Below are 57,671 nucleotides of genomic sequence, written 5' to 3' on the forward strand. Positions count from 1 at the left end.
CAGGGCGGACAGTTAAAACTGTCCGCCCTGCTTTTTTACATAAAGAGTTGCAGTCTGTAAAGCGCGAGTCAGCCAACAATCAAAGCATCAGCAATAGCTGCCGCCAACACTGTTTCAGGCCGTCCGCATCGGCGACAATCCCCATACATTTACACAAGGGCTGACTGCAAAAAGGTCCCTTAGATGTCATATGGTAAGCAATACTGATCCAACCATGATTTGGGGAAAAACTCTTTTGCAGGTGCGTACCCCACCCCACAGACACGCACCCAATTTGGATCTAACATGAAATTAAACTCTTTCCCATCCTTAAAATAAATTTTGAATCCGTAACTCCAACCATCGTAATCTGCACTTTCCATATTTTTAAACCTGAACGCATTCAGATGGTCAATCACATCCTTAATCACATTTTTGTTATTGGTAATATGCTGCTCAAAGTTATATCCGTTGCGAAATTCAATACTGTCCACATTAGAAGCACTTAAAACAAATAATTTCTCCATGGCCGCGTTTTGAAATAAATTTTTCCCGTTGTAAAGTATTTGTGAAAGCTCGGCAACAGTTATCGGTCTATTGGGCCCAAAAGTTGAATCACCAAATCCGTTTATAAGAGAGTTTGCTTCGGCAAATAAAACGCCGCTGCGCAAATCATCAGGAATGTCATTAAAATCTGTAAAACGGCTTGATAACTTAGGTTGAGCAACCTTAACATCAGTCCTGCCAAAATAAGCATAGAGCGCATTGGCTGTCTCTGCACGGGTCATAGGGTCAGTTTCCTGTTTTAAATCGTCCACGATCCAAAAACTTTTAGTCCAATTCATAGCTGCCCGATATATTTCCCTGTCTTTAGCATTGCTGTCCATCACTAAACCCGGTTGATAATATGTACCGTCATAGTTAGAAGTCGAATTTGATAATATTTGTGAAAAAACTCCCCACGTTACAATATTATCAAGGGATTTCTCAGCCTGTGGTACTCCATGAAACAAGTGATTCTCATCGCAATAATTTACCGCATCTGCACACCATGCCGGAGCCTTGGCATATCCGAATACGGGGACGACCAGAGTCACCGAAAGGCAAAGAACTGCACAAACAAGACCTTGAAAAATCTTTTTCATATTCTATTACTTACATTATAGATTATTAATGTTGATTGCTCGAAGAATTGCCTCATTGTGTTCATCAATACACGCAATATCCAAGTATCTTCCATAGAGTGCCTCCCCATCCGCTATTTTTATAAAACTCAAATAGTACCCGGTAGTTTCACTTTGCAGGCGGGTATAAGCGTAACCAACAACACCATGGTCTCCATAATAGGAATGCTGATTAAGTGATAAATAAAAGGGCCTATGATTGATTAACTCCGATTTAACATTGTTGAACGTCGCGTCTTTGCTTGTCACAGTAGCATTCACACCATATAAACCAAATGAACCGGCAATATAGGAGTCTAACGTACCAAGACGAGAACCGCTTGCTTCGTTAAAATATTTATTTTTAACACCGTAGTCAGCGACAGCTAAGAAAATATCGCTGTAATTCTCCGAGGTTATCCTTAAGATTCAAATTCGTTATGGAATCGCCGCCATAAACAAACGGCCCCTCATATTCAGGGATAGTATCCGCTGCATCGATAATTCCATACTGACAGCCTGAGCAGGAAAAATAAGGACTGAAACCACCATCATCACTGCGAATAGACACTGCAAACCCTTTTTCTTCACAAATAATATTTTTTATTTTGTATGATTAGAACAGAATTCAACATTTTTATTGTTGAATTTATTTAAATTATAGCACCCCAATTTTAAATGTCAATTTAGACTACCAATAAATTACATTTCATGTGGCAGCATAGGTATGCTCAATTTTTACCTGAACTCAAAGAGTACCCAAGAGGTATTCATATGATTGAGAATGTCGGGGGCATTGGCTAATAAACGCCATGGAGGCTGTGCCGAGTTTTTTGATGAGAATCTGATTCTTCTACCAGACTTTTTCCACAAACTGAATGATGGCCGCGGGAAGTTTCCCGCAGCCATCATCTTTTGTGTACTTGCAGCCATTACGCTCCGGCGCGTTTTGGCCCTGGATCAGCCACAATCGGCGCTGCCTTTTTAATCTGTCTCTTCGGGCTGCGTCGTCCGCAAGATATAACGATTTTTGATCCGCTGCAAGTGATTGTACATAGCCTGATAGGCAGACTCATAATCGCCCAATTCCAAAGCATCTACAATGGCAATGTGCTCCTGCGTCGCAGATTCAAAGGAAATGGCCAACGTAGAACTGAGCATCAGACAGCGGTTGCTATGGGTGTTAATCCGCTCCGTCAGGTCCAGAAGAAACCGGTTTTCAGTCCCCCGGGCCAGCGTGGTGTGGAATATATAATCCTGATTGATATACTCCAGATAATCAGACGCGCTGGACATCAGGGACCGTTTCTGACAGTCAATACTTTCGCGCAGCATTCGGATCAGCGCAGGCGTTGCTTTATCCTTCAACTGTTCCATGACTAGAAGCTCAACGGACTGACGCACCAAACTAATGTCGGCAATATCATCTTCGGTGAGGGGCGATACGACAATACTTTTTCCCTGGACTTTTGCCAGCCCGTCTTCTACCAGACGGTGCAGTGCGGTGCGAATGGGTGTCCGGCTGATAGACAGCTCTGCACTGAGCTTTTCCTCTATCAGCACGTCATTCGGAGCAAACTGGCTGGATACAATCGCATCTCGTATCACCTGATACGCCTTTTTAGACAGTGTTTCACTTTTTTTAAGGGGAGCTAATGACAAATAAACCGCTCCTTTTTATCTTTTAGTCAACGACAGCACAGCAACGCCTATCAGCGCGGAATCAAAAACATCAACCTTCGATCAGATAGTTCTCCAGTGTACGCAGCATAATGACCGGCAGTTTCCCAAAGGAATATTCCTTATGGACGCGCTCGGTCCATTTGTGGGCATCCTTGCCATGGCAGCCGAAGTTAAAGGCGGGAATGTTCAATCGCTTGATTTGATCCAGAGGAACATTGTAATGTCCTTTCATATTGGGGAGATTGCTGATCAGTGTTTCCGCCGAGCTTTCCGTGTCGTCCAGCTTCAAATAGCTGCTGTCGGTGAGGACAGGAAAAAACTGCATCATTTTCAAATCCTCGCCCATTTCTTTGCCGATTTTTTGAAGCAGGCCGGTGACGCTGTCCAGCAATGCCGCTTCTTCAGGAACCTCGCGCTTGAGCGTGTTCCGCGGGCAGTAGGGGGGGGACAGGAATAAAACGACCGTGGGCGTATTGATGCTGACAACAGTGGCAAGATGCTCCACCATTTTCAGGCACATCTCCCGGCGATCCATATTCGCTTCCAGCGCATCCTTGGTGATGGCGTCCAGATCGGCGTCCACATCGGACTTGACCGACAGGGCCTTTGCGTGAAGCTGGCTGTAATCCATTACCTTCAGGCTATACTCACGCTTCTTGTACGTCATGCCGGTCATCTTGCAGTAAACCTTATTCTGCTCGTCTGTATAGCCATCCACCGTTTTAAGGGCATCCTCCGCCACTTTGCGCAGGCGGGCGAAAATATCCTCTATCTCCATATTGTGAATAAAATAGTTGAAATAGACAAACGCAGAGAATGCAGTCTGAACGTCGTAGGAGGGCTTGAGGTCCTTCATTTTCAGGACGGTGGGGGGCATGGCATACTCATGATTGTATACGTCGCTGAACTCCGCGCGCATGTCCATGTTGCGGACAATCTCAGAAGCCACCATAGAGGCGCTGAACCCATCAAAGCCCTGCCCGGAGTGCGTAGGCTTTCCGATAATATAAAAGCAGGGCAAGATTTTCCCCACGGCGCCGGCATGGAAGTAATGGCTGGTGTCACCGGGGTAGGCGGGAGAAATAAAATCGGTGTTCAGGGCCATTGCATAATCCAGACCGTATTTGACCTTCAGCTCCTCCAGAACATCCAGAGACTCAATAATGCCGGTGTGTTGATTTTCCTCCACAGGATTGGTCATGAAAATCAGGTTGCCGTCAAATTTGTCCAGATGCTCGGTAAAGTAACGCATCAGGGCCATATTGACCGCATCACCGCACTTCATATCCGAAGCGCCGCGGCCAAACATCCATTCGCCGGACTCGATATCAGCCTGCACATCAGGATCGGTGGTAATTGCTTTGATTTTCTCCGGCAGCGCGTCACAGTCAAACGCAAACTCCTTGATAGATCCGAAATCATCAATACCAACCGTATCGTGATGACCGTGGAGAATGATTGTCTTCTTGCTGTTGCTTCTGGTGCCAAAGGCAATGGCCACCACATTAATTCGGCCGTACTGGTCATTTTTTAGCGGCTGAATCATGATCTGGTCAGGGTGCTCCCGGAAGTAGGGCAGCTTGCGCAGCCAATCGGCCATATACTCCGCAACAACACGCTCACCGGTAGAGTTGTTCAGGCTGGGAATTGCAACAAGCTCCTTGGTCAAGGCAAGAGTCTCCTCATAGAACGGGTAATTCTGCATGGTAGAAGTGCCTCCTAATCTCATAAAATATATGGATAGATTTGAAGTATGACACTACCATGGCGCATTGGTTTTTACACTTTGCACTTTGTATACAGAGAATGAACGACTACATTGTAGCGTATGGCAGTTCGCTTTGTCAACCCAAAGGCAGGTGCAATGAGAAAAAATTCCAGCTGCAATTTAGTAAAATTAAACAAACAAATTGAAAAATAGCAACTGGCTATTGACACAAGAATACGACATGTGTTAAAAGTAAGGTGCGATTTACCATGGAATTTAAAAGCATTCGTTTTACCCAATCTTTGTATACAGAGTACAGTACACTGGAATGAGAATGAATAAAACAACCAACGGCAAGCGCGCATTTTGATATGTGGAGATCCGGATGGACCGAATTGGAGGTCAAGCTTCAAGCGGTTTATCTGATTTTCAAAGGGCCCCGTTTTCGCTGTGTAAGCGAGGGAGCGCCGACTGGCCAGGGCGTATCGGATGACACTGCCCGTCCGGGCCATATCAGCCTGTTTTGCAGCGCAGCTTATGCAGTTCAAAGGGGGGACCTGAGCCAAAACAAGATATTGAGGAGGATTGAAGAAACATGAAAAAGATCTTTGCGACGCTCCTGGCCAGCACGATGATGCTGGGCCTAGCGGCCTGCGGCGGCGGAAACAGCAGCGGCGGTTCCGGAGGCCAGAGTTCTCTTCCCCAGGGCAGTGCTGCCCCCGAGTTTAAAATGACTGTGGGTTCTACCGTCCAAGATGACTCCGCTTCCGGCGTTGCGCTGCTGGAATACTTTAAGCCTTACATAGAGGAACAGTCCGGCGGCCGCATCCAGGTTGAGGTGCAGAACAACTCCGTTTTGGGCGGCGACCGGGAGCTGTATGAGGCTTTGCAGCTCAACACCGTCCAGGGCTCTTTTGGTCCCATGTCCACGTTGGCCAATTTTGAGCCCAACTACGCTGTGTGCGACCTGCCCTTCCTGTTTAACGGCAAGGACGACGCCTATGCTCAGCTGGACGGAGAATTCGGCGCCAAGCTGGCCGAAAATCTTCCCAATATCGGCATGCGCCTTCTGGCTTACGGCGAAAATGCTTTTCGTAACATTTCCAACAGCGTTCGTCCAATCAACACGCTGGAGGACATCAAGGGGATGAAAATCCGCGTGATGGAGTCTCCCGTGAACATTGCTACTTATACCGCGCTTGGCTGCAACCCCACTCCCATGGCGTTCAGCGAGCTGTACACGGGTCTTCAGCAGGGCGCCGTGGAGGGACAGGACAACGGTATTGTTCTGACCTACACCTCCAAGCTGTATGAAGTGCAGAAGTACTACACCTACACGGGCCATATCTACGCCGCAAACGGTGTGGTCCTTTCCGAAGCTTTTTGGAAAACCCTGCCCGAGGATCTGCAAAAGGTTGTGGACGCCGGGGCCAAGTACGCCATGGAGAATCAGCGCCGCCTGAACACCGAGATGGAGGAAACTCTGGAGAAGACCATGTCCGACGCCGGCGTTCAGTTCAACAGGCTCTCGGAGGACGAACTGAATCGGTTCCGGGAGGCCGCCAAGAGCGTGTGGGAGCAGGACGGCATCAAGAGCCTGATGGACCCTGAAATTTATGAAATGGCCGTTGCGATTCGTGACAATTAATCAGCCTAATCCAAACTGATCGTCATGCGGGGAGCGGAGAATGCTTTCCGGCATTCTCCGCTCCCTTGTGTTGAACCGAGTACGGCGGCGACCGCTCACAGCAGTCAGCCGGCCGAATGAGATGGGAGCATTTAAAAATGAAAGAGACACTTCTAAAGGTCTGGGACCACTTGGAGGAATTCTTCCTAATCCCTTCGCTGATCATCAGCACAGGTCTGATTTTTTTTCAGGTTATTATGCGCTATGTTTTTCATCACTCTCTGAGCTGGTCTGAAGAGGTGGTCCGTTATCTCTATGTGTGGCAGACCTGGGTCGGCGTCAGCTATGCCGCCCGGAACGGAAGCCATCTGCGGATTACTATGCTGAAAGACCGGCTGCCCGAAAAGGGACAAAAATGGCTTGAGGTATTTGTTTCTATCGTCTGGGTCGGATTTGCAGTTTTTATTATGATACAGGGCTTGAGTGCGGTCCATGCCATCGCCTCTTTCGGCCAGAAATCCGCTGCCCTTCGTATCCCCATGCAGATCTGCTACATGTCCATCCCCGTGGGCATGGTCCTGATGAGCATCCGTCTGATTGAGCGTACAATAAAGTCCTTGCGCAAGTCGGAAGGAGGAGCTGCTGAATGAATATCGCACTGCTGTTTGGCGTGTTTTTTGTTCTGGTCATGTTGAGCGTGCCCATTGGCGTATCTTTGGGCGTGGCCACCTCGCTGACCATTGTCTTAACCAGTAATATCGGTCCAATTATGGTGGCCCAGAAGGCCTTTACTGGGCTGGACTCCTTTACACTGATCGCCATTCCTTTCTTTATGCTGGCCGGCAACCTGATGGCCCTGGGCGGAATTGCCCGGCGAATCGTCAACATGGCAGATGCGGCGGTGGGAAAATTCACCGGCGGACTGGGCATGGCGACGATCATTGGATGCATGTTCTTTGCGGCCATTTCCGGTTCCGGCCCCGCCACTGTCACAGCCATGGGCTCCATTATGCTTCCTGAAATGGAAAAGCGGGGCTATGATAAGGGCTTTGCCACCGGCCTGACCGCAACCGCCGGTACCATTGGCGTAATTATCCCCCCCTCCATTCCCTTCGTAATTTACGGTGTTGCCTCCGGTACCTCCGTGGGTGACCTGTTTAAGGCCGGCTTTATCCCCGGTATTTTGATTGGAATTGCCCTGATGATTGTGTGCTATTTTATCTCCAAAAAGCAGGGCTACAAAGGATCCGATCACAGGCAGGATGGGGAAAAGAGCCTTTGGAAGACCTTTCTGGACTCCTTGCCCGCGCTGATGGCACCTGTCATCATTTTAGGCGGGATTTACGGAGGCATCTTTACCCCCACTGAAGCCGCCGTGGTGGCCACTGTCTACTCCTTGATCGTGGGTAAGTTCGTCTACCACGAGCTGACCTGGAAGATCGTGCTGGAGTCTTACCGCTCCACCGCCGATATGAATGGCTTTACCGGTCTGGCTTTGGGCTTTTCCATGTCTTTTGCCGCTTATCTGGCCATGGAGCAAATCCCCAGCAAGGTTGCCAGTGTTCTGCTGGGCGCCATCTCCTCCGAATGGGCCCTGATTCTGCTGATCATCGTCATCCTTCTGATCGTAGGCTGCTTTGTGGACAACATTTCCTCCTGCCTGATTCTGACCCCTGTGTTCCTGCCTATCATCACAGGCATCGGCATGAGCCCCGTTCATTTCGGTATTATGATGACCGTGGCGCTGGCCATCGGGTTTGTAACTCCCCCCTACGGCGTCAACCTGTTTGTTGCTTCCGCTGTGGCCAAGCTAAAAATCGAAGTCATTTCCAAGGCAGCGATTCCTTTCATCCTGGCGATGCTGGTCTGTCTGCTGCTGATTGCCTTTATCGAACCGATTTCCATGCTATTGGTTTGGGTGCTGTAACAGGAGTCTCCATGCCATGCGCCAGGCTGTGTAGCATTTTTTAATTTGAAGCGGCACCGCATAATTCGCTGATGCCGAATTGTGCGGTGCCGTCTTCTAAACTAAAGAAATACCTCTTGATTGGGCTTTAGCCGATCTTAGAGATTGTGGTGGGACTGTTGAATTAATCCGTGCGCTGATGTTTTCAGGGAATGTGGAAAATCAAAATTTAGGGTGGTGAATCGGTTGGTGAAAGAGAGAGAAGTGACGCTGTGTTGCGGAGAGAATCGCTGTTCGGTGAAGATACCGGGGCACATCCGTTTCCAATATGCCCCCCTTAACCCGGCGGAACATGCCGCCGATCCCGCAAGGCTCATACAGGAGGCTTTAGATCATCCCGTGGGAATGCCACGCATCGAGGATTTGGTACAACCCGGGCAAAAAATTTGTATCATTAGCGACGACAATACCCGTTTCACACCGGTGGCCCTCATCCTGAAAGAGCTTCTTCCCCGGCTGGAGGGCGCCGGTGTCTGCCGGGAAGACATCTTTATTATCATGGCGCTGGGCAGCCACCGCCCCATGACAGCGGAAGAAATGGCCGCGAAACTGGGGCGGGACGTGTGCCGGAATTACCGGGTATTCAACAGTGAGTTTGAAAATCCCGCGCTGCTGACCCAAGTGGGCGTCAGCGCGCTGGGAACACCGATTCGCGTGATGAAAGCTGCGATGGAAGCTGATTTCCGCATTGGAATCGGCAGTGTTGTGCCTCACGGCTGCATGGGCTGGAGCGGTGGAGCCAAGATTCTCTATCCGGGCATTACATCGGCGGATATCGTATCCGAGTTTCATGTGATGCAGGGACTGCGGGATGAAATTCTTCTGGGGATGGTGGAGTGCCCGGTCCGCCTGGCTGTGGAGGAGTGGACCCAAAATATCGGGCTGCATTACATTATCAACACCGTATTGGGTGAAAACGCAGCCGTATATTCCGTTTCTGCGGGGCACTATATTCAGGCCCATCGCAAGGCCGTGTCCTCAGCCCGGAAACTATATGGCGTTTCGGTGGAGCAGCGGCCCGACGTGGTGCTCTCGTCGGCCTATCCGATTCACATGGATTTTTGGCAGTGCGGCAAAGCCACATATGGTCCGACAAAGGTACTTCGCAAGGGCGGAGAATTTCTTCTGCTGGCGGAATGTAAAGAGGGCGTCGGCCCCCATCCGCAGATGCTGGACTATATGTCCATGGAGAATGGGAAGGACGCGCTGCAAAAGCGCATCCGGTCCGGTGAGACGGGTGAGGACCTGCTGGCCATGGCTGTGGGGGTCAGCATGGGGCGGGTAGTCCGGCATGCCCATGTGACACTGGTCAGCGATGGATTGACGGCGGAGCAGTGTGAACGGGGCTGGATGGCCCATCGTCCGCAGGCTGCCTTGCAGCAGGCGCTGGAACAGGCCCTCGCAAAGTTTGAAGACCCTTTCCTGTTGATTATTCCGGAGGGGGGAGAGGCGATTCCCATGTTGGGGGAACCGGTATGAATTTTAAAACCTTTTATATCAACAACCACCGAATTAAATATCGGGAAGCGTTGTTGGACGACCCGATATTTGAAAAGTTCTATCTGATTGAAAACCCCCATCAGGAAGATATTGTGGCCATTCCGGACGGATGTGTGGACATTCAATTTACCTGGGAGAACAATTCATGCCGCGGCTATGTCTGCGGAAGCTTTCTTCAGGGGAAAAAGTCCAACATCAGCACGTATCCGCGCTGCTTCGGGATGAAACTGCATCCCGGCGTTCAGTTTGAATTTTTGCAAAAGCAGATTACGAAGCTGGTGGGGTGCCGGGTTCCACTTTCTAAGTTTTTAGAAATTTCCTCTTTTGAACAAAGTCTTGGCAAGCTGGCCTGCTTTTCTGAAATGATTGAATATTCAAGCCGTTTTTTCGGAGAACAGGAGATTGCGCCGGTCAATAGGATTGCCAGCAGCGCGGTCAAGCTGATTGTCGGCACGCCCGGCTCCCTGCGGGTATCCGACATGATTCAATTGCTGGGATACAGCCAGCAATATCTCAACAGCATCTTTAAATATTGCTTCGGTGTCTCCATGAAAAAGTATTCCGATATCATCCGCGCGCAAACTGCAATTACTTATCTGGACACTACCAATCTGATGGATGTCATTATCGACTTGGGCTATTACGACCAGGCCCACTTTATCCGGGATTTCAAACAGTACACCTCTCTGACGCCAAAGTATTTTGTCGATCAGGTATGCAGAACCAAGGCGGGCATAGTCGTATAAAAAACTCCGCCGAATGTCGTGCCCGCGCCGCTTTTCCTACGGTCCGGCGGCAAGGAAACCTAACTGGTGCGAACAGCCCACGGAAGACGAAAAAACGAAACAGAAACCGGAAAGACAATGATTGGGGAAGCTTCATTTTTTACAATCAATCCAACCTGCCTTTGCTTACAATAAAGGAAAGTTGGTAAATCATCAAAGCAGGTAAACTGTCTTGTGACACTGGAAAAATCAGAAAGGAAGATTCTATTATGACACAACACGAAAGAGTCCAATCCCTGATGCCCCCCATGGCCATGCATGACAAATCGACCCCCTGCGTCGTAAAAGGCGAGGGCTGCTATCTCTATACAGAAGACGGCCGCAAGATTCTGGACTTCGCCTCCGGGATTGCCACCAATGCCCTGGGCCACTGTCACCCCAAGGTGGTTGCCGCCGCGGAAAAGCAACTGCACACGCTGGTCCACGCCGGGCACAACATCCTGTATTACGAGCCCTACACCACGCTGGCGGAACAGCTGATTGAGAAGACCGGCGGAAAGTACAAGCTGTACTTTTCCAACTCCGGCGCCGAGGCCAACGAGGGCGCCATGAAGCTGGCGAAATATGCCACGCAGCGCCCCGTCATTATCTCTATGAAGAATGCGTTCCACGGCCGGACCATGGCCACCGCCACCATTACCACCTCCAACGCCGCTTATCGCAAAAATTACGAGCCTATGATGCCCAGTGTGTATTTTGCGGAGTATCCTTACCTGTTCCGCACGCCCTATCAGATGGAGGACGGCAAGTGCCCCAAGGAGTACTTCACCCAGTTTTACGATCTGTTCAAGAAGATTGTCGAGCCCTCCATGGTGGCGGCCATTATCATGGAACCGATTCAGGGCGAGGGCGGCTATGTCGTTCCTCCCTTGGAGTGGCTGAAGTATGTCCGCGCGCTGTGCGACCAGCACAGGATTCTCCTGATTTTTGACGAGATTCAGTCTGGCTTCGGCCGCACCGGTAATCTGTATGCATGGCAAACGCTGGGCATTGAGCCCGACATTTTCACCTCCGCCAAGGCCATCGGCGGCGGCCTGCCTTTGAGTGCCGTGTTTGGCAAAAGCGAAATCATGGACAAGTGGGGCAAGGGCGCTCACGGCGGAACCTTCGGCGGAAACCCCGTCTCCTGCGCCGCGGCCTTGGCTGTGATGGAAGAGCTGTTCGAAGGCGGCGTTCTGGAAAACTGCCGCAAGATGGGCGAAATCGTCCGCACAAGAATGCATGACCTGCAACAGAAATACAGCGTCATCGGCGACGTCCGGGGCATGGGCCTGATGAACGCCATGGAGTTTGTAAAGCCCGAGGACAATGCGCCCAACGGGGCATTGTGCTCCGCCGTGATTACCGAGGCGCTGAAGCGCGATCTGCTGCTGCTGAGCTGCGGCGCCGACAAGAACAACATCCGCCTGATTCCCCCTCTGAACGTGGACGAGGGCACGCTGGACGCCGCTTTTCAAATCATTGACGAGTCCATTGCCGCTGCACTAAAGAGCTGATAAAAATTACTGGAATTATTTTGGAGGTTATTGTAAAATGGACACACAGGAATATCTGAAATCTCTGGTTTCTTCCGCCCGCACAGCGCAGAAGGAGTTTGAGAAATACCCTCAGGAAGTGGTGGACAAGGCCGTGAAAGCCATCGGCAAGGTCATTTATGACAATGCCGTAGAGCTTGCCCACATGGCGGTAGACGAAACCCGCATGGGCAATTATGAAAGCAAAATCGGCAAGTGCCGCAACAAGTCCAAGAGCGTCTGGTGGCGCACGAAGGACAAAAAGAGCCGCGGCATCATTGAGCGGGATGCGGAAACCGGCATTATGAAGGTGGCCAAGCCCATCGGCGTCATCGGCTGCATTGCACCCACCACCAATCCCGTCATCACGCTGATGCACAATTCCATGTGCAGTCTCAAGTGCGGAAACGCCATTATCATCTGCCCTCACCCCCGGGCCAGAAAGGTGGGTGTGAGAACAACGGAGCTGATGATTGGAGAGCTGGACAAGCTTGGAATGCCCAAGAATCTGATCCAGATTATCCCCGAGCCCACCATGGATCTGTCTGCCGGACTGATGTCGGTGGTGGACCTTTGCATCTGCACCGGCGGCCCCGGCATGGTCAAGGCGGCGTATTCCTCCGGCCGACCCGCCTACGGCGTGGGTCAGGGCAACGTGCAGGTACTGGTGGACCGCGATGTAGACCTCAACGAGGTTGCCAAGATGGCGATTACCGGCCGCATTTTTGACAATGGCGTGCTGTGCACCTGCGAGCAAAACCTGATTTGCCCCCGGGAGAAGGCCGACGAGATGATTGCCGCCATGAAGGCCAACGGCGCTTACTACATCGACAACGAGGTTGATGCTGAAAAGCTGCGCAATAGCTGCTTCCCTGACGGGATGCTGAACAAGGACTGGCCCGGCGCCAGCGTCCAGAAGATGGCCAAAATGGCCGGGCTGGAGGGCGTGCCCGCCGACGCCAAGGTCATTTTGAGCTGCACCAAGGGGTATGCCCACGACGACGTTCTGGCAAAGGAAAAGCTGTTTCCCGTCATGGCACTGTTCCTGTACGACACCTGGGAGGAGTGCATGGAAATTTCCCGCGCAAACCTTGAAATGGAGGGCATCGGCCACAGCGTGGTGATTCACTCCAACACCGACGCACATATCGAGGCTGTCCCCGAGGTGATCAATGTCTCCCGTTACGCGGTGAATCAGGTAGGCGGCACGGCCTTGGGCGGTGCCATGGACAACGGCCTGAATCCCACTACCACGCTGGGCTGCGGCACGTGGGGCAACAACGCCATCAGCGAGAACCTGTGGTTCTATCACCTGATGAATGTCAGCCGCATTTCCTACAAGGTTCCCACAATGTACATCCCCACCGACGAAGAAATTTGGGCCGACTGATGAAGTAACTTACTGCATATGGGAGCGAAAAACAATCATGGAAGATTACAAGAGCAAATTTGTAAGCCTTAAAGAAGCTGCCGCCCGGGCGGTGCAGTCGGGAGACTGGGTGGACTATGGGTTTGGCGCAGGCTTTCCCGAGCTGATGGACAGGGCGCTGGCCGCACGGAAGTCCGAACTGCGGGATGTAAAAATCCGGGGCGGGCTGGTGATTCGCCCCCGCATTGAGGTGGTTGAGCAGGATCCCGAGCAGTCCGCCTTCACCTATTACAGTTGGCACATCGGAGACTACGAGCGCAAGCTCCAAAGCCGGGGCCTGTGCCGCTTTATGCCCATGATTCTGCGCCAGCTTCCGGAGCTTTACCGCCGTCATATCCGGGTGGACGCAGCCTTTGTTCCCGTTTCCCGGCCGGACGACAAGGGCTTTTGCGGTCTGGGTATTTCCAACTACGCTTGGCACACCATCTTTGAAAACGCCAGGACGGTGGTCTTTGAAATCAACGAGCATCTGCCAAGACTTCAGGGCGTGAACGGGTCCCACAGGGTCCATCTGTCGGAAGCGGATTATATCGTGGAGGGCGAGCACGAGCCCCTGCCTCTGCGCACCTATCGAGAGCCGTCTCCGATTGATGTGGAAATTGCAAAGCGTGTAGTTGCGGAAATTCCCAACGGCGCGGTGCTGTCTTTGGGGGTCGGCGGCGTGCCCTTTACCGTGGCAAAGCTGCTGGCGGATTCTGATTTAAAGGACTTGGGCTGCCATACCGGCACCATCAGCGACGCGTTTCTGGCCCTTCACAAGGCCGGAAAGCTCACCAATGCCCGGAAAGAGCTTGATACCGGACGCTCCACCTGGAATTTGGCCATGGGCTCTCTGGAGCTGTACGACTGGCTGGAGCAGGAGCCTCAGCTTTTTTCCCCCGGCGATGTGGATGCTGTCCATGCGCCGGAACGGATGTGCAAAATGAAGAACTTTATCAGCATCAACGGCGGCGTGGAGCTGGACCTGATGGGTCAGGAGAACGCGGAGTCGGCAGGCAGCCGCCAGCTTTCCGGCACGGGCGGCCAGCTTGATTTTCTGGAAGGAGCATTTCGCTCCGAGGGCGGAAAAGGGTTTATCTGTCTGGCCGCTGCACACAAGAAGAAGGATGGGACGCTCAAGTCCAGCATTGTTCCCTTTATCTCCGGCGGAAGCGTGGTCTCCGCACCGCGCAGCATGATTCAATATGTGGCGACAGAGTACGGCGTGGCCAAGCTGTCAGGTCTTTCTTTAAAAGAGCGGGCAGACGCAATGATCTCCATTGCACACCCTGACTTCCGAGAGGAATTGGCCCGTTACGCACAGGAAAACTTTTAATAGGGCAAAGGGCGGACGGCTTCGGCTGTCCGCCTTTTGCTATACCTTAAATTACAATCTGGCAGCCCACCATCAAGCAGAGCTTTACAGTTTTTTATTGTCCATTCTATTTGCACAAAGTCTTGCCGTAGAGCTCTATTTTTGTTAAGATAACAATAACTTCCAGAAATGCGGAAGCAAAATGGCATTCCGGCGTGCCCTGTGGGGGCGGCTTAGAAAATCTTGGCTGCGCTGCAACGGCGCGGGACAGTAAAACAGGAGGAATGAAGCTTGAACCAAGAACGTAAAAAGTTGTATCGGCGCATACCGGCGCTCCTGCTTTTGGTCGCAGTGACCTTCAGCGGCGCAGCAATTCCCGCCGTGGCGGCAGACCTGCCGGCCGAAAAAATTGGGCCTGTCATTACTGCCCCCAAAGCGCTGCCGGAGGGATATGCTCCGGGTGAAGGCACGGGTCAGTCTGCAACCACCTTGACGATGAAACGAGCTGCTATGGCACGCAGCGTGCAGTTGATGGGCCTGATGACGACTGAGGACGTAAGCTATTTGGATGAAGCAGAGCAGCCCCAGACTGCGGAAGCTACACCCGTCACATCGTCCACTGCAAGCTTAGGCTCCATTGACACTGAAAGCTGGTATTATGTGGAGAACCAAGTAATTATCAGCGGCAGTCTTACGGTTTTGGGAGATGTGCATTTAATTTTAAGCGATAGCTCAATCATTGAAGTAGAGGGTGTCACAGTTAATGAGGGAAACAGCCTGACCATTTATGCGAATTCCACAGATGAAAATGAAATGGGAATTTTGATTTCCAATGCCGCGAACGAAGCCGCAGGCATTGGCGGAAGCAACTCGAAATGCGGCAATATTACCATCAACGGCGGAAATATTTCAGCTTCCGGCGGAGGAAACGGCGCAGGAATTGGCAGCAGCGGACCACATGATCAGGGCGGCGACATTACCATTAACGGCGGTATCGTGCAAGCGAGGGGCGGGCAATATGCTCCCGGCATCGGCGGGCGCTATAGCGGCGGAACTATCACCGTCAACGGCGGCACCGTGACGGCCACGGGCGGCACAGGCAACGCCACAGGCGTCGGCGGCGCTGCGGGGATCGGCAGCGGGCAGCGGCAATCCTTAACCGCAGTGTTGAATGGAGGAATAATTGCCATTCATGGAGGGACAGTGATTGCCCAAGGCACAGACGGCGGCGCAGGCATTGGAGGCGGCGCCGCGCAAGGCAATGATACTGCTTCCGGTGCAAACGGCGGCACAGTCAACATCACCGGCGGTACCGTGACGGCCACGGGCGGCAGCGGAAGTGTGAACAGCGGCGGTGGCGCGGGGATCGGCGGCGGTGGCAGCGGTGAATATGGCAATGGTAGAGGGGGAGACGGCGCTGCTGTCACTATCAGCGGCAACGGCACAAAAGTGACGGTTACAGGCGGCGATTTTGCACCCGATATCGGTTCGGGCGGGGGCATTTCCTCTAATGATAACGGTAGCTTAGCTGTTACAGGAGGAGAACTGGTGTTTGCAGGCAGCGGCACAAACGCCGATTCTGTTTCTTTCAAGGATTGCGAAGTGAGCGGCGATGGCGCAGGGACCCATGCGGGCAGCTATAACGGCGATGGAAATAAAATATCTGCGGATGGCGACTGGACGGTGGCGGACCTGTCCACTGATACGTACACCTATACAGGAAGTCCGATTACCCCGGAGCCGGAGGTGACGTATCTTAGTGACCCACTTGAAAAGGACACGGATTTTGCCTATTCCTATGCGGAGAACACCAATGCCGGGCAGGCTTCTGTGACAGTAAGCCTGCAAAACGGCCGCAGCGGCAGCAAAACGGTATATTTCACAATTTCAAAGGCAGCGGTCACCGTAACAACATGGCCCACGGTTACGGAAAGCGTGGCGATAAATACGGTGCTTCGGGATATTTCGTTAAGCGGAGGGGAGGGCTCTGTTTCAGGTACCTTCGTATGGGAACATCCCGATTCCGCAGCGACAGAAACCGGGGACTACGCGTTGCTTTTTGTCCCAGAAGACAGCGACAACTATCATACGGTAAGCGGAGGAACCACGCAAATCACCTGTATCGCCGGAGGGACGAGCGGAGGAAGCGGGGGAGGAGGAGGCGTTAGCTTCATCAGCAGCCCTGCACCCACCGTCACGATTCTCCCCATTCCACAGCCCGGCTGTCCCACGGTTGGACGCGTTTCGGGCAAAACGGCGGGAACCAATACGCAGAAAACCTTCACCGTAACCGACAGTCTTGTAAAAGCAGCCCTTGAAAAAGCGCAGACGGAAGCCAAGACACAGAATCGCACCGCTTACGGCATTGGCGTGCAGCTTGTTCTGGATAGTCCTGCGGCCGCAGGGCTGACCCTGACGCTGGAGCGTGCCGCTCTGAATCGGCTGGTCAGCACCGGGGCAACACAATTTGAAATCACAGGTGCACCAATCTCTCTTCTACTTGACAAGCAGGCCCTTTCGGAGCTTCAAACACACAGCACGGGAACTGTGACGCTTACAATAAAGCCGGTGACAGTTGAGGGTGTCCGCAATGCGTTCGACATTACCATAACCTCTCTGAAGGACGGAAATCCCGTAAACATCTCAAGCCTTGGAACCGGCTCCGCCTCTGTGTCCATTCCCTCTGCGCCGGGCAAAAATGAGACGGCGGACTACCTCTATGCCGTGCATGTGGATGAAACGGAAAAGCCTAGCCGTATACCCGATTCCTTCTATGACGCAAGCAGCGGCAGCGTGCGATTCAGCACGAATCATTTCTCCGTGTACGGCGTGGGCTATTTGGCTCCGTCCTCCAAATTCACCGATATCAGCAGCCATTGGGCAAAGGAATCCATTGACTATGTGGTAGGACGCGGACTGTTCGGAGGAACCTCGGACACCTCTTTCGCCCCCGACGCTGCCATGACCCGCGGAATGCTGGTGACAGCCCTGGGCAGGCTGGCGGGCGTGGATACGAACGCTTACACCACCAATCGCTTCTCCGATGTAAAAGCGACCAGCGTGTTCCGCCCCTATATTGAATGGGCATACGGTGAAGGAATTTTTCAGGGAACCGAAAGAGGCAGGTTTGAACCCGGCCGCGCCGTCACCCGCGAGGAAATAGCGGTGATTTTCGCAAATTACGCAAAAGTCACCGGTTACACGCTGCCTGTGACGCGCCCCACCGCTGTCTTTGCAGATGCGTCCGAAATCGACAGCGCCCACAAAGCGGCGGTCACGGCGGTGCAGCAGGCCGGCATCCTGATGGGCGACAGCGCCAGCAGGTTTCATCCTCAATCCAGCGCCACTCGCGCCGGGGTCAGCGCTATGCTCCACAGGTATATCAAGCTGACCATTGATCCCGCCACTGCGCAGGGTTGGGCGCTGAACGATGTCGGGCAGTATTTGTACTACAAGGACGGAACGGTGCTGACAGGTACACAGAGCATTGACGGTGTGAAGTATGATTTCAATCCCAACGGCACTCTGAAAACCGGATGGGTGCAGGACAATTCCGGAAGCTGGCACTTTTATTTCGGGAACAGGCTGTTTACCGGCTGGCGGGATGAACCCGGAGACGCCAGCAGGACCTATTATTTCGACGCCCACGGCAACATGATTTCCGCGAAATGGCTGGAGATTGACGGCAATTGGTATTACTTTTACCTCGACGGCTCTCTCGCCAAAAGCACCAGCATTGATGGGGCTGAGGTGGATGCGCGCGGCGTGAGAATAACAAACTAGGCAAAAATGCATCAGGCAGAGGCGGGAACCAATGACTGGTTCCCGCCTCTGCTTTTCGTATTCAGTCCGTCTTGTCCCCCGGTATACAGGCAGTCATAAGACAGCCTGTATACCAGAAAGGCGGTTTAAGTTTATCCGCTTTGCTTAAAGCAGCGGGAAAATAAACAGCTTGAACAGGAACAGCGCACCCAGCACCCACATCACGATGCCGGGCTCCTTGGCCTTACCCTGCACGACCCGCACCAGCAGATAGAACAGGATGCCGAACATAATGCCCGCAGAGATGGAGTAGCCCACAACCATGAAGATGATGGCAAACACGCCGGGAACCAGCGCCTCCACCTTGGACCACTCGAACTCCTCCATGGGCTCGCACATCATGATGCCCACAACCACCAGCGCGGGGGCTGTGGCAAAGCTGGGGATGGCGCCGATCACAGGGAAGAAGGGAACTGCCAGCAGGAACAAAATGGCAGTGGTGACGGCGGTGAGGCCCGTGCGTCCGCCCTCCTCCACACCGGAGGCGCTTTCCACAAACGTGGTAACGGTAGAGGTGCCCAGAATGGCGCCCACCGTGGTAGCCACGGCGTCGGATGCAAAGGCCTGATTGACACCGGGGAAGTTTCCGTTTTCATCAATCATCTTTGCCTTGGTAGCCACACCTGCGAAAGTCCCAAGCGTATCAAAGATGTCCACATACAGGAACGTAAGCGTAACCATAATAAACTGGGTGATATTTTTGCCGCTGGCAAAAGCATCCCGCAGACCGGAAAAGCACAGGCCAAAGGTTTCCGCAAGGCCCGAGAAGGAAGTGAAGCTGATCAGGGCAGAGGGAAACAGGGAATATGCGCCTGCTTCGGGATTTACCTGATACCAGCCGATTCCCTGAGCAGCCATACCCAAGAACCAGGTGAGGAAAATGCCGATCAGCAGCGCACCCTTCACCTTTTTCATCCACAGAATCACCGTAATGGCGATGCCGACAAGCGCCAAAAACACGCCGGCCTGGGTCAGGTTCGGGTTTACCTCCACGAGGGTAGCGCCTCCCACAATGATTCCGGAATTCTGGAAACCGATGAACATGATAAAAAGACCGATACCAGCCGAGATGGCCAGACGAAGCTGCTTGGGAATCGCAGTGAGCAGCTTGGAGCGTATACCTGTAAGGCTGAGCACCAGGAAAATGCAGCCCTCCACCAAAACCGCCGCCAGCGCAAAGGACGGGGAGAAGCCCATGGCGAATACCACCGTATAGGTAAAGAATGCGTTCAGGCCCATTCCCGGCGCCTGCGCAAACGGCATTCCGGCCCACAGACCCATCAGCATGGTTCCTATGCATGCAGACAGAGCCGTGGCCAGAAAAACGCCCCCCTCATTCAGTCCGGCCTGGCTCAAAATCCCCATGTTTACCGGAAGAATATACGCCATGGTGATAAAGGTGGTAATACCCGCCAGAATCTCTGTTCTGACGGTACTCCCGCGCTCGGTGATCTTAAAAAATTTGTCCATTGGATACCTCCTAAAATAGTAAGGGTCTTGTTTTGGTCACACGGCCCCCGCTGTCTTGGCCCCCCTTCCCCCGCTGTGCAGGCGGCTTCTCAATTGGTCTTATCTTCGCGAAAAATTGAAAACCGCGCCGCAAAGATACAAACCAAGGGTTTTCCATACAGTACAGCATATTACATAAGAATGCCTAATATACAGTATAACATTTTATACATAAATGTCTATCATGGAAGTTTTCACAAAAAATATTAAAATAAGTTTGCATCTGTGCACCTCCTTTTCAACAAGTTTTTTTAAACTTTATAACTTCTGTCGAATAAAACCCCGTGTTTGTTTACAGACTGTTCACATCAAATGCATAATTCCGCAATGTTTTTCGGGTATCTTAAGAATCAGCAAAGGGGACTCCCACCCCGATGCGTTTTCTCCCTCCTAAAACACACACAGCAAAAGGGACCGCTTCGGCGGTCCTTTTTGCGTGCTTTTTTTAAAGCGGCCCTGCGGCTGGCAAAGAACCGCTTTTGTATCCCGCGCCGCCTGTAAGATTCCTGCACGCCGACGGGCCCTTCGACACTTTCCGTATTGCGAAATGTCCCGGCGTGGTATACTATAAGAACAAGATTTTTTACTCGGGAGGCGTTTTGCATGAAAGACGGTTTTATCTCTGTCGCCTGCGGCAGTCCCCGGCTTCATCTGGCGGACTGCGCCCGCAATGCGGAGGAAACCTTTACCCTGATGCGCAAGGCGGAGCAGGCGGGGGTGAAGGTTCTGATTCTGCCGGAGCTGGGTCTGACGGGTTATACCTGCGGCGACCTTTTTTATCAGGAAACCCTGCTGCGGGGCGCGGAACAGGCCCTTTCCACCGTGCTGGAGGCCACCCGGAATCTGGAGGTCGTCACGGCCGTGGGCCTGCCGGTCCGGAACGAAAACAGATTGTATAACTGCGCAGTAATTATACAAAAAGGAATGATTCTTGGGGTCGTGCCCAAAGCGCACCTGCCCAATTACGGGGAGTTTTACGAAAAGCGGCAGTTTTCACCCGCGCCCCGGGAGCCGCTGAATATGGTGCGGCTGTGCGGAAGCGAGGTCTGCTTCGGCGCGGAAATTCTCTTTTCCTGTGAGGAAATTCCAGAGCTGACGCTGGGCTTTGAAATCTGCGAGGATTTGTGGGCGCCCTGCTCTCCCTCCGTGACCATGGCGCAGACGGGAGCCACTATCATCGGCAACCTGTCCGCCAGCAACGATTTGGTGGGGAAGGACGCATACCGCCGCCAGCTTGTGACCATGCAGTCGGCGAAGCTTTTGTGCGGCTATGTATACGCCAGCGCGGGGGAGGGGGAGTCCACCTCCGATGTCGTGTTCGGCGCACACCAGCTTATTGCGGAAAACGGAACCCTACTGGCAGAGCAGCGGTTTGAGGGCGGCCTTTTGATTTCTGAAATTGATGTGGCGCGGCTGTGCTATGAGCGGAGGCGGACCCAGATCATGCCGGAGCGGCCTATTTCATCTTCTCCTGTTACAGTCCCATTTTCCCTGACGGTAGAGCGCACAAAGCTTACCCGCTACGTGGCCCCCATGCCCTTCGTTCCGGAGGGACGGGAGGATCGGGACGCTCGCTGTCGTGAAATTCTTTTAATCGCGTCCTTGGGCTTAAAGCATCGGCTGGAGCACACGGGGTCGAAAACGGCCGTGGTGGGCCTTTCCGGTGGTCTAGATTCTACGCTGGCGGTGCTGATTGCCGCCCTTTCCATGAATTTGCTCGGCAGGCCCATGACGGATATTGTGACGGTGACCATGCCCTGCTTCGGCACCACCGACCGCACGAAAAACAACGCGGTGATCCTGGCGGAGCGGCTGGGGACCACGCTGAGAACCGTGGATATCTCCACCACCGTTCGCAGCCACTTCCGGGATATCGGTCAGGACATGAACGACCACTCTGTCACCTTTGAAAACGGACAGGCCCGGGAGCGGACGCAGGTTTTGATGGACATTGCCAACCAGACCGGGGGCCTTGTCATCGGCACCGGGGATTTAAGCGAGCTGGCCCTTGGCTGGTGCACCTACAACGGTGACCACATGAGCAACTACGCCGTCAATGCCTCCATTCCCAAGACGCTGGTGCGCCATCTGGTGGCTTATCTCGCCCGGGATAATCAGGACAAGGACGGGGACCTCACCGGCGTTTTGGAGGATATTCTGGACACGCCCGTATCCCCGGAGCTCTTGCCCGCCGTGCGGGGCGACATTGTCCAGCGGACCGAGGATTTGGTGGGGCCCTACGAGCTGCACGACTTCTTCCTGTACTACTTTCTGCGCTGGGGCTTTGATCCGGGGAAAATTTTCCGTATGGCGCTGTACGCATGGAGCGAGCGGTATGACCGTACGGTAATCTTGAAGTGGCTGCGGGTGTTTTATCGGCGGTTTTTCTCCCAGCAGTTCAAGCGCAACTGCCTGCCGGACGGGCCGAAGGTCGGCTCTGTGGCGGTATCCCCCCGGGGGGACTGGCGAATGCCCAGCGACGCGCAGGCCGCCCTTTGGCAAGCAGAGCTGGACGCACTGGAATAAGCGCCCAGCGGCGCAATGGGCAAAAGGCCCGGATTTAATAGCTTTAAGGAGTTTTCATGAAAACTGTCACGATCTATACTGACGGGGCCTGCTCCGGCAATCCCGGCCCGGGGGGCTGGGGGGCTGTCTTGATCTACGGAGAGCACCGCAGGGAGCTTTCCGGCGGCGAGCCGGCCACCACCAACAACCGCATGGAGCTGACGGCTGTAATTGAAGCGCTGTCGTTTTTGAAAGAGCCTTGCACCGTCGATTTGTGGAGCGATTCCAAATACGTGATTGACGGACTTGAAAAGGGCTGGGCAAAAGGCTGGAAAAAGCGGGGCTGGGTAAAGTCCGACAAAAAGCCCGCTCTGAACCCCGACCTGTGGGATAAGCTGCTGGCTCTGACAGAAACCCACACGCTCCGCTATCACTGGGTGAAAGGCCACGCCGACACCCCAGAAAACAACCGCTGCGACGAGCTGGCGGTGGCGGAAAGCAGAAAATACAAGTAGGCAGGTTTTATTTTGAGGATTTGAAGAATCCTCCTGTGACCTGAAAGCACTATGAAAATAAGGATGAGAGGAGTTTCATTCCTCTCATCCTTATTTTTTGTTTACAGCCAAGATTTTTTATTCTAAAAACGGCTTTTTACAGAAAGAACCTGCGCAAAATCCAAAAAGTTTTCCACAATGCATGGAAAAAGGGCTTGCCTGTGGGCAAGCCCTTTCTTTTTCAGATTATTCCGTCTCTTCGGAAGAAGGTCCGTCTTCGGTCAAAGCTTCTGCATCGGCAGCAGCTTCGGCTTCTTCGGAAATCTCCTCTTCAACGGGCAGGCCTTCCCCGGCGGAAAGCTCCCCGGTCATCTCTTCGGAAGTCTCCTCCTTGTCCGTCAGGGCGAGGGAAATCACCTGATCGCCGTCTTCCTTAAAGCGCATGACGATGACACCCTGGGTGGACCGTCCGGCGATACGGATGCTGTCCACCCCCGTGCGGATGAGAATGCCGCTCTGGGTGACCAGCAGCAAATCCTCGTTGCCGTCCACCACCTTCATCCCTACCACGGGGCCAGTTTTCTCCGTCACCATGTAGTTTCGGATGCCAAGGCCGCCGCGGTTTGTAATCCGGTAGTCCTCCACGGGGGTACGCTTGCCGTATCCATTTTCCGTGATGGAAAGAACCGTTTTCCCCTCCAGCGCGCGGGCGGCAGCAACCACATAGTCGCCCTCCCGCAGGCGGATGCCCCGGACGCCTGTGGCGTCCCGACCCATGGGGCGCACGTCCGTCTCGTCAAAGCAAACTGCCTGCCCATCGTGGGTGGCAATCAGAATCCGCTTGGTACCGTCCGTCTCCCGGACGGTAATCAGCGCGTCTCCCTCGTCCATCCGCAGGGCGCGGATGCCGTTGTTCCTTAGGTTTTTCAAGGTGGCCACCGGCAGGCGCTTCACCGTGCCGTTCCGAGTCACCATGAAGAAGAAACTGCCCGTGTCCTCCAAAGACCGGGTATGAACCATGGCCTGCACCCGCTCTCCCTGCTCAATCTGGAGAATGTTGATGAGGTTAGTCCCCTTGGCGGTTTTTCCGGACTCTGCAATCTGATAACCCTTTTTCCGATAGACCTTTCCCGTGTCGGTAAAGAACAGGATATAGTCGTGGGTGGAAGCAGTGAACACGTCCACCACCACGTCCTCTTCCCGGGTGGTGATGCCCTTTTTGCCCATACCGCCCTTGGATTGCGCCGTGTATTCGCTGACAGGGGTCCGCTTGATATAGCCCGCTTCCGTCAGAGTAAAGACGCACTCTTCCTCTTCAATCAGGTCCTCAATGTCGATTTCGTCCTCCACGTCCTGAATCTCGGTCTTGCGGTCGTCGCCGTATTTTTCGGCGATGGCGGTCAACTCCTCTTTCAGCAAGGCGCGGATTTTTTCGTTGGAAGCAAGAAGGTCCTCGTAATAGTGGATTCTCTCCTCCAGCTCCTTATACTCCGCCTCGAGCTTTTCCCGGTTCAGGCCCTGAAGGGAGATAAGACGCATTTCGCAGATAGCCTGGGCCTGAATCTCGTCCAGACCGAATTTTTCCATCAAGTTTTGCTTGGCGTTGTCATAACTGCTGCGAATGACCTTAATGACTTCGTCGATGTGGTCCTGGGCGATGAGCAGACCCTCAAGCAAATGAGCACGCTCCTGCGCTTTTTTCAGGTCATACCGCGTCCGACGGACAATCAAATCCTCCTGAAAGGCGAGATACTCGTCAATAATGTGCCGCAGGGACAGAATTTTCGGCTGGGACTGGTTATCCACCAGCGCCAGCATATTGATGGCAAAGCTGGACTGAAGCTGGGTCTGGGAGAACAGGCGGTTGAGTACTACCTGCGGGTTTGCGTCCCGCTTCAGCTCAATCACGATGCGCATGCCGTTCCGGTCCGACTCGTCCCGGATATCCGAAATGCCCTCCAGCCGCTTATCCTCTACCTGATCGGCCATATTCTTAATCAGCATCCGCTTGTTGACCTGATAGGGAATCTCTGTCACCACAATCCGAGTGCGGTCCTTGCCAAACTCCTCAAACTCCGTCCGGGCGCGAATGACCACCCGGCCCCGGCCGGTGGCGTATGCCGCGCGAATGCCGCTGCGGCCCATAATCACGCCCTTCGTGGGGAAATCGGGACCCTTGACATACTGCATCAGGTCGGCAAGCTGGGCCTCCGGGTCGTCCAGCACATGGATGCAAGCGCCAATGACCTCCCGCAGGTTGTGGGGCGGGATATTGGTGGCCATGCCCACGGCGATGCCGCTGGAGCCGTTGACCAGCAGATTGGGGAAACGAGAGGGGAGGACCTTGGGTTCTTTTCTCGTCTCGTCAAAGTTGGGGGACCAGTCTACCGTATCTTTTTCAATGTCCCGAAGCATTTCTTCGGAAATTTTAGAGAGGCGGGCCTCGGTGTATCGGTATGCAGCCGGGGGGTCTCCGTCCACGGAACCAAAGTTTCCGTGTCCGTCCACCAGCATATAGCGCATGGAAAAGTCCTGTGCCAAGCGCACCAGCGCGTCGTACACCGACGCGTCTCCGTGGGGGTGGTACCGGCCCAGCACGTCGCCAACGGCGGTGGCGCACTTGCGGAAGGCCTTTTCAAAGGTCAGGCCGTCCTCGTACATGGCGTACAAAATCCGGCGGTGGACGGGCTTTAATCCGTCCCGCACGTCGGGCAGCGCCCGACCGACAATGACGCTCATGGCATATTCGATATAGGATTTCTGCATTTCCGTGACCAGAGGGGACTGCTCGATTTTTTGGTTGGGGAACCGAATCTCCTCGGGATCGTACTGCGGTTTCTTACTCATGTTCGGTTCTCCTCTCTTAATAATCCAGATTGACCGCGTATTTCGCGTTCTTCTCGATAAATTCCTTCCGCGGCTCCACCTTTTCACCCATCAAAATGGAGAACGTCTCGTCGGCGGCCACCGCATCGTCCAAAGTAATACGGCGCAGAGTCCGCTTTTCCGGGTCCATGGTGGTTTCCCACAGCTCGTGTGGGTTCATCTCGCCAAGGCCCTTATAGCGGCTGATGTCCACCTTCGCGTTGGGATTATCCTGCTTCAGCTCTGTGGAGATCACGCGGCTCTCCTCCTCCGTATAAGCCACCCGGGAGGTCTTTCCCCGGCTCAGCTTAAAGAGGGGAGGGACAGCGGCGTAAACATACCCCTGCTCCACCAGCGGCCGCATGAAGCGGAAGAAGAAGGTCAGCAGCAGCGTGCGGATGTGGGAACCGTCCACGTCCGCATCCGCCATGATGACGATTTTGTGATAGCGCAGACGGGAGACGTCAAATTCCTCTCCGATGCCCGCCCCCAGCGCCGTAATCACGGGCTGGAGCTTGTCGTTGCCATACACCTTATCCGCCCGGGCCTTCTCCACGTTCAGCATCTTGCCCCACAGGGGAAGAATCGCCTGAAAGCGGGAGTCCCGTCCCTGTGTGGCGGAACCGCCTGCGGAGTCACCCTCGACGATGTAGAGCTCGGTGAGCTCCGGGTTGGCCTCGTTGCAATCCCGCAGCTTGTCGGGCATAGCCGCGCCGCCCAGCGCCGTTTTCCGGCGGATGGACTCCCGCGCCTTCCGGGCGGCCTCCCGCGCGCGGTTTGCGGTGAGGGATTTATCCAGAATCATGCGTCCCACCTGAGGATTTTCCTCCAGATAGGTTTCAAGCTTCGCGGAGACAATTCCATTCACCAGCGTGCGGATTTCGCTGTTGCCAAGCTTTGCCTTGGTCTGGCCCTCAAACTGGGCATCAGTCAGTTTTACGGAAATAATGCAGGTAAGGCCCTCCCGGCAGTCCTCGCCGGAAACCTTGTCGCCCTCCTTCAGCATGCCGATTTTCTTCCCGTAGTTGTTCAGCACGTTGGTAAGGGCGCGCTTGAAGCCCTCCTCGTGCATGCCGCCCTCGGGCGTATGAATATTGTTGGCGAAGGAAAGCATGGTTTCGTTATACCCATCGTGATATTGCAGGGCAATTTCCGCCATGGAGTCGTCCTTGCTCCCGCACATATAAATCACGTCGGAGTGGATGGGGTCCTTGGTGCGGTTCAGAAACGTGACAAACTCCCGGATACCGCCGGCATAATACATTTCGTCGGCCTGCTCCCGGCCCTCCCGCAAATCCGCCACCTTAATTTTCAGGCCCGCATTTAAAAACGCCTGCTCCCGCATATGGGTATGCAGAATGTCATACTCGTACTCCGTGGTATCACGGAACATTTCAGGGTCAGGCTTAAAGGTGACAGTGGTGCCGGTGTGGTCGGTGGTGCCCACCACTTCCATCTTTTTGGTAATCTCACCACGGGCAAAGTGCATTTCATAAATTTTTCCGTCCCGGTGGACCTGCACCACCAGCCATTCGGACAGCGCGTTCACCACGCTGGCGCCAACGCCGTGCAATCCGCCGGAAACCTTATAGCCCCCGCCGCCGAACTTTCCGCCTGCGTGAAGCACGGTGTAAACCACTTCCAGCGCGGGCTTTCCCGTCTGGGCCTGAATATCCACGGGGATACCCCGTCCGTTGTCGACCACCGTGATGGTCCCGTCGGCGTTGATCTGCACCAGAATATCTGTACAGCAGCCGGCAAGCGCCTCATCGATGGCGTTATCCACAATCTCATACACCAGATGATGCAGGCCCGAGGAGGACGTGGACCCGATATACATACCGGGCCGCTTACGAACGGCCTCCAGCCCCTCCAGCACCTGAATTTCGGATGCGTCATATTCATTTTCCGCGCCCACTGTGGTGGGATTCAGTGTCTCATTTTCTGCCATTTGGTTTCTCCTTCCGTATAACAGGGCAAGCAGAGCCGGGTCCGCCATTTTGCAGGCCCGCTTCTCCCCGCCCCTGTGTCAATTTTTATCGCGCTCAAAACCTGCTCAAAAACCGCCCCCGCATTACTGTGTATTTTCAGAAAAGGCCAGTTTAAAAAACGGCTCTCTAAAATCTTATATAAACTCTCCATTGGAACTGCTCACAGCTCCAGCTCCAGACTCTCCGCCCGCTTTTGCAGCGTGGCAGGGCCAAGCTGAGAGAGATATACAATCTGCGGATGATAGGGATGGTCGCACACCACAAAGGATTTTGGCAAAGCCCCGGAAACGTCCAGAACCACGCCCTCGCTCTCCGCCTTTGCAAGGTATTCCCGGGTCCTTTTTCCGTAGCTGCATTTGTCCAGATCAAAAATGCCCACCACCCGGTTTTCGGGGACAATTTCATTCTGACCGATATAAAGATACAAGGTCCATCCTCCTTTTTCTTCCAAACACCCAAAGCACGCATTTCCCTTTAAGTTTCACGTGAAACATTACGGGAGCAGGCGGTTTACTCCGCCCGACCGTTTGCCACATGAAACACCTTTCCGCCCAAAAGCACAGGAAGCCGGTCATCTTCGCAGCAGGTGATAAATACCTGTCCCCCCGCGATACGGTTCAGCACAAATTCCTGCCGCCGGGGGTCCAACTCGGAGAGCACATCGTCCAGCAGCAGAACAGGGGCCTCCCCAGACGCATTTTTGTAAATCTCCCGTTCCGCCAGCTTTAAACTCAAAGCCGCCGTGCGGGTCTGTCCCTGCGAACAATAGGTTTTCGCGTCCCTCCCGTCGATTTCCACCACAAGATCGTCCTTATGAGGCCCCGACAGGCACAGCCGGGAACCAAGCTCCGCGCATTTGTGACTTTCCATATGGGACCTAAGCTGCCGCGCCAAAATTGCAGGCTCCACTAAGGGGTCCTCTACAGAGGAAACGGTTTTATAGGAGACGGACAGGTGTTCCTTTCCGCCGGAGCAGTCCGCATGGTTTGCGGCGGCCGTGGCCGCCAGCTTTTCTACAAACTGCGCCCGATAGTGAATCAGCACCGCCCCGCACTGCACCAGCCGCTCGTTAAATTCCGGCAGCATCTGCAAAAGGCCGGGCTGCTGATCACAGTCCCGCAGAATCCGGGTCTTGTGGGCATATGCTCGGCGATAAGACGCGAGGGCGGAGGCATACCGGGGGCGAAGCTGGCACAGGGCATTGTCCAGAAACCGCCGCCGCGCCGCTGCCCCGTCCCGAATCAGCAGTAAATCCTCCGGACAGAAAAACACGGTTTGCAAAACGCCGGAAAGCTCCGCCGCCGTTTTGGCGGGAACCTTATTTACCCAGAGCTTTCTTCGTTTTGCCCGATACAGCTCTGCCCGCAGGACAAATTCCCGCTCCCTTGAATAAACGTTGCCGGACAAAATAGCGCTTTCCGCTGAAAAGCCAATCAACTCCCGGTCGCTTTTCGCCCGGTCTGACCCGCCGCAGGAAAGATATTGGACAGCCTCCAGCAGATTGGTCTTTCCCTGAGCGTTGTCACCGAAAATCACGTTGCAGTCCGGGTCAAAAGACAGCTCCTGTCGGGTATAATTGCGGAAATTCTCCAGAAACAGTCCGTCAATGCGCATAGACCGGAGTACACTCCTGCCCATCCAACTGGGCCACGTCGCCGGGACGCAGCTTTTTGCCCCGCTGGGTGCAGGTTTCACCGTTCACCATGACCTCGCCGCCCTGAATGCGCTCCTTGGCTTCTCCGCCGGAGTACACCAGATTTGCCAGCTTTAAAAGGTCCTGAAGTTTTACATATTCCGTCGTAATGGTAACAGACTTCATTTTAATCCTGCGCTTTCAGCCGCACGGGCAGCACCATATAAAGAAAATTCTCCTCGCCCTCCGTAGGGACGATGACAGCGGGGGAAACGCCGGTGTTCAGTTCAATTTTCACCGTATCAGCAGGGGCATAGCGCAGAGCTTCCATTAAATAACGGTTGTTAAAGCCGATTTCCAGCTCTCCGCCGTCACCCGCCACGCGGCAGACGTCCTTGGCCTCGCCATTGGCGGTTTTGGCGGAGAGAACCACCCGGTCCTTGTCGAACAGGCACCGTACAGGGCTTTTCAGCTTTTCGGAAATCACCACGCTGACCCGGTCGATGCTCTGAATCAGCTCCTTGGTGTCCGCCACTACTGAAATTGGGTTTTTCCGGGGCACAGCGCTCTTGTAGTCCAGAAAATCCCCTTCCAAACGGCGGCAGATGAGCTGCGTATCGCCCACTTCAAATAAAATGTGGCGTTTCCCCAAGGTAATTGCCGCCGTATCCTCTACGTCGCCACAGATTTTTTCAATCTCGTTCAGTGCGGATCCGGGAGCCACAAAGGAGAAATACCCGCCGTTGACCCGCTCTAAGGGTTCTTTACGGATGGCAAGGCGGAACCCGTCTACAGACACGACAGTCAGTCCGTCTTCGCCGATTTCAAACAGGGATCCGGTGTGGACAGGGCGGCTTTCATTGGTGGAGACGGCAAACAGCGTCTGTTCAATCATGGAGCGCAGGGTTTTCTGCTGGATAGATACGGAATATTCGTCCTCCACCTCTGGAAGATCAGGGTAGTCTGCCGCGCTGAGGCCCATGATGTTAAAGTCCGCGTCTCCGCACTGAAGGCGAACCGTCAGTCTGTCATCGGAAGAAAAAGTAATCATGTCGTCCGGCATCCTCCGGATGATATCGCCGAACAGGCGTGCATTTAATACTAATTCGCCGGGCTCTGTCACATCGGCGGAAAGAATGGTACGAATACCGGTCTGCATGTTGTAGCCGGAAACTGTCACTGTTTCGCTGGCGCGAAGCAGAAGACCCTCCAGCGCGGGAATAGAGCTTTTCTGGGACACTGCGCGGGAAGCCACGGCTACCGCGCTTTGCAGCAGTGCTTTTTCACAGGAGAATTTCATAGGCTTTTTTCCTTTCTGTGGAAGCTTTTCTTTTTTTGATGAAAGCCGGGGGACAAAGGGAAAGTTTGTGGTTTTGCGTTCTTTTAGAAAAGAAAGATATATTTTTTAGTGATAGTCATAGTAGAGGGACAAAAACGGTGGAAAAGTGCGGAAATCCCTGTCAGCACAGGAAAAGTTTTTATGGACGCAGGCTGGAAAAACAGGGGTGTTTTTCCACAATGGATATAAAGACCCTGGTTTTCCACAATACTGTTTTCCTTTTCCACAGGAAAAGTGGGGAAAACTCAGTGCTTGGAACTGATATTGGTTTTGATTTCTTTCACTGCCTCGGCAAAGCCTGCGTCGGACTTCATTTGCCGCTCTACTTTCTCAATGGAGTAAAGTACGGTGGAGTGGTCCCGGTTTCCAAAAAACTTGCCGATGTCGTCGCTGGAGAGGTTCGTCATGCTGCGAATCAGGTACATGGCAACCTGCCGGGCGGCCACAGCCTCCCGCACCCGCTGCTGCCCCCGAATGACCTCGGCGGAAACGCCGTAATATTTGGAGACAAACTCCACGATAGAATCCGAGGTGGGAAGATTCTCTCCCCGGCGGAGAATATCCTGAATGGCCCGCTTCACCAGATCCTCGTCCACGTCGTCCCCCAAAAGGTCCTTATAGGCGAGAAGCTTGTTAATGGTGCCCTCCAGCTGCCGGACGTTGGAAGTGACGCGTTCGGCGATGTAGGCGGCCACCTTGTTGGGAATTTCCATGCCAAGCAAAGCAGCCTTGTTTTTGATGATGGCCATGCGGGTCTCATAGTCCGGCGGGGCCACGTCTACCAGAAGGCCCCATTCAAACCGCGTGCGCAGCCGGTCTTCGAGCTGCATCATTTCGGAGGGGGGACGGTCGGAGGTGAGCACGATTTGCTTGCCGGATTCGTAAAGATTGTTGAAGGTGTGGAAAAATTCCTCCTGCGTCTGCTTGCGCCCGGCGATGAACTGCACGTCATCCACCAGAAACAGGTCTGCCTTGCGGTATTTCTCCCGCATTTCGGCGGTTTTTCCTCCCTGAATGGCCTCCACCAGCTCGTTGGTCAAGTCGTCGCCTTTTACATAGGCGATTTTTGCGTTGGGGTCATCTTTTTTGATGACGTGGGCAATGGAGTAAATCAGGTGGGTTTTTCCAAGGCCGGAATCCCCGTAAATCAGCAGAGGATTGTAGTTTTTTGCCGGGTGCTCCGCCACGGAGATGCAGGCCGCGTGGGCCAGCTTATTACTGGAGCCTACCACAAAGCGCTCAAAGGTAAATTCGTCGGAGGTAAATGCCTCCGACTTTTTCTTCTGGGCGGTGCCTGAAAAAACGGCATATTCCTCGGCGGTGAGGACGGTTACCTCAAAATCGGTGGAAAAGATATCGTGAAGGGCCGCCTTGATGTTTTTTATGAACAGGCTCTCAATGTAATTTTTCTTGAAGTCGTTGGGACAGTGCAGATAAAAAACGCCATCCCGGAGATCCACGGCTTCCAGTTCGTCAAACCAGGTGGCAATGGTCGTCTCCGAGAGGTCGCGTTTTAACTGAGTGAGGACGTTTGTCCAGACGTCGGCTACGGAATTCAAAAGTAAAGACACCTCTCTTTCCCTGCGAGCAGGGGAAATCATATACCCATTGATTATACCAAAAAACGTGAAAAAAAACAACACTTATTCTAATAAATAAGAATTGAAAAAATAGAAAGTAAAAGCACAATATCTGGAAAAAGCGACGGCAAAAAACGGACATCTTGTGGTTTTTTCCGTCAGGTTCTCAAAAAAAGGCAATTTGCCTGAAAAATTCGGCGTTTACAAGTTTTTATTGACAGTATTTTGATTTCCATGTATACTGTTCCGTGCGCTGGATTTGCGTTTTTTATTTGTTTACTGCGCGGCGCGAGCGCCGTGTCGAGTAAGAGCCGCCATCATAGGCGGCCGGAAAAGATTTCAGTACAGGAGGTGTCTCAACATGGCGACAAAACGTACCTATCAGCCCAAGAAGCGCCACGGACAGAAGGTCCACGGCTTCCGCAAGCGGATGGCCACCGCCAACGGCCGCAAGGTTCTTGCCCGCCGCCGCGCCAAGGGCCGTGCTCAGCTCAGCTACTAAGATGCTGCGCGCGGGGTTTTTCTCGCGGAGGACCTGCTGAACAAAATAGACAGGGACGGCAGGAAACCGGTTTTCCTCCGTCCCTTATTGGCATGGTCGGCAGATCCTCGGTCACCGGAAACGAACAGGAGAATGCATGAAAAAAGCCGTTACGCTGAAAAAAAATCATGAGTTTCGCCGCCTGTACGGCAAGGGTGCTTCCGCCGCCGGAAGCGGGCTTGTGATTTACTGCCGAAAAAACCGGCTGGGGCACAACCGGCTGGGCGTTACCGTATCCACCAAGCTTGGAAATGCGGTGGTGCGCAACCGTGCGCGCCGCAGGCTGCGGGAGACCTATCGGCTGAACCAGCACCTGATGCGTCAGGGCTACGACATGGTTCTGGTGGCACGCCACCGGGCGGTCAATATGCCCTGGATAGAGCTGAACGCCAGCTTTTTAAAGCTTACGGGAAAGCTGGGGCTTTTGGAGGAGGCACTTGGGTGAAACGAATCATGTTGGCATTGGTGAGATTTTACCGAAGGGCAATCTCACCGCTTCGCCCGCCCTGCTGTCGGTTTTACCCAACCTGCTCCCAATACGCGCTGGAGGCCATTGAAAAATATGGCGCGCTGAAGGGCGGGTATTTGGCTGTGCGCCGCGTTCTCCGCTGCAACCCGTTCCACAAGGGGGGCTACGACCCCGTGCCCTGAGCGTAGCGAGATTTGTACACAAAGGAGTCTTCCAATGGGATTTTTAGGAACCATGGGATATTACGTCTGTATCCCGTTTGCCGCTCTTTTGCGGTTGTTTTACAATATGACCGGCTCCTATGGTCTGTCCCTGATTTTCTTCACGCTGGTGATCAAGCTGGTGCTGCTGCCTTTCCAGATGAAGAGCAAAAAGAGCATGGTCCGCATGAACCGCATGAGCGGAAAAATGAAGGAGATTCAGAAAAAATACGCCAATAACCCCGCGAAACAGCAGGAGGAGACACAGAAGCTGTATGCCGAACAGGGTGTAAGTCCCATGAGCGGCTGCCTGTGGAGCATGCTGCCCATGTTCTTCCTCATCGCGCTGTACGCCATTATCCGCCAGCCCATCACCCATTTCATGATGCTGGACGCAAGCGTGGTGGATTCGGCGCTTTCCGCCCTGCAATCCGCCGGCGTGAATATTGCCGACATTGCCACCACCGCCAAGGATGGGGCCTTGCAGGTCACCGCTTTCGGGCAGATTATGATGGTCAATGCCATCAACACCCAGCTTCCCGAATTTGCCGCCAGCATCCCCGGCTGGATCAGCGTGAATTACAGCTTCCTGGGGATGGACCTGTCGGTTCTGCCCAGCAATGTGCTTCAGGCGTTTACCTTTACCTGGGCCAACATCGGCGTGATTCTGATGCCTGTGATTTCCGCCGGACTCAGCTTTTTGATGAGCATGGCGTCTATGGCAGGACAGGATAAGAGCAGCCCTGCTGCCCGGCAGATGAAGACGATGCTGTGGATGATGCCGCTGATGTCTCTGTGGATCGGCTTTACCCTGCCCGCCGCATTGTGTGTGTACTGGATTGCCCAGAGCGCTTTCTCCGCGGTGCAGGAATGGTTTATGGGCAAGTTCTATAACAAGAAGATCGAAGAAGAGGAAAATCAACGGCAGGAGGCCATTGAGGCCGACCGCCGCCGCCGTCAGGAGGAGGCCAAGGGCAAGCAGGAAGAACTGCGCCAGCAGCAGGCCCTGAAGCCGTCCCTGAAGGAAAAGCGTAAGGCCGCGCAGGAGGCCAAGAGCAATAAGCCCAAAAAAGCCAGCACCAATGAAAACGGCCGCCTGGGCGACCGTCCTTATGCCCGCGGCCGCGCCTATCAGGAGAGTCGGTACGGCGATTCCAACGAGAAATAAGGAGCTTTTGCCATGAGTTATATTGACGTAACGGGCAAGACGGAGGAGGAAGCCATTGCCCGCGCCCTTTCACAGCTGAACATGGAACGGGACGACGTGTCCGTTGAAATTCTGGAGCGGGCCAAAACCGGCTTTTTGGGCCTTGGCAGCACACCGGCGAAGGTTCGTGTGACCTACGGGGAAGAGGAAAAGCCCGCAGCCCCGGAGATTGCCCCCGCCAAGCCAAAGGCAGAAAGCAGTCCTGTCCCCAAGCCCTCCGCGAAACCCGCAGTGAAACCCGCACCCCGGGTGGAGAAGCCCGCCGCAGAGCCTGTACAAAAGACCCGCGAGCCTGCCGCGAAGGAAGAGCGGTCTGCGCCGGCTGCACATGTGCCAACGCGCTTAGGCGAGGAGATACAGGATGAAAAGGCGGAGGCCATCCACGCGTTCCTCTCCGGGCTTCTGGAGAAAATGGAAGTGGAGGCGCAGATTCGCGTGTACCTTCCTGAAAAGGGCCGGTATCAGGTGATTCTGGAGGGCCCCGGCATGGGGCAGATTATCGGCCGCCGGGGGGAGACGCTGGATGCGATTCAGCAGCTTACCGGCTATTGCGTGAACCGCGCCGGTACGGGCCGGGTACGGGTGGCCGTGGATGCGGAGAACTACCGCGCCAAGCGGGAGGAAAGCCTAGACCATTTGGCCCGCAAGGTGGCCGCCAAGGTGGTTAAGTACCGCCGCAGCGTGACGCTGGAGCCTATGAACGCCTATGAGCGCCATATCATTCACGCCGCCTTGCAGGATGAACCCAACGTGGCCACCGGCTCCATCGGAGCCGACCCCAACCGGCGGGTTGTGGTGTCCTACGTGCGATGAAGGAATGATCTGAGAGCAATCAGCTGAATACGGAAAAAGGACGGCGGGTAAACACCCCGCCGTCCTTTTTTGCTGTCTGGAATAAATTTTTGGAGAAGAAGGATTCATTGTATGTTGATCCCACTAAAAAGGTGTAAAATTCACACAAAAGACTTGACTTTTTGAAATTTTGTACTATTGTTATAATACAATAAAAACAGTTGCGTTTGGCCAGTTAAAAAAGAATTCCTGATACGGTGTGGGTTTCAAGCTTTGTTCAAGGTGAATCATGGAAAATGTTTGATAAACACATAACCCGGCGCAGGGCCAAATACGAGGCTTATGTAAGGAAATGAGGAATCGTATGAAAGAAGAATTGCAGAAGACCGAAGAGGTACAGGGGCTGGACGAACGTCCGGCGAAAAAAAGGGGGCTTGGAGTGATTGGAAAACTGAAGGGTCTGTGGGGCCGGAAGAAGCTGCGCAAGTGGCTGATTCTGGCCGTTGTGCTGGTATTGGTGGTGTCTGCGGTGTTGCGGGGATTCGGCAAGAATAAGGCCGCCGCCGCGATTACTTATACGGAAGAGGCCGTGTCCTATCGCGCGATTACGCAGGCGCTCAGCGGGACCGGCACGCTCCAGCCTGCCAACGCCTATACCGTCACCACGTTAAAGGAAGGCGAAATTTTATCTGCGGATTTTGAAGAGGGGGATACGGTCACTAAGGAGACCGTTCTCTATGAGCTGGACAGCTCCGATGTCAGCAGTAATCTGGAAAAATCCCAGCTATCGCTGAATCAGGCCCAGCGCAGCTATGAAAAGGCGGCCTATGCGCAGTCTCCCGTATCGGGAACCGTGGCGTCGTTGGATGTGAAAACTGGCGATGTGGTAAAAGCCGGGCAGACGGTGGCCACTGTGCGGGACAATTCCTCTATGACGCTGAAGGTGCATTTTGCATCGGATGATGCGAAGAGCTTTTATGTGGGGCAGAGCGCGTCGGTGGTGCTGGACGGCTCCTTTGAGACGCTTTCCGGGACAGTCACCGCAATTTCGGGAGCTGACACAGTACTTACCGGAAACCGCATTGTACGCAGCGTGACAATCTCCGTAAAAAATCCCGGTGGGCTGACCGACACGCAGGCCGCCACTGCCACCATTAACGGCAGCGGCTCCAGTGAAAACGCCACCTTGGAGTATCGGGCGGCGGAGGATGTGGTCGCCTCCTCCGGCGGCACCGTGGCTGCCATCAATGTGAAAGAGGGCGGAACGGTATCCGCCGGGCAGGCTATTGTGACCTTTGCGGCCAACGCGGCCAACGATTCCGTTCAGTCTGCGGAGGACACTCTGAAAAGCGCCGAGCTGAGTATGGAAACCTCCCAAAAGCAGTTGGAGGATTACACGATTACTTCCCCCATCGACGGAACCATTGTGGATAAACAAATCAAGGCCGGTGAAAAGGTGGAATCCGGAAATACGCTTTGCATTATCTACGATCTGAGCTATCTTGAAATGACGCTCAGTGTGGATGAGCTGGATATCACGCAGGTAACGGTGGGGCAAAATGTTACCATTACGGCGGACGCCGTGGAGGGTGAAACCTTTATCGGGCAGGTGACGAAGATTTCCATGGCGGGAACCACCAGCAACAGCGCCACCACCTATCCCGTCACCGTCCGGATCGACGATTACGGCGACCTTTGGCCGGGAATGAACGTGGACGCAGAAATCGTACTCGAGGAAAATGACAACGCACTTTCTATTCCCAGCGCGGCGTTGGAGCGGGGCAATCAGGTGCTGATTACCGCCGATTCCCCCAGTGCGTCCAACGCGATTGAGCAGAAAACCCCTGAGAATTATGTCTATGTGTCCGTAGAAACCGGCGTCAGTAACGACGATTACATTGAAATTACCTCCGGACTTCAGGAGGGCGATACGGTAGCCTATTTGCCCGTCTCCAGCAGCTCCTCCGGAATGGAGATGATGATGGGCGGCGGCGGAGAAATGGGCGGCGAAGGTCCCAACGGGGGCGGAGGCGGTCCCAGCGGCGGCGGCCCCGGCGGCGGAGGACCGATGGAATGAGCGCTCTGATTGAATTTCAGGATGTATGTAAGGTTTATGAAATGGGTGATTCCGTTGTCCGGGCGGCGGATCACATTTCCATGCAAATTCAAAAAGGCGAGTTTGTGGCCATCGTGGGCCAGTCCGGCTCCGGTAAATCCACCTGTATGAATATCATCGGATGTCTGGACGTTCCAACCGACGGTAAATACTTGCTGGATGGCCGGGATGTGGGCTCACTGGATAAAGACCAACTGGCGGAAATCCGCAATAAGATGCTGGGCTTCATTTTTCAGCAATACAATCTGCTGGCAAAGCTGACGCTCCTGGAAAATGTGGAGGTTCCCATGATGTACGCCGGGGTTCCCAGAGGAGAACGGAGGGAACGGGCCAAGGTGGCGCTGGAGATGGTGGGGCTTGGAAGCAAGATCAACCACAGACCCGCCCAGCTTTCCGGAGGCCAGCAGCAGCGTGTTTCCATTGCCCGGGCGTTGGTGGGGGAGCCTGCGGTGATTCTGGCCGACGAGCCGACCGGCGCGCTGGATTCTCACACCGGAAGGGATGTGCTGACGCTTTTGCAGCAGCTCCATGCGGCGGGAAACACCGTGGTCCTGATCACCCACGATAATTCCATCGCCGTGCAGGCCCAGCGCATTATCCGTCTGGAGGACGGACGGGTCATTTACGACGGGGATTCCCACGCGCCGGAAGCAGTGGTATCGTCGGGCTTATCGGGAATGGGGGGCGGACAATGAAACTGACAGAAGCCTTCCAGCTGGCCGTTAAAAACATCAAGGGCAACAGGATGCGCACCTTTTTGACGATGCTGGGCATTATCATCGGCATTGCGGCTGTGATTGTGATTGTGGGTCTTGGAAACGGCATGGAAAAGTACATGCGTGACCAATTTGCCGACATGGGGACCAATACGGTGTCGGTGAACATTATGGGCCGGGGCAGCTCCCGCAGCGTTTCCGAGACGCAGATGTATGCATTGGTGGCGGAAAATCCCGAGTATTTTGACCAGATTTCCCCAACGGTCAGCTTTTCCGGCACCGTTAAAATCGGAACGGAAAGCCCTTCCTCCACGTCGGTTACGGGTGTCAGCGAGGCATATTTTGACATGAAGAGCTATACGATTTCTTCCGGGCGGGGTCTTCAGTACGTGGATGTGGCAAAGCGGAGAAATGTCTGCGTGGTGGGAAACTATCTCAACAGCACCTATTACGGCGGCAATGCCGTGGGCCAGACCATCCGCCTGAGCGGAAGAAGCTTTTTGATTGTGGGCGTTATGACCCAAGAAGCCGACGATGAGATGGAGGAGGGTGGAACGGACGACTGCGTGTTCCTTCCCTATTCCACTGCGGCGCGCATGTCCTATACCGGCACAATCACCAGCTATACCCTTACGGTGGTGGACGAAACGCAGGCCGCGGCCAGTGTCACCATTGTGGAGGATTATCTCTACGATATTTTTTCCGACGATGACGCGTATCGAGTGATCAGCATGGCAGAGATGCTTGACGCCATGAATGCCATGATTAACGTCATGATTGGGATTCTGGCGGGCATTGCCGCCATCTCTCTGGTGGTGGGCGGCATTGGAATTATGAATATCATGCTGGTATCCGTTACGGAGCGGACCCGGGAAATCGGCATTCGCAAGGCGCTGGGCGCCAAAGAGCGGTACATTATGCAGCAGTTTGTCATTGAGGCCGCCACCACCTCCGCGCTTGGCGGCGTGCTGGGTATCACCGTGGGATATGGACTTTCTTCCATCGCCACCGTTGTCGTCACGGCGCTGATGCAGGAAAACCTGACCGTCAGCCCATCCATTGGCGCGGTGCTGGGTGCGTTCGGAATTTCCACATTTATTGGCATCGTGTTTGGATATTTGCCGGCAAAGAAGGCGGCGCGGCTGAATCCCATTGATGCGCTGCATTATGACTGACAGAGGTGCGGCAGGCCGAAAGGCCACTTTGCGCCTGCTGCGCGGAGAAAGGAAAAACAAATTATGAAAAGACGAATTTTATGCCTTTTAATGGCGGTGTTTCTGCTGCCCGGGCTGATCGCCATCCCCGCCGGAGCAGCCGTTTCGGAGGACAGCGGCGAGGTCCAGACCATTCGGGCGCTGGGGATTATGACGGGGGATTCCGCCGGAAACCTGAATCTGGGCGGCAATGTCAACCGTGCACAATTTGCCAAAATGCTGGTAAATGCCTCCTCGTATAAAGACAGTGTGGGAGATGGGGAGGGCGTTTCCCTCTTCAAGGATGTGAACAGCACCCACTGGGCGTCCCAGTATATCAAAATTGCCGTAAACGAGGGGTGGATGACGGGATATACCGACGGAACCTTCCGCCCCAGCCAGAGCATTACGCTGGAGCAGGCGTGCGCCACGGTGCTGCGTCTTCTGGGATACGACTCCTCCTCACTGGCGGGTTCTTTCCCCTCTGCGCAGCTGAGCAAGGCCAGCTCCTTGGGTCTGCGGGATCAGATTTCTCTCGGAAAGGGGGAGTACATGACCCGGTCCGACTGCGTGTATCTGTTTTATAATACCCTGACGGCGCAAACCAGCGATGCAAAGGTCTACGCTGTTACGCTGGGCTATACCGTTACCAACGGCAACGTGGACTATGCCGCGGTGGTTTCCGCCAATTTGAGCGGACCCTATGTGGCGGGCAGAGGACAGTCGCTGGAGCTGCCCTTTGCGTCCTCGGCTGCTGCTGTTTACCGCAACGGCGCGGTGTCTACCATGTCTGCCGTGCAGCAGTACGATGTCTATTATTATAACACGGGGATGCAGACGGTGTGGATTTACACCGATCGGGCAGGCGGTACCATTACCGCCTTGCTGCCCAGCGCGGCCGCGCCCACCTCGGTGACCGTTGGCGCGACCACCTATACCGTCGGAACCGCCACGGCGGCTTATAAGCTGTCGTCCATGGGTGGATTCAAGGTGGGGGACACCGCCCTGCTTCTTCTGGGTATGAACGGTGAAGTGGTGGATGTGGTCAATGGCAATGCGGCAAGTACGGTTTATTACGGCGTGGTGACTGCTGTCGCCAACGCATCCTCCTCCGGTTCCACCGCAGGAACCGAGGTCCGCGTGAGTGTGGGTTGTACCGACGGTGTGGTTCACACCTTCTCCGTCAATCAGCGTGGCGCCTACACGGTGGGAAGTCTGGTTTCCGCCAGTATGACGGACAGCGGCGCATCGATCAGCCAGCTTACCGCCAAGACCCTCAGCGGCGCGGTGAATCAGACCGGAACCAAGCTGGGAGACAAACTCTTTGCAGGGGATGTGCAGATTCTGGATACCGCCTCCAACGGCGCATGGGCCAAAATTTATCCTAGCCGTCTGGCGGGCTACACGCTTTCGACGGATGATATCCGTTACTATGTCACCAATACCAGCGGCGAAATTACCCACTTACTTTTGGATGACGCCACAGGGGATACCTGGTCTTACTATTATCTGACATCCGTACCCGAAAAGTCCAACGGCACACTCAGCGGCAGCTATTCCGGACTGAAAGACGGAAGCAGTGTCACTCTTGACAACAACGGAAAAACATTCAGTGCAGAGGCCGGGGGTGTAGGGGTCCAGTTTAACAGCGACGGTGAAATCAAGAATATGCGCCAGCTTCTGTCCGTCACGCTGGACAGCCTCAGCTCTGTCAGCGCCATGGGCGGCAATACGACTTATGCGCTGGATTCCGGCGTGCAGGTCTATCTGCGTAAGCGGGATGCAAACTATGTCTTGAGTTATTATCAGGTGAATCTTGGCTCCGTCAACGCATCGGACTATAAGCTGACCGGCTGGGTTGATAACTTTGGAAACACCGCCGGCAAACAAGTCCGGGTAATTATCGCGGAGGAAAAGTGATTTTTAAAGGACGACGTCTGATTGCAAAAAGCGGAGAAATAAATGATGTGCTTTAAGCTTTAAGAAGCGGACGGAATAAGAAAAACGCCCCGTCTCCAAACTGTATTGGAGACGGGGCGTTTCCTCGGCTTTCTTGGCTTTTGGAGATTTTCTTGACATTTCGGAAAAAAGGTGATAGAGTAGGCCACGATATTTCAACAGGCTGTGAAAGGGAGTAGTATCCCCTGTTTCCGGGCGAAGAGAGAGGACGGTTTGGTGTAAGTCCTTGCCGGAACGGAGAGAAGGCGCCCCCGAGCCGCGCGTTTGAGCGAGAGCAGAATGCGCCGGTCCCCGCCGTTACCGGGTCAGAGTGCGCGCTTTTTGGCGCGAATTCAGGTGGCACCGCGGACAATCGTTCGCCCTGAGCTTTGCTCGGGGCGTTTTTTATTTTTCGTCCGTGCTGATCGGAGGAAAGGAAGAGGGAGATTATGAATAACACCGAAAAGACCATGGAAAAGATTGTGGCTCTGTGCAAGAGCCGGGGCTTTGTGTTTCCCGGCAGCGAGATTTACGGAGGCCTGGCCAATAGCTGGGACTACGGCCCCTTGGGCGTGGAGATGAAAAACAACGTCAAGCGCGCATGGTGGAAAAAGTTTGTGCAGGAAAACCCCTACAACGTGGGACTGGACGCCGCAATTCTGATGAATCCCCAGGTGTGGGTGGCCTCCGGCCACGTGGCCACCTTTAACGACCCGCTGATCGACTGCCGTTCCTGCAAAATGCGCCACCGGGCCGACAAGCTGGTGGAGGAATACAATCAGGAAAACAACATCACCGACGTGAACGTGGAGTCCATGGACGGCGAGGCACTGGTTTCCTATATCCGGGAAAAGCAGGTTCCCTGCCCCGGCTGCGGTAAATCGGACTTTACCGATATCCGCAAGTTCAATTTGATGTTTAAGACCCATCAGGGCGTGACGGAGGGAAGTGCCAACGAGGTGTATCTCCGGCCCGAAACGGCGCAGGGCATCTTTGTGAATTTTGCAAACATCCAGAGAACCACCCGCCGCAAGCTGCCCTTTGGCGTGTGTCAGGTGGGCAAGTCCTTCCGCAACGAGATTACCCCGGGTAACTTCATCTTCCGCATCCGGGAGTTCGAGCAGATGGAACTGGAGTTTTTCTGCAAGCCGGACACAGATTTGGAGTGGTTCGCATATTGGCGGAACTATTGCCATGAGTGGCTCAAGGGCCTGAACGTGAAGGACGACAACCTGCGTCTGCGTGACCACGAGAAAGAGGAGCTGAGCTTCTATTCCAAGGCCACCACGGACTTTGAGTATAAATTCCCCTTTGGCTGGGGCGAGCTGTGGGGCGTGGCCGACCGGACGAACTACGACCTTTCCCAGCATCAGGAGCATTCCGGGCAGGACCTCACCTATTTCGATCAGGAGGCGGGAGAGCACTATATTCCCTATGTCATCGAGCCGTCCCTGGGTGCGGACCGGATGACCCTTGCCCTGCTGGTGGAGGCCTATGACGAGGAAGTGGTGGACGCGGAGAAGAACGATACCCGCGTGGTGATGCGCTTCCATCCCGCCATCGCGCCGTTTAAGGTGGCCGTGCTGCCCCTGAGCAAAAAGCTGGGTGACAAGGCGCGGGAGATTCAGCAGATGCTTTCCTCCGATTGGATGGTGGACTTTGACGAAACCGGCTCCATCGGCAAGCGCTATCGCCGGGAGGACGAAATCGGAACGCCGTATTGCGTCACTGTGGACTTTGACACTGTGGGCGACGACGCGAAGGCCGGGGACAACTGTGTCACCGTCCGGGACCGTGACACCATGGAGCAGGTCCGTCTGCCCATTGACGGGCTGAAGGCATACCTTGCGGAGAAGCTGGCCTACTGATTGGCGCTGCGCGCCTTTTACGAGTGCTTTGAAAATGCGAAGAGCGGGACACGGGGACTGCCGTGTCCCGTTTTCCCCTGAAAGCGAGGAAGTACATTGAAGCAGACGCTTTTAAAAATCGGAAAGGCCGCTCTGGTGTTGCTGGAGGCTCTGGGGCTTGGCGGCGCGGTGGCCTTTGCCATCCAGTGGATTACGCTGGGAGACGCACAGGCAGCGCTGGACTGGTGCCTTGGGGCGCTGCCGCCCTTTTGCCTGACGGCAGTGTTTTACGGGGGCGGAGCGCTGCTTTTGGGCCTTTTAGCCGGACGGCTGTGGGTTGGGGCGCTGGTCTCCTCGGCTGTGGGGGTGACGCTGGCGCTGGTGAGCTATTTTAAGCTCGCCATCAACGGGACACCGCTGGAGGCCGAGGATTTCGGAATGATCGGCCAGTTGGATCAGGTGATGGGCGTGGCGGGTGACCTGAAGGTTCCCGGTCGGGGATGGGCCGCTGTGGGAATGCTGGTGCTGGTGGTCTTGTTTCTATTTTTGCTGGGGAAAAGGTTTCCTTTGGGCGGCGGACGAATCCGCTTTGTGCTGGCCACAGCGGTGGTGTCTTTGGGGCTTGCGCTGGTCATCGGCCCCGGCGGGCCTGCGCTGGGGCGGACTTTTTCGGTGAATACGCAAGACCGGATCATGTCTGCCATCTCCTATCGGGACTACGGGCTGACCGTGGGCCTTTGGCGGGATATGTGCCTGCTTGCGGGACAGGAGCCGGAGGGCTATGGACCGGAGTATATGCAGCAGGTGTTGGAACGGCTAGACGAGCTGCTGGAGAATTCGGGCACTTCTAAACCCACCGGGGAGCAGCCCAACGTGATTTTCATTCTCTCCGAGTCGTTTTATGATATGACCCGCCTGCCGGGGCTGACCCTTTCCGGCGACCCTGCGGAAAACTTTCACCGATTGAGCGGGGAGGGGATTTCCGGCCGGTTTTATTCCAGCTATCTGGGCTACGGTACCGGCTATATCGAGCAGTCTATTTTTACCGGTCTGACGGGAAAGGATTTAAAGCCCGGCACCAACATCTCTTTCCGGGATGAGGGGGATTACAGTCTGTTGGACTCCGTGGCAACGTCCTTTCAGTCGGCGGGCTATGAGACGGAGATGCTTCACGCCTACAACAACAGTCTTTATAACCGCACGGTGACGTATCCCAAACTGGGATTTGAGCACCTGCTGTTTTCCCAGCAGATGCAGGAGCTGGACCTGAACATTCAGGGAAGTCCCTATGCCGGGGGCTATTACCTCAGTGACCATGTGTTTACGCAGGCCCTGCTGAATCGGCTGGATGCGGCCAACAAAGAGGGAAAAAAGGCGTTTCTTTTCGGCATTTCCATGGAAAACCACCAGCCCTTTGATCCGGAAAAATTCGGTTATGAGTGCCAGCTGGAGGTTTCCAGCGATCAGTTGAGCGAGGAGAATCTGGCCATTACGCGGGTGATGCTGGAGGGGCTGACCCGGGCGGATCAGGCGCTGGGCGAGCTGACCGACGCTTTGCGTCAGCGGGAGGAGCCCACGGTGGTGGTCTTTTTCGGCGACCATCGGCCCAATCTGTTTATGACCGACGGCGGCACGGTTTACAGCCATCTGGGCCTTTGCGAGAGCAACGACTGCTCCCGCTGGAGTATAGAGCAGGTGGCGGATTTGTACTCCACCGATTATCTTATCTGGGCAAACGACGCGGCGCTTTTAAAGCAGTCTGCCGGGACAAAGCAGGACACGGGGTTGACGGCCCTTGGCCCCGCTGTGCTGGATGCGGCCAATATGCCCCGAACCCGTTATTGGGCCATGCAGGAGCAATTGTCAAAGGCGCTGCTGGTGAATACGGATTTGTACTGCGTCACGGCGCAGGGCGTTCCCTATTGGAATGAGTCCGACGCGGTGCTGAGTGATGAAGACAGGGAGCTGATGGAGCTGCGCAGCGCCATTATTTACGACACTTATTATGGACAGCGCTATGCCACCGCCGCCATGAATCGGAACATTGAAAGTTAAAGTAAGCTAAAGGAAATACCGTCACGCGCCATAGGCGCGTGACGGTATTTTTTTAATGAAGAGCGATAACGGCATATGCAGTGGGCTGTCAGATTTTTTGGTAGCCTAAAGCACTGCAAGTCAGAAAATTGGCTTCTTGGCAGTCCCAAAACTGTGTTGTGGAAAACGTCCGCGTCAAAAAACGCTTTTAAAGAATGCTTCAATTACCGCGTGTCTGGCCTGCACAGAGCCTTGGGCAAAACCGTTTCGCCCGCCGCCCCGCCCGTGGAGGGCGGCGTTTAATGCCTTTACCAGCGGGGAAATATCTTCACCGTCAGCCCGGAGCAGGGCATATTGATACTGCCCATCCTCTCCCGAAAACACGGCGGCAAGTCCGCCGCAGGTGCGGCTCACCGCGTCCGCCAATTTCCGCGTCCCATCTGGGCGCAGGGGCGGCTGAAAAAGAAGCGTATCTCCCCGGCCCGTCTCCTGCGCGGCAATGTGTTCAAAAAGCGCATCCTCGAGGCGGGTAAGCCCTGCCTTGGCGGCGTTCAGCTCCGTCTCCAGCCGCTCCACCGCTTCGGCGGTGTCCTGTGGCTTTACACTGAGACGGCGGCCTACTGCCCTGCTTTGCTCCCATGTGGTGGAAAGAAGGCCAAAGGCCCTGCCCCCGCATAGAATTTCCAGACGGACACCCTCCCGGAATTTCTGGCAGGAGAGAATTTTTACAAGCCCTACCTGCCCGGACCGAAGCACATGCGTGCCGCAGCAGGCGCAGCAGTCTGCGCCGGGAAAGGCCACGATGCGCACCTGTCCTGTCAGCTCCTTTTTGGAGCGGTAGTCGATGGATTTCAATTCCTCCGGGGTGGGGAGGGTAATATCAATGGGTACGTCTGCCCAGATATATTCGTTGGCCCGGCGCTCCGCTTCCAGCGCCTGCTCCCACGAGATGTCGGCGTTATAGTCGATGGTGACGGTGTCGGCACCCATGTGAAAGCCCACGTTGTCACAGTGGTGAGATTCACAGAGAATGCCGCTCAAAATGTGCTCACCAGAGTGCTGCTGCATGTGGTCGAACCGGCGGGCCCAGTCAATGCGCCCCACCACGGTTTCCCCAATTTCCACTGGGTTTTCACAAATGTGGAAAACAACGCCGCCTTTTTCGTAAACATCCAGAACATTCACGCCGCCCAGCGTCCCATGGTCGGCGGGCTGTCCGCCCCCTTCGGGATAGAAGGCAGTCTGGTTCAGAACCACTTCCCAGCCGGTTTTCACTGCTTCGCAGGTGAGAACCTTGGCAGAGAACTCCTTTAAAAAGGGGTCGGCGTAATAAAGCTTTTCAGTTTCCATGTGGAAAACTTCCTTTCTGCGCGAAAACAACGCCGCTGATCTCCGGACCGAACCGGACGCGGCGCTTTTGCGATGCGTTTCTCAAAGTCCATTCCTTTGCCGGAAGGACCGCCCGGCCTTTCAAAACCGGGCGGCCCTGCTTCAAGATAGACACAATCCAAAAAAATTTCTTAGATCAGCCCCAGTGCCTGTTTCCACTGGAGCACCTGCGTGCAGAGCAGGTTGATGGCGAATTCATCCAGCGTCCCGTCCGCAACGGCGGCAAGCACCTGGGGAATCTGAGTGCGGTAGTCCGAAGCTATCAAAAGGCCGTTGGCTGCCCACAGGGCCATCACGGCAGCGCTGCCGTCCTTGGAATAGGCTTTCACTGCATCCATAGCAAGATCGTCGGTCATCATCACGCTGCCACCGTTTGCCTCATCCATCATTAGGCCCAAGGTAATGTGAACATTGAGAGAGAGGGAGGCCGGCAGGCCCGCATCGACTCCCTCCATGGTAAGGGCGTCCACGATGTTGTGACTTACCAAAACGGCCACCGTGTCGCCCCCGGCTTCCAGACCCGCTTTGAAGGGCAGGAAATCGGAGGTTTCAAAGGTTTCCAAAGGCCGCTCGTCCACGGCGATGCCAGTGTGGGTATCCACATTGTTTCCGTAGCCGGGGAAGTGCTTCAAAACGCTGCCCATGCCGTCTTCCCTCATCTGTCCCACCACGGCGCGAACATACTCCGCCGTGGATACCGCGTCCTGTCCGAAGGAGCGGTCATAGATAAAGTCGCCGGAATTGGTGGATACGTCTGCCACCGGGGCCAGATTCACGTTAAAGCCCAGCGCTTTTAAAAGCACGTCTTTTTCGTGAGTATCCCGAACAATTGCATCCATGCCCCCGGCGGCATATAGCTGCTGGGGGGAAGCAAATTTTTTCGCACGAAGATGAGGATTGGAGGAAACCCGCACCACGCTTCCGCCCTCCTCGTCCACGCCGATGAGCAGGGGAATGCTTGCCGCCTCCTGATAGCTGTTTATGGCCTGAATCAGGTCGTTGGCGGTCTTGTCTTTTGTATCCCTGCCAAAGAGGATATAGCCACCCAAGTGATACTTGGACACGTCCGCCGCTGCGTCCGTCTCCGGGACCCGGGCGAAAAACAACTGGCCTACCTTTTCCTCAAGGGTCATCTGGGCCAGCAGAGCGTCTATCCGCGCCTCTTTTTCGTCCACGGGTGGAGGCGCTGGTTCCTCGGATGCGGAGCCGGACCCGGCGGAATAGGCCGGGTCCGGGTCAGAAGTGCTGGAGGACGGACCGCCGCAGGCGGTCAAGGTAAACAGGCTGGCTGCGGCCAGCAAAGAGCACAGCAAGCGTTTCATAAATTCTCCTTTGCGGAAATCCCGTAAGCGCACCCTTTTCCAGAGAGACGCACACGTCTCATCTGCGGGCGCGAAGATCTTGCCAGAACTTATTCCTCCGGCTTCACCAAGGCGATGTGCAGCTCGTCCAACTGTTTTTGTGTGACAGCGCCGGGGGCGTCCATCATCACGTCCTGCGCGTTTTTGTTCATGGGGAAGGGGATGATTTCCCGGATGGAGTCCTCTCCCGCCAACAGCATCACCATTCGGTCCACACCGGGGGCAATGCCCGCGTGGGGGGGCGCGCCGTAAGTGAAGGCGTTGTACATGGCGGGGAACTTGGCCTTCACGTCCTCTTCGCCCAGCCGCACCAGCTCAAAGGCCTTTACCATAATCTCCGGGTCGTGGTTTCTCACCGCACCGGAGGAAAGCTCCACGCCGTTGCACACCAGATCATACTGGTCGGCGGTGATGCTCAGGGGATCGATTTCCCCGGCTTCGGCCTTGAGCAGGGTGGAAAGTCCGCCGGAGGGCATGGAGAACGGGTTGTGGCAAAATTCCAGCTCGCCGGACTCCTCGCCCATTTCATACATGGGGAAATCCACAATCCAGCAGAAGGAATACTGCTCCTTATCCATGTGGCCGGGAACCGCTGCGCCCAGCGTCTTCACCAGCACGCCTGCGGTTTTCTGGGCGGCGGAAAGAGTGCCTGCGGACAGGGCCACGAAATCGCCCGCCTTCAAGCCCAAGGCGCTTACCACTGTATCCTTTACCGGGGCCACAAACTTGGCAATGCCGCCCACCACTTCGCCGTTTTCGTCCAACCGGAACCAATAGGCCTTGTTTCCGGACTGGGTTTCCACATCAGCAAGGGTTTTGTCGATAAACTTGCGCGTCTCGTTAAACCCAGAAACCACCACGGCCTTGACAGTGTTCCCCGCAAACGGCTCAAATCCGCAGGTAGAGAGAACGGCGGTCGCATCCTGCACTGTCAGGTCAATCCGCAGGTCGGGCTTGTCAGAGCCGTACAGCTCCATCGCCTTGGCATAGGGAATGCGGGTGAAGGGTGCGCCGCTGGCCCGGTCATACGCGCCAAACTTGGCAAAAATGGGGGGCAGCACGTCCTCCAGAACCGCAAATACATCCTCCTGAGAGGCAAAGGCCATCTCCATATCCAGCTGATAAAATTCGCCGGGGGAGCGGTCCGCCCGGGCGTCCTCGTCGCGGAAGCAGGGAGCAATCTGAAAATAACGGTCAAAGCCGGAGGTCATCAAAAGCTGCTTGAACTGCTGGGGAGCCTGGGGCAGAGCGTAAAACTTGCCAGGATGGTTCCGGGCGGGCACCAGATAGTCTCTGGCCCCCTCGGGGGAGGAAGCGGTGAGAATAGGCGTGGTGATTTCCAAAAAGCCGTGCTCCGTCATGGACTGGCGCAGGGCGGATACCACGTTGCACCGCAGAAGAATGTTCTTTTTCACGTCGGGATTGCGCAGGTCCAGATATCGGTATTTCAGGCGGGTGGCTTCATCCGCCTCCCGGCTGCGGTTGATGGGGAAGGGCAGCTCGTTGTGGCGGCAGCGACCCAAAACCTCGATGGAAGAGGGGACAATCTCCACCTCGCCGGTGGGCAGATTGGCGTTTTTGGACGCCCGTTCCCGGACAGACCCGGAGACGGAGACGGTGGATTCTTTATTGATGCCCTTGAGGGTCTTCACGTCTTCGGAAGTCTCGGCCACCACCTGTGTGGTGCCGTAAAAATCCCGGATGACGGCAAATGCCAGCTCCGAGCCCACCTCCCGGACGTTTTCCAGCCATCCCACGATGGTGACGGACTTGCCCGCGTCGGCAAGCCGCAGCTCTCCGCAGGTATGGGTTCTCGATTGTGTCATGATGGTGATTTCCTTTCTATATCTGAAATGGAAAACGGGAAAATCAAATACAAACAGTATTTTTTTGCAGGTTGATTGCAATCAGGAATCGACGGGCATGGCAATTTCCCAGAAGTCCCGCGCCAGCGCTTGCCCGATTTCCTTGCCGTTAAACATAATAAGCGGAAGGGAGACGCTGCGGTCAAAATCCCGATAGGACCATTCGTCAACATAAAATGTCAACTGTGCGTAGCGCCGGTCCTCCGAAACGGACTGTGCAAGCGTGATATAGACGTGCTCGATATCGCCGTCCGCTACCAATTTTGTCTGTGCAAATCGATCCGAAAGCATCGGCACGGCTTGCAAAACGAGGTTCCAGGGAGGCCTGTGGAAGCGGAGCGTCTCCACCTGGGTGAGCAGCTCGTCAAAGCCCGGATCGACTGCCGAAAGCTGAATATTCCGGGTTTCCATGCGCTGGTCATCGACAAAATGAATCAGGGTGACATCTATGTCTTCCGGCTTTATTCCGGGAAAGAGGACAGTAAGCCCCACGGGACGGGCATACCACAGCCCGCCCCCGATCAAAAGCAGAAAACAGAAAATCAGGAGGGTTTTCCGCAAGCGGCGTTTTTTTGCATCCGCTTTTTCCACGGTGCTCATCCCAAAATGACGGCGCCCTTGTTCTTCTCCGTAAGGCCTGCTTTAATAAGCGCTGCGGTTTCTACCGCAGCCAGCTTGGTCTGCTCACCGGAGAACATATCCTTGCAGGCGACTACGCCAGAGTTCACCTCGTCCTCGCCCAAGAAGACCACGTAGGGAATACGCAGCTTGTCGGCATAGGACATTTTCGCCTTGAACTTTTTATCCTCGCAGTGGAGCTGGGCCCGGATACCGTCCTGACGCAGGAGGGTTGCAAAGGAAATAGCGGGACCCAAATCCTCTGTCATAGGGAGAATCAACACGTCGGTGGGGGCGGTGAGCAGGTCGGGATTCAGCATTCCCTGCTCTCCCAGCACGTAGAACAGGCGGGTCAGGCCGATAGAAATGCCCACGCCCGGAAGCTCCTTTTCCGTGTAGTATTCCGCGAGATTGTCATATCGTCCGCCAGAGCAGACGGAGCCTACCTCGGGGTGGTCCAGCAGCGCGGTTTCATATACCGTGCCGGTGTAGTAGTCCAGCCCCCGGGCGATGGTCAAATCCACCACGAAATTCTCGCTGGGAACACCGAAGGAATCCAGATAGTTTACCACCAGAGAAAGCTCGTCCAGCCCCTCGTCGAACAGGGGGTTCCGGCCGCGATATCCTTCCAGCGCGGCCAGAATAGCCTTGCTGCCGCCGGAAATGGCGATGAATTTCAAGATTTCATCGGCTTTTTCCCCGGGGACGCCCAGATCATCCACCAAAATCCCCCGCACCGTGGCCTCACCGATCTTTTCCAGCTTGTCCACTGTGCGCATTACCTCGCCGGAAAGCTCGGAAAGGCCCAGCATAGCGTAAAACCCGTTGAGAATCTTGCGGTTGTTCACGCGAATCTGAAACCGGTTCAGTCCCAAGGTGGAGAAAACCCGGTAAATAATAGCGGGAATTTCCGCGTCGTTGATGGGGGACAGCTTTCCGTCTCCAATCACGTCGATATCCGCCTGATAAAACTCGCGGAAGCGGCCCCGCTGGGCCCGCTCACCCCGGTAGACCTTACCAATCTGGAACCGGCGGAAGGGGAAACTCAGCTCGCTGTAATGCATGGCCACGTACTTGGCCAGAGGGACTGTCAGGTCAAAGCGGAGGCTTAAATCCGCGTCGCCCTTGGTAAAACGGTAAATCTGTTTTTCCGTTTCGCCGCCGCCCTTGGCAAGCAGCACCTCACTGGCCTCAATGATGGGCGTGTCCAGCGGGGTAAACCCGTAGAGGGAAAAGGATTGGCGGATGACCTCCATAATGCGCTCCATCTGCTGCTGAGGCGCGGGAAGCAGCTCCATAAAGCCGGAGAGCGTACGTGGTTTTAAAACAGCCATGAGAAAAGACTCCTTTATCCTGTAATTTGTTGAAACGTCAGAGATAAAAAGGCGCTCCCGCCCCGTGGGTTTGGGACGAGAGCGGAAAACGCTTCGCGGCGCACCCAAATGCGAGAGGGGGAATGTCTCCTCCGCTCCCGTTGGCGTTTGTCCGTGGGGCGGAAAGTCCGCCCGAAACGCTCTCAGACCTGGGGGTGGGTTTTGGGATTGACGATGTCACGCCAGTCCAGATCGCCCCGGGCCAGACCCAGAATCAGCAGCTCCGCCGTGGCGATGTTGCTGGCGTAGGGAATGTTGTTCTGGTCGCACAGACGGGAGATGTAGGTCACGTCCTCGGCCATGCTGGGGCTGTTGGGATCGTCGAAAAACAAAACCAGGTCAATTTCATTATAGGCGATACGGGCGCCGATCTGCTGGCAGCCGCCGTGGGCAAAGGAGAGGAAGCAGTGTACATCCAGCCCGGTGGCGTCGGCCACCATATGGCCCGTAGTGTTGGTGGCAAAGATCGTATGCCGGGAAAGAATGCCGGCATAGGCCGTGCAGAATTGAACCATGAGGTCCTTGCGGTTGTCATGGGACATGATTGCAATGTTCATCGGAATAGGCTCCTTTCTATTTCATGCGCATCAGGGGCACGCGCTGTCCCATGAGACGCCGGGCAATGTTTTGATAGGCGGTGGCTGCGGGGCTGTCGTGGGTCAAAGGCAGGGGAACGCCCCGGTTCAGGGCGAGGGGAAGTCGGTCGTCCTCTGGCACCACGCCGAGTAAGGGCAGTCCGGCGGCGTCAATGGCGTCATCGATGGTGGCGTGCATGTTCCGAAGAAGCTTTTTGCGCACCCGGTTGACCACCAGATGAAGTTTTCCCCGGGGAAAGGCTGACAGCTCCATCACCGTGTGCTGCGCGTCCCGCAGGGACGCGGCGTCAGACGTGGTGACCACCACGCAGCGGTCCGCCCCACACACGGCCAGACGAAAGCCTCCCTCCAACCCCGCCGGCGCATCCAGAAGGCAGAAATCATACTGCTCCCGGGCCTGCTCTGCCAGAGCGCGAAACTGCTCCTCGCCCACGGGGCGGCCCCGGCTGCGAACCGGTGCGGTGAGCAGGTGAAGCGCGGGAAGCCGGGAATGGCCTACCACCGCTTCTTCCAGAGTACATCGGCCCTGTGCTACGTCGGAAAAGTCCATCAGGGCCTTGTCCGTCAGCCCCAGCGCCAGATCAAGATTCCGAAGGCCCACGTCGCAGTCGATGCACAGTACGCGTTTCCCGGCCTTCGCCATAGCGGAGCCGACCCCCGCCACAAAGGAGGTTTTGCCGGTCCCGCCCTTGCCGGAGACGACGGCGATACATTCACCCATCGGAACTCACCTCTTGTATATCCTGATTTTACAGGAAGAATGCGCCAAAATCAAAACAATTTAACGGATCGTCATAAAAAATTTTCAATTTGCTGCCCCAATGGCGGTTTCGACGGTCAAAGGGGGTCCTTTTTGATTTTTGCATAGGACCGGGGATAGGCTTTCGGCGTGAGTTTTACCTTTTCCACCAGTACCGCCCGGTGGACGATGTCCGTACCGGGAATCGAATAGTCCTTCACTGCGGATATCCGACCGCCTAAAACAGAGATGGCGTGTTCCGCGGCGGAAAGCTCGTCGTCGCTGTCCACGGATTTCATGGCAAGGAACGTTCCTCCCGTTTTTACAAGAGGAAGACACAGCTCCGCAAGCACGGAAAGGGAGGCCACGGCCCGGGATACCGCCGTGTCAAAGGACTCCCGGCGTGATACGGCAAACTCCTCCGCCCGGGCGTGGACGCATTCTACGTCCGAAAGGCCCAAGTCCGTGCAGACCTCTTGCAAAAAAACGATGCGCTTTCCAAGAGAGTCCAGCAGCGTCACATGGGCGGATGGCTCCAAAAGCCGAATGGGCAGGCCTGGAAATCCGGCCCCTGTACCCACGTCCACCACAGTTTTGTTCCGAAAATCCAGCAGGTTTAAAAGCGCCGCGCTGTCCAGAAAGTGAAGCCGGGCCACCTCGTCCGCTTCTTTGATGGCGGTGAGGTTCATGACTTTATTTTTTTCTTCCAAAAGCGCCCCGTAGCGCAGCAGGGAGGGGACGGAGGACTGCTCCAGCCCCAGCGCCGTCAGTCCCTCCCGCAGGATGGTTTCCATCATTTCTTCTGCTCTTTCAAAAGGTCACGAATCTCTGTCAGCAGGGCTGCCTCTGGGCTGGTTGCGGGAGGCTTGGGTGGGGCAACCTCTTCCTTTTTCCGGAAGCGGTTGATGGCCTTCACCAGAAGAAAAATAGCCAGCGCCGTAATCAGGAAGTTCAGAATGGCAGCAAGAAAATTTCCGTAGGGGATGACCGTCTGGCCACCGCCCACCACCCAGACCATGTCCTCAAAAGAAACCTTCTTTGTGAGCAGGCTGATGAGGGGCATCAGAATGTCGCCAACCAGAGAATCGGCGATGGCCTTGAACGCGCCGCCGATGATTACGCCTACTGCCATGTCCACCACGTTGCCACGGGAAATAAACTCTTTAAATTCGGCAATAAGTCCGCCGGCTTTTTTTGTCATGAAAGCAAGTCTCCTTTTTTAAAGTGCAGTAGCCTTCAAGCCGCTGCGGCGCAATGGTTTGAAGAGCATGACCCAAATAGAGCCGATTTCCCGCCGAAAACGAAGGGAAACCTGTGCCGAGAGTGTGCCAAAGGCTCCAAACGGGTTTAACTATTTGTAATATTTGCATAAAATACTACAAACGGAAATCAACTCCGAAATCTCAGGCGTGCTTGGGAATCAATTTTTCCTTGCCGCCCATATAAGGGCGCAGGACGGCAGGAATCAGCACCGAGCCGTCCTCCTGCAAATTATTCTCCAAAAATGCAATCAGCATCCGGGGCGGGGCCACGCAGGTGTTGTTCAGCGTGTGGCAAAGCTGCATCTTTCCGTCTTCGTCCTTGTAGCGAATGCGCAGCCGCCGGGCCTGCGCGTCGCCCAGGTTGGAGCAGGAGCAGACCTCAAAATACTTCTGCTGGCGGGGGGACCACGCCTCAATGTCGCAGGACTTGACCTTCAAATCCGCCAGATCGCCGGAGCAGCATTCAAGCTGCCGCACGGGAATGTCCATCGACCGGAACAGCTCCACGGACATTGCCCAGAGCTTTTCGTACCACTCCTTGGACTCCTCGGGCTTGCAGACCACAATCATTTCCTGCTTTTCAAACTGGTGAATGCGGTAAACACCCCGCTCCTCAATGCCGTGGGCGCCCTTTTCCTTGCGGAAGCAGGGGGAGTAGGAGGTCAGCGTCTGGGGCAGGGAGGCTTCGGGCAAAATCTGGTCGATATATCGGCCAATCATAGAATGCTCCGAGGTGCCGATGAGGTACAGGTCCTCCCCCTCAATTTTGTACATCATGCCGTCCATATCCGTCTGGCTCATGACGCCCTCCACCACGTTGCCGTGAATCATGAAGGGGGGGATGCAGTAGGTGAAGCCCTTGTCAATCATAAAATCCCGCCCGTAGGCCAAGACAGCCTCGTGCAGCCGGGCAATGTCCCCCAGCAGATAGTAGAATCCGTTGCCGGAGACACGGCCTGCGGCCTCCAGATCAATGCCGTCAAACCGCTCCATCAAATCCACGTGATAGGGAATTTCAAAAGAGGGGACCTTTGCCTCGCCGAAACGCTGAACCTCCACGTTGGCGCTGTCGTCCGCACCCAGAGGCACGGAGGGGTCAATGATCTGGGGAATGACAATCATCCGCTTGCGAATGTCCTCGTCCAATTGTGCTTCCTGTTTTTCCAGCGCTTCCAGCCGATGGGCGTTGTCTGTGACCTGCTTTTTTACGCTCTCGGCCTCCTCCAGCTTGGAGGGGTCCTTCTTGGCCTGTCCCATCAGTACGCCGACCTGCTTGCTCAGCCGGTTCCGGTCTGAGCGGAGCTGGTCTGCCTCCGCGATGGCAGCGCGGCGCTTGGCGTCCAGTTCAATGACCTCGTCTACCAGAGGAAGCTTGGTGTCCTGAAACTTTTTTCGGATGTTCTCTTTGACTGCGTCGGGATTCTCCCGGACAAATTTGATATCCAGCATATTCGTTTTCTCCTTACCACATACCGTGTAAAATTTTATAGGGTCAATGGAAGCCGGGGCCTACCACGCCGACATCACGGCTTCCTTCAATTGCTGGTATCGCTGGGACGGTGAGACAACCTCGCCCAGACCATCCTTGGGGAGAAGGTCGGGCTGTCCCGCGTCCTCCATGGATTGAAGGGTCTGCCGGCAGGCGTCAAAGTCCTTGGCGGCGTATTGCTGCTGCAAAAGGTACAGAGAGAGCAGCGCATCCGTCTTGTCATCCGACTTCACTCCGGCGTCCTCCAGCTCCTTCACTTGGGATTCCAGTTCCTGAACTTGTTTTTCTGTATCCTCCAGCCGGGAGTGAAGCCGCAGGTTTTCATCCTGACTTTTTTGAAGCTCCTGTAAGGTGGAAACGGAGCTTTGCAAGGTACCGATGACCTCCTCGTTACTGCGCTGATGGGTTAAAAAGGACAGCGCCATGAGTAAAAAGGCCACAATAAACAGGACCATAATATAGACGACGACGGGCTTGTTTTTCTTCCCGCCCGGGGTACTGACTTCCGGCGCGGGAGCTGCGTCCTCGGCTCCTGTGCTGCGCTTTTCCAGTTTCATGTTCAGTGTATTCCTCACATCTGTTCAGATTGGGCGCGCTTGATTCGAAGAAGCGTCAAGGCCTCCAGCAAATCATTGAGATCGTCCACTCCGTAATATTCAAGTTCCACCCGGCCTTTTTTCCGGCCTGATACAATTTTTACGCCCCGGCCCAGCCGGGAGGCCAGCTCCCGCTGCGCCTCTGCCGCATAGTCCACCTGGTCGGAGGAAGCAGTCTCTTCTTCCGGCTTCTCGGCGCTCAGTTTTTTCACCAGTGCCTCCGTCTGGCGGACGGAAAGTCCCCCGGAGATCACGGATCGTGCCGCGCTTTCCTGCAAAGCGGGGGAGAGGGGAAGCAGGGCTCTGGCATGTCCTGCGGACAAGGTTCCGTCCTCCACCAGTGTTTTTACGGCGGGGGAGAGAGTCAGCAGGCGCAATGCGTTTGCCACGGCACTGCGGGACTTGCCAACGGCTTCGGCGGCCTCCTCCTGTGTCATGCGATAGGACTGAATCAGGGATTGAAAGCCGGCGGCTTCTTCCATGGCGTTCAGGTCTTCCCGCTGGAGGTTTTCAATCATGGCAAGCTCCGCGGCCTTTCGGTCGTCGGCCTCCACAACCACAACCGGCACCTCTGAAAGACCCGCCATCCGGGCGGCGCGCCAGCGGCGCTCTCCTGCAACAATCTGGTAGTACCCGGAAGCGAGCTTCCGTACCGTAAGCGGCTGAATAATTCCGTGGCGGCGGATAGAATCCGCCAAATCGTTCAATGCGTCCCCGTCAAAGCTCTTGCGGGGCTGGGTGGAGCAGCTCTCCACCTGGGAAATCGGCAGAGAGAAGGTGCCTGAGGTTTCTGTTTTCAGCACGTCGTCTCCCAACAGGGCGCCAAGGCCCCGTCCCAACCCGGATTTTTGAGACGCCATAGCGACTCCTTTCCAGAATCAGCGATTCTTCTGTAAAAATTCGGCGGCCAGCGCGCCGTAGGCCTCCGCGCCACGAGAGGCGCG

Annotated in this window: 46 protein-coding genes and 1 other annotated feature (1 of these 47 only partly in view); of the genes, 22 read left to right on the top strand and 24 right to left on the bottom strand. The window is 55.0% G+C overall.

Annotated elements, in window-relative coordinates; translation table 11 throughout:
• Nucleotides 1-179: 179 nt before the first annotated feature.
• The 3 genes from ABVS15_RS08565 to ABVS15_RS08575 all read right to left on the bottom strand — a co-directional run bounded on the left by ABVS15_RS08565 (nt 180) and on the right by ABVS15_RS08575 (nt 4,530).
• Nucleotides 180-1,124 carry an S-layer homology domain-containing protein gene (locus ABVS15_RS08565; RefSeq protein WP_369283314.1) on the bottom strand — a complete coding sequence of 315 codons (945 nt, stop codon included), beginning with the start codon at nt 1,122-1,124 and terminating at the stop codon, nt 180-182.
• A gap of 1,002 nt (nt 1,125-2,126) precedes the next feature.
• On the bottom strand, nt 2,127-2,804 hold the full coding sequence (locus tag ABVS15_RS08570) for a GntR family transcriptional regulator (RefSeq protein WP_369283315.1): 678 nt from the start codon (nt 2,802-2,804) through the stop codon (nt 2,127-2,129).
• A 70-nt stretch (nt 2,805-2,874) separates the two neighbouring features.
• The gene (locus ABVS15_RS08575; RefSeq protein WP_369283316.1) at nt 2,875-4,530 is read right to left on the bottom strand and encodes a M20/M25/M40 family metallo-hydrolase; all 1,656 of its coding nucleotides are present in this window, start codon (nt 4,528-4,530) and stop codon (nt 2,875-2,877) included.
• A gap of 598 nt (nt 4,531-5,128) precedes the next feature.
• Here ABVS15_RS08575 and ABVS15_RS08580 point away from each other — a divergent pair.
• The 9 genes from ABVS15_RS08580 to ABVS15_RS08620 all read left to right on the top strand — a co-directional run bounded on the left by ABVS15_RS08580 (nt 5,129) and on the right by ABVS15_RS08620 (nt 18,431).
• Nucleotides 5,129-6,181 carry a TRAP transporter substrate-binding protein gene (locus tag ABVS15_RS08580; RefSeq protein ID WP_369283317.1) on the top strand — a complete coding sequence of 351 codons (1,053 nt, stop codon included), beginning with the start codon at nt 5,129-5,131 and terminating at the stop codon, nt 6,179-6,181.
• Between the two features lie 137 nt (nt 6,182-6,318).
• The gene (locus ABVS15_RS08585; RefSeq protein WP_369283318.1) at nt 6,319-6,810 is read left to right on the top strand and encodes a TRAP transporter small permease; all 492 of its coding nucleotides are present in this window, start codon (nt 6,319-6,321) and stop codon (nt 6,808-6,810) included.
• On the top strand, nt 6,807-8,087 hold the full coding sequence (locus tag ABVS15_RS08590) for a TRAP transporter large permease (protein WP_369283319.1): 1,281 nt from the start codon (nt 6,807-6,809) through the stop codon (nt 8,085-8,087). The genes ABVS15_RS08585 and ABVS15_RS08590 overlap by 4 nt, the downstream gene beginning before the upstream one ends.
• 228 nt (nt 8,088-8,315) lie before the next feature.
• Entirely contained in the window at nt 8,316-9,605 is a 1,290-nt protein-coding gene (gene larA / locus ABVS15_RS08595; protein ID WP_369283320.1) for a nickel-dependent lactate racemase, read from the top strand.
• On the top strand, nt 9,602-10,372 hold the full coding sequence (locus ABVS15_RS08600) for a helix-turn-helix domain-containing protein (protein ID WP_369283321.1): 771 nt from the start codon (nt 9,602-9,604) through the stop codon (nt 10,370-10,372). The genes larA and ABVS15_RS08600 overlap by 4 nt, the downstream gene beginning before the upstream one ends.
• Nucleotides 10,373-10,620: 248 nt before the next feature.
• Nucleotides 10,621-11,907, top strand: coding sequence for an aminotransferase class III-fold pyridoxal phosphate-dependent enzyme (locus tag ABVS15_RS08605; protein WP_369283322.1), 1,287 nt, complete (start codon nt 10,621-10,623; stop codon nt 11,905-11,907).
• A 37-nt stretch (nt 11,908-11,944) separates the two neighbouring features.
• Complete coding sequence (locus tag ABVS15_RS08610; protein WP_369283323.1) at nt 11,945-13,315, top strand: aldehyde dehydrogenase family protein; 1,371 nt, start codon at nt 11,945-11,947, stop codon at nt 13,313-13,315.
• A 37-nt stretch (nt 13,316-13,352) separates the two neighbouring features.
• A complete protein-coding gene (locus tag ABVS15_RS08615; protein WP_369283324.1) occupies nt 13,353-14,669 on the top strand; it encodes an acetyl-CoA hydrolase/transferase family protein in 1,317 nt (438 codons plus the stop codon).
• 270 nt (nt 14,670-14,939) lie between these two features.
• A complete protein-coding gene (locus tag ABVS15_RS08620; protein ID WP_369283325.1) occupies nt 14,940-18,431 on the top strand; it encodes an S-layer homology domain-containing protein in 3,492 nt (1,163 codons plus the stop codon).
• A 144-nt stretch (nt 18,432-18,575) separates the two neighbouring features.
• On the opposite strand, the gene ABVS15_RS08625 is transcribed toward ABVS15_RS08620, so the two are convergent.
• Nucleotides 18,576-19,940 carry an NCS2 family permease gene (locus ABVS15_RS08625; protein WP_369283326.1) on the bottom strand — a complete coding sequence of 455 codons (1,365 nt, stop codon included), beginning with the start codon at nt 19,938-19,940 and terminating at the stop codon, nt 18,576-18,578.
• Nucleotides 19,941-20,582: 642 nt separating this feature from the next.
• Here ABVS15_RS08625 and ABVS15_RS08630 point away from each other — a divergent pair.
• Both ABVS15_RS08630 and rnhA read left to right on the top strand, forming a co-directional pair.
• A complete protein-coding gene (locus ABVS15_RS08630) occupies nt 20,583-22,505 on the top strand; it encodes an NAD(+) synthase (RefSeq protein ID WP_369283327.1) in 1,923 nt (640 codons plus the stop codon).
• Nucleotides 22,506-22,561: 56 nt separating this feature from the next.
• A complete protein-coding gene (gene rnhA, locus ABVS15_RS08635; RefSeq protein WP_369283328.1) occupies nt 22,562-22,999 on the top strand; it encodes a ribonuclease HI in 438 nt (145 codons plus the stop codon).
• A gap of 225 nt (nt 23,000-23,224) precedes the next feature.
• Here rnhA and gyrA read toward each other — a convergent pair whose 3' ends face one another.
• The 7 genes from gyrA to dnaA all read right to left on the bottom strand — a co-directional run bounded on the left by gyrA (nt 23,225) and on the right by dnaA (nt 32,365).
• The gene (gyrA, locus tag ABVS15_RS08640) at nt 23,225-25,825 is read right to left on the bottom strand and encodes a DNA gyrase subunit A (protein WP_369283329.1); all 2,601 of its coding nucleotides are present in this window, start codon (nt 25,823-25,825) and stop codon (nt 23,225-23,227) included.
• Nucleotides 25,826-25,841: 16 nt separating this feature from the next.
• Nucleotides 25,842-27,794 (bottom strand): DNA topoisomerase (ATP-hydrolyzing) subunit B, encoded by a 1,953-nt coding sequence (gyrB, locus tag ABVS15_RS08645; RefSeq protein ID WP_369283330.1) that lies wholly within the window; start codon nt 27,792-27,794, stop codon nt 25,842-25,844.
• 200 nt (nt 27,795-27,994) lie between these two features.
• Nucleotides 27,995-28,261: an extracellular matrix regulator RemB gene (remB, locus tag ABVS15_RS08650; protein ID WP_369283331.1), complete on the bottom strand. Its 267-nt coding sequence runs from the start codon at nt 28,259-28,261 to the stop codon at nt 27,995-27,997.
• Between the two features lie 83 nt (nt 28,262-28,344).
• The gene (recF, locus tag ABVS15_RS08655) at nt 28,345-29,448 is read right to left on the bottom strand and encodes a DNA replication/repair protein RecF (protein ID WP_369283332.1); all 1,104 of its coding nucleotides are present in this window, start codon (nt 29,446-29,448) and stop codon (nt 28,345-28,347) included.
• Complete coding sequence (locus tag ABVS15_RS08660; RefSeq protein WP_369283333.1) at nt 29,438-29,653, bottom strand: RNA-binding S4 domain-containing protein; 216 nt, start codon at nt 29,651-29,653, stop codon at nt 29,438-29,440. Before ABVS15_RS08660 ends, recF begins: the two co-directional genes overlap by 11 nt.
• A gap of 1 nt (nt 29,654) precedes the next feature.
• Nucleotides 29,655-30,767, bottom strand: a complete 1,113-nt coding sequence (gene dnaN, locus ABVS15_RS08665; protein WP_369283334.1) for a DNA polymerase III subunit beta — start codon at nt 30,765-30,767, stop codon at nt 29,655-29,657.
• 284 nt (nt 30,768-31,051) lie between these two features.
• The gene (gene dnaA / locus ABVS15_RS08670; protein ID WP_369283335.1) at nt 31,052-32,365 is read right to left on the bottom strand and encodes a chromosomal replication initiator protein DnaA; all 1,314 of its coding nucleotides are present in this window, start codon (nt 32,363-32,365) and stop codon (nt 31,052-31,054) included.
• A 382-nt stretch (nt 32,366-32,747) separates the two neighbouring features.
• Between dnaA and rpmH the strand changes: the two genes are divergently transcribed.
• The 11 genes from rpmH to ABVS15_RS08725 all read left to right on the top strand — a co-directional run bounded on the left by rpmH (nt 32,748) and on the right by ABVS15_RS08725 (nt 45,460).
• Nucleotides 32,748-32,888, top strand: coding sequence for a 50S ribosomal protein L34 (gene rpmH, locus ABVS15_RS08675; RefSeq protein WP_293009652.1), 141 nt, complete (start codon nt 32,748-32,750; stop codon nt 32,886-32,888).
• Between the two features lie 136 nt (nt 32,889-33,024).
• Nucleotides 33,025-33,372: a ribonuclease P protein component gene (gene rnpA, locus ABVS15_RS08680; protein WP_369283336.1), complete on the top strand. Its 348-nt coding sequence runs from the start codon at nt 33,025-33,027 to the stop codon at nt 33,370-33,372.
• Nucleotides 33,369-33,578: a membrane protein insertion efficiency factor YidD gene (gene yidD, locus ABVS15_RS08685; RefSeq protein ID WP_369283337.1), complete on the top strand. Its 210-nt coding sequence runs from the start codon at nt 33,369-33,371 to the stop codon at nt 33,576-33,578. The genes rnpA and yidD overlap by 4 nt, the downstream gene beginning before the upstream one ends.
• Nucleotides 33,579-33,612: 34 nt before the next feature.
• Entirely contained in the window at nt 33,613-34,764 is a 1,152-nt protein-coding gene (yidC, locus tag ABVS15_RS08690) for a membrane protein insertase YidC (protein WP_369283338.1), read from the top strand.
• 12 nt (nt 34,765-34,776) lie between these two features.
• Nucleotides 34,777-35,616: an RNA-binding cell elongation regulator Jag/EloR gene (jag, locus tag ABVS15_RS08695; protein ID WP_369283339.1), complete on the top strand. Its 840-nt coding sequence runs from the start codon at nt 34,777-34,779 to the stop codon at nt 35,614-35,616.
• A 343-nt stretch (nt 35,617-35,959) separates the two neighbouring features.
• Nucleotides 35,960-37,672, top strand: coding sequence for an efflux RND transporter periplasmic adaptor subunit (locus tag ABVS15_RS08700; RefSeq protein ID WP_369283340.1), 1,713 nt, complete (start codon nt 35,960-35,962; stop codon nt 37,670-37,672).
• A complete protein-coding gene (locus ABVS15_RS08705; protein ID WP_369283341.1) occupies nt 37,669-38,406 on the top strand; it encodes an ABC transporter ATP-binding protein in 738 nt (245 codons plus the stop codon). Before ABVS15_RS08700 ends, ABVS15_RS08705 begins: the two co-directional genes overlap by 4 nt.
• A complete protein-coding gene (locus ABVS15_RS08710) occupies nt 38,403-39,602 on the top strand; it encodes an ABC transporter permease (RefSeq protein WP_369283342.1) in 1,200 nt (399 codons plus the stop codon). The genes ABVS15_RS08705 and ABVS15_RS08710 overlap by 4 nt, the downstream gene beginning before the upstream one ends.
• Before the next feature lie 63 nt (nt 39,603-39,665).
• Nucleotides 39,666-41,540: an S-layer homology domain-containing protein gene (locus tag ABVS15_RS08715; protein WP_369283343.1), complete on the top strand. Its 1,875-nt coding sequence runs from the start codon at nt 39,666-39,668 to the stop codon at nt 41,538-41,540.
• Between the two features lie 195 nt (nt 41,541-41,735).
• Nucleotides 41,736-41,946: a binding site (T-box leader), on the top strand.
• Nucleotides 41,947-42,007: 61 nt separating this feature from the next.
• Entirely contained in the window at nt 42,008-43,426 is a 1,419-nt protein-coding gene (locus ABVS15_RS08720; RefSeq protein WP_369283344.1) for a glycine--tRNA ligase, read from the top strand.
• A gap of 96 nt (nt 43,427-43,522) precedes the next feature.
• Nucleotides 43,523-45,460 (top strand): LTA synthase family protein, encoded by a 1,938-nt coding sequence (locus ABVS15_RS08725; protein WP_369283345.1) that lies wholly within the window; start codon nt 43,523-43,525, stop codon nt 45,458-45,460.
• Between the two features lie 174 nt (nt 45,461-45,634).
• Here the strand turns inward: ABVS15_RS08725 and ABVS15_RS08730 are convergent, their stop codons facing one another.
• The 13 genes from ABVS15_RS08730 to ABVS15_RS08790 all read right to left on the bottom strand — a co-directional run.
• Nucleotides 45,635-46,789 (bottom strand): alanine--tRNA ligase-related protein, encoded by a 1,155-nt coding sequence (locus ABVS15_RS08730; RefSeq protein WP_369283346.1) that lies wholly within the window; start codon nt 46,787-46,789, stop codon nt 45,635-45,637.
• A 170-nt stretch (nt 46,790-46,959) separates the two neighbouring features.
• A complete protein-coding gene (locus ABVS15_RS08735; RefSeq protein WP_369283347.1) occupies nt 46,960-48,150 on the bottom strand; it encodes a glycoside hydrolase family 3 N-terminal domain-containing protein in 1,191 nt (396 codons plus the stop codon).
• An 89-nt stretch (nt 48,151-48,239) separates the two neighbouring features.
• Nucleotides 48,240-50,015, bottom strand: coding sequence for an aspartate--tRNA ligase (gene aspS, locus ABVS15_RS08740; protein WP_369283348.1), 1,776 nt, complete (start codon nt 50,013-50,015; stop codon nt 48,240-48,242).
• Between the two features lie 81 nt (nt 50,016-50,096).
• A complete protein-coding gene (locus ABVS15_RS08745; RefSeq protein WP_369283349.1) occupies nt 50,097-50,645 on the bottom strand; it encodes a hypothetical protein in 549 nt (182 codons plus the stop codon).
• Between the two features lie 5 nt (nt 50,646-50,650).
• On the bottom strand, nt 50,651-52,006 hold the full coding sequence (gene hisS, locus ABVS15_RS08750) for a histidine--tRNA ligase (protein ID WP_369283350.1): 1,356 nt from the start codon (nt 52,004-52,006) through the stop codon (nt 50,651-50,653).
• A 182-nt stretch (nt 52,007-52,188) separates the two neighbouring features.
• Nucleotides 52,189-52,602 carry a methylglyoxal synthase gene (locus tag ABVS15_RS08755; RefSeq protein WP_293009636.1) on the bottom strand — a complete coding sequence of 138 codons (414 nt, stop codon included), beginning with the start codon at nt 52,600-52,602 and terminating at the stop codon, nt 52,189-52,191.
• A gap of 16 nt (nt 52,603-52,618) precedes the next feature.
• A complete protein-coding gene (minD, locus tag ABVS15_RS08760) occupies nt 52,619-53,362 on the bottom strand; it encodes a septum site-determining protein MinD (RefSeq protein WP_369283351.1) in 744 nt (247 codons plus the stop codon).
• A 116-nt stretch (nt 53,363-53,478) separates the two neighbouring features.
• Nucleotides 53,479-54,177 (bottom strand): 16S rRNA (guanine(527)-N(7))-methyltransferase RsmG, encoded by a 699-nt coding sequence (gene rsmG / locus ABVS15_RS08765; protein ID WP_369283352.1) that lies wholly within the window; start codon nt 54,175-54,177, stop codon nt 53,479-53,481.
• Nucleotides 54,174-54,581 carry a large-conductance mechanosensitive channel protein MscL gene (gene mscL / locus ABVS15_RS08770; protein WP_369283353.1) on the bottom strand — a complete coding sequence of 136 codons (408 nt, stop codon included), beginning with the start codon at nt 54,579-54,581 and terminating at the stop codon, nt 54,174-54,176. The genes rsmG and mscL overlap by 4 nt, the downstream gene beginning before the upstream one ends.
• Nucleotides 54,582-54,783: 202 nt before the next feature.
• The gene (serS, locus tag ABVS15_RS08775; protein WP_369283354.1) at nt 54,784-56,091 is read right to left on the bottom strand and encodes a serine--tRNA ligase; all 1,308 of its coding nucleotides are present in this window, start codon (nt 56,089-56,091) and stop codon (nt 54,784-54,786) included.
• 60 nt (nt 56,092-56,151) lie between these two features.
• Nucleotides 56,152-56,688 (bottom strand): hypothetical protein, encoded by a 537-nt coding sequence (locus tag ABVS15_RS08780; RefSeq protein ID WP_369283355.1) that lies wholly within the window; start codon nt 56,686-56,688, stop codon nt 56,152-56,154.
• A 14-nt stretch (nt 56,689-56,702) separates the two neighbouring features.
• Nucleotides 56,703-57,587, bottom strand: coding sequence for a ParB/RepB/Spo0J family partition protein (locus tag ABVS15_RS08785; RefSeq protein WP_369283356.1), 885 nt, complete (start codon nt 57,585-57,587; stop codon nt 56,703-56,705).
• A gap of 18 nt (nt 57,588-57,605) precedes the next feature.
• A protein-coding gene (locus tag ABVS15_RS08790; protein ID WP_369283357.1) for a ParA family protein crosses the window boundary here: on the bottom strand, nt 57,606-57,671 show its end. 690 nt of this gene lie beyond the right edge of the window; the window shows 66 of its 756 coding nt (coding positions 691-756); its start codon lies beyond the right edge, outside the window; the stop codon is at nt 57,606-57,608.

This window comes from Oscillibacter sp. GMB15532, from assembly GCF_041020825.1.
Taxonomy (GTDB): Bacteria; Bacillota; Clostridia; order Oscillospirales; family Oscillospiraceae; genus Oscillibacter.

Bases quoted from the DNA above. Each gene is read 5' to 3' on its own strand.
- ABVS15_RS08565 (WP_369283314.1), bottom strand. From the start codon at position 1,124: ATGAAAAAGATTTTTCAAGGTCTTGTTTGTGCAGTTCTTTGCCTTTCG.
- ABVS15_RS08575 (WP_369283316.1), bottom strand. From the start codon at position 4,530: ATGCAGAATTACCCGTTCTATGAGGAGACTCTTGCCTTGACCAAGGAG.
- ABVS15_RS08580 (WP_369283317.1), top strand. From the start codon at position 5,129: ATGAAAAAGATCTTTGCGACGCTCCTGGCCAGCACGATGATGCTGGGC.
- ABVS15_RS08585 (WP_369283318.1), top strand. From the start codon at position 6,319: ATGAAAGAGACACTTCTAAAGGTCTGGGACCACTTGGAGGAATTCTTC.
- ABVS15_RS08590 (WP_369283319.1), top strand. From the start codon at position 6,807: ATGAATATCGCACTGCTGTTTGGCGTGTTTTTTGTTCTGGTCATGTTG.
- ABVS15_RS08600 (WP_369283321.1), top strand. From the start codon at position 9,602: ATGAATTTTAAAACCTTTTATATCAACAACCACCGAATTAAATATCGG.
- ABVS15_RS08605 (WP_369283322.1), top strand. From the start codon at position 10,621: ATGACACAACACGAAAGAGTCCAATCCCTGATGCCCCCCATGGCCATG.
- ABVS15_RS08610 (WP_369283323.1), top strand. From the start codon at position 11,945: ATGGACACACAGGAATATCTGAAATCTCTGGTTTCTTCCGCCCGCACA.
- ABVS15_RS08615 (WP_369283324.1), top strand. From the start codon at position 13,353: ATGGAAGATTACAAGAGCAAATTTGTAAGCCTTAAAGAAGCTGCCGCC.
- ABVS15_RS08625 (WP_369283326.1), bottom strand. From the start codon at position 19,940: ATGGACAAATTTTTTAAGATCACCGAGCGCGGGAGTACCGTCAGAACA.
- ABVS15_RS08630 (WP_369283327.1), top strand. From the start codon at position 20,583: ATGAAAGACGGTTTTATCTCTGTCGCCTGCGGCAGTCCCCGGCTTCAT.
- rnhA (WP_369283328.1), top strand. From the start codon at position 22,562: ATGAAAACTGTCACGATCTATACTGACGGGGCCTGCTCCGGCAATCCC.
- gyrA (WP_369283329.1), bottom strand. From the start codon at position 25,825: ATGAGTAAGAAACCGCAGTACGATCCCGAGGAGATTCGGTTCCCCAAC.
- gyrB (WP_369283330.1), bottom strand. From the start codon at position 27,794: ATGGCAGAAAATGAGACACTGAATCCCACCACAGTGGGCGCGGAAAAT.
- recF (WP_369283332.1), bottom strand. From the start codon at position 29,448: ATGCGCATTGACGGACTGTTTCTGGAGAATTTCCGCAATTATACCCGA.
- ABVS15_RS08660 (WP_369283333.1), bottom strand. From the start codon at position 29,653: ATGAAGTCTGTTACCATTACGACGGAATATGTAAAACTTCAGGACCTT.
- dnaN (WP_369283334.1), bottom strand. From the start codon at position 30,767: ATGAAATTCTCCTGTGAAAAAGCACTGCTGCAAAGCGCGGTAGCCGTG.
- rpmH (WP_293009652.1), top strand. From the start codon at position 32,748: ATGGCGACAAAACGTACCTATCAGCCCAAGAAGCGCCACGGACAGAAG.
- rnpA (WP_369283336.1), top strand. From the start codon at position 33,025: ATGAAAAAAGCCGTTACGCTGAAAAAAAATCATGAGTTTCGCCGCCTG.
- yidC (WP_369283338.1), top strand. From the start codon at position 33,613: ATGGGATTTTTAGGAACCATGGGATATTACGTCTGTATCCCGTTTGCC.
- jag (WP_369283339.1), top strand. From the start codon at position 34,777: ATGAGTTATATTGACGTAACGGGCAAGACGGAGGAGGAAGCCATTGCC.
- ABVS15_RS08700 (WP_369283340.1), top strand. From the start codon at position 35,960: ATGAAAGAAGAATTGCAGAAGACCGAAGAGGTACAGGGGCTGGACGAA.
- ABVS15_RS08705 (WP_369283341.1), top strand. From the start codon at position 37,669: ATGAGCGCTCTGATTGAATTTCAGGATGTATGTAAGGTTTATGAAATG.
- ABVS15_RS08710 (WP_369283342.1), top strand. From the start codon at position 38,403: ATGAAACTGACAGAAGCCTTCCAGCTGGCCGTTAAAAACATCAAGGGC.
- ABVS15_RS08715 (WP_369283343.1), top strand. From the start codon at position 39,666: ATGAAAAGACGAATTTTATGCCTTTTAATGGCGGTGTTTCTGCTGCCC.
- ABVS15_RS08720 (WP_369283344.1), top strand. From the start codon at position 42,008: ATGAATAACACCGAAAAGACCATGGAAAAGATTGTGGCTCTGTGCAAG.
- ABVS15_RS08730 (WP_369283346.1), bottom strand. From the start codon at position 46,789: ATGGAAACTGAAAAGCTTTATTACGCCGACCCCTTTTTAAAGGAGTTC.
- ABVS15_RS08735 (WP_369283347.1), bottom strand. From the start codon at position 48,150: ATGAAACGCTTGCTGTGCTCTTTGCTGGCCGCAGCCAGCCTGTTTACC.
- aspS (WP_369283348.1), bottom strand. From the start codon at position 50,015: ATGACACAATCGAGAACCCATACCTGCGGAGAGCTGCGGCTTGCCGAC.
- hisS (WP_369283350.1), bottom strand. From the start codon at position 52,006: ATGGCTGTTTTAAAACCACGTACGCTCTCCGGCTTTATGGAGCTGCTT.
- ABVS15_RS08755 (WP_293009636.1), bottom strand. From the start codon at position 52,602: ATGAACATTGCAATCATGTCCCATGACAACCGCAAGGACCTCATGGTT.
- minD (WP_369283351.1), bottom strand. From the start codon at position 53,362: ATGGGTGAATGTATCGCCGTCGTCTCCGGCAAGGGCGGGACCGGCAAA.
- rsmG (WP_369283352.1), bottom strand. From the start codon at position 54,177: ATGATGGAAACCATCCTGCGGGAGGGACTGACGGCGCTGGGGCTGGAG.
- mscL (WP_369283353.1), bottom strand. From the start codon at position 54,581: ATGACAAAAAAAGCCGGCGGACTTATTGCCGAATTTAAAGAGTTTATT.
- serS (WP_369283354.1), bottom strand. From the start codon at position 56,091: ATGCTGGATATCAAATTTGTCCGGGAGAATCCCGACGCAGTCAAAGAG.
- ABVS15_RS08780 (WP_369283355.1), bottom strand. From the start codon at position 56,688: ATGAAACTGGAAAAGCGCAGCACAGGAGCCGAGGACGCAGCTCCCGCG.
- ABVS15_RS08785 (WP_369283356.1), bottom strand. From the start codon at position 57,587: ATGGCGTCTCAAAAATCCGGGTTGGGACGGGGCCTTGGCGCCCTGTTG.